Annotated in this window: 50 protein-coding genes, 1 tRNA gene and 1 pseudogene (1 of these 52 only partly in view); 26 read left to right on the top strand and 26 right to left on the bottom strand. The window is 68.2% G+C overall.

Annotated features, from left to right (window positions below):
- Positions 1-110: 110 nt before the first annotated feature.
- Positions 111-746: a uracil phosphoribosyltransferase gene (gene upp, locus ACNQPB_RS08310; RefSeq protein ID WP_498750705.1), complete on the bottom strand. Its 636-nt coding sequence runs from the start codon at positions 744-746 to the stop codon at positions 111-113.
- A gap of 24 nt (positions 747-770) precedes the next feature.
- Here upp and tadA point away from each other — a divergent pair, with 24 nt between their 5' ends.
- On the top strand, positions 771-1,280 hold the full coding sequence (tadA, locus tag ACNQPB_RS08305) for a tRNA adenosine(34) deaminase TadA (protein WP_498750703.1): 510 nt from the start codon (positions 771-773) through the stop codon (positions 1,278-1,280).
- Between the two features lie 29 nt (positions 1,281-1,309).
- Here tadA and ACNQPB_RS08300 read toward each other — a convergent pair whose 3' ends face one another.
- The 4 genes from ACNQPB_RS08300 to ACNQPB_RS08285 all read right to left on the bottom strand — a co-directional run bounded on the left by ACNQPB_RS08300 (position 1,310) and on the right by ACNQPB_RS08285 (position 7,338).
- Positions 1,310-1,933 (bottom strand): TetR/AcrR family transcriptional regulator, encoded by a 624-nt coding sequence (locus tag ACNQPB_RS08300; protein WP_498750701.1) that lies wholly within the window; start codon positions 1,931-1,933, stop codon positions 1,310-1,312.
- Positions 1,930-4,494: a PEP/pyruvate-binding domain-containing protein gene (locus tag ACNQPB_RS08295; RefSeq protein WP_498750699.1), complete on the bottom strand. Its 2,565-nt coding sequence runs from the start codon at positions 4,492-4,494 to the stop codon at positions 1,930-1,932. Before ACNQPB_RS08295 ends, ACNQPB_RS08300 begins: the two co-directional genes overlap by 4 nt.
- Complete coding sequence (locus ACNQPB_RS08290) at positions 4,487-6,025, bottom strand: MDR family MFS transporter (RefSeq protein ID WP_498750697.1); 1,539 nt, start codon at positions 6,023-6,025, stop codon at positions 4,487-4,489. The genes ACNQPB_RS08295 and ACNQPB_RS08290 overlap by 8 nt, the downstream gene beginning before the upstream one ends.
- 92 nt (positions 6,026-6,117) lie before the next feature.
- Positions 6,118-7,338, bottom strand: coding sequence for a TDT family transporter (locus ACNQPB_RS08285; protein WP_498750696.1), 1,221 nt, complete (start codon positions 7,336-7,338; stop codon positions 6,118-6,120).
- Positions 7,339-7,451: 113 nt separating this feature from the next.
- Here ACNQPB_RS08285 and ACNQPB_RS08280 point away from each other — a divergent pair, with 113 nt between their 5' ends.
- The 4 genes from ACNQPB_RS08280 (at position 7,452) to ACNQPB_RS08265 (ending at position 10,764) form a co-directional block, all read left to right on the top strand.
- Positions 7,452-8,405, top strand: coding sequence for a LysR family transcriptional regulator (locus ACNQPB_RS08280; RefSeq protein ID WP_498750694.1), 954 nt, complete (start codon positions 7,452-7,454; stop codon positions 8,403-8,405).
- Positions 8,402-9,664, top strand: coding sequence for an MFS transporter (locus ACNQPB_RS08275; protein WP_498750692.1), 1,263 nt, complete (start codon positions 8,402-8,404; stop codon positions 9,662-9,664). Before ACNQPB_RS08280 ends, ACNQPB_RS08275 begins: the two co-directional genes overlap by 4 nt.
- Before the next feature lie 435 nt (positions 9,665-10,099).
- Positions 10,100-10,486 (top strand): VOC family protein, encoded by a 387-nt coding sequence (locus tag ACNQPB_RS08270; RefSeq protein ID WP_498750691.1) that lies wholly within the window; start codon positions 10,100-10,102, stop codon positions 10,484-10,486.
- Complete coding sequence (locus ACNQPB_RS08265) at positions 10,483-10,764, top strand: acylphosphatase (RefSeq protein WP_498750690.1); 282 nt, start codon at positions 10,483-10,485, stop codon at positions 10,762-10,764. The genes ACNQPB_RS08270 and ACNQPB_RS08265 overlap by 4 nt, the downstream gene beginning before the upstream one ends.
- Positions 10,765-10,770: 6 nt before the next feature.
- On the opposite strand, the gene ACNQPB_RS08260 is transcribed toward ACNQPB_RS08265, so the two are convergent.
- The 4 genes from ACNQPB_RS08260 to ACNQPB_RS08245 all read right to left on the bottom strand — a co-directional run bounded on the left by ACNQPB_RS08260 (position 10,771) and on the right by ACNQPB_RS08245 (position 14,505).
- Positions 10,771-11,991 carry a DNA glycosylase AlkZ-like family protein gene (locus ACNQPB_RS08260; protein WP_498750688.1) on the bottom strand — a complete coding sequence of 407 codons (1,221 nt, stop codon included), beginning with the start codon at positions 11,989-11,991 and terminating at the stop codon, positions 10,771-10,773.
- Positions 11,992-12,074: 83 nt separating this feature from the next.
- A complete protein-coding gene (locus ACNQPB_RS08255) occupies positions 12,075-13,067 on the bottom strand; it encodes a glycosyltransferase family 4 protein (protein ID WP_498750686.1) in 993 nt (330 codons plus the stop codon).
- Positions 13,064-13,486: a 6-pyruvoyl trahydropterin synthase family protein gene (locus ACNQPB_RS08250; RefSeq protein WP_498750684.1), complete on the bottom strand. Its 423-nt coding sequence runs from the start codon at positions 13,484-13,486 to the stop codon at positions 13,064-13,066. Before ACNQPB_RS08250 ends, ACNQPB_RS08255 begins: the two co-directional genes overlap by 4 nt.
- A gap of 2 nt (positions 13,487-13,488) precedes the next feature.
- Positions 13,489-14,505: a zinc-dependent alcohol dehydrogenase gene (locus ACNQPB_RS08245; protein WP_498750683.1), complete on the bottom strand. Its 1,017-nt coding sequence runs from the start codon at positions 14,503-14,505 to the stop codon at positions 13,489-13,491.
- 204 nt (positions 14,506-14,709) lie between these two features.
- Here ACNQPB_RS08245 and ACNQPB_RS08240 point away from each other — a divergent pair.
- Positions 14,710-14,799, top strand: a tRNA-Ser gene (locus ACNQPB_RS08240).
- 192 nt (positions 14,800-14,991) lie between these two features.
- Here ACNQPB_RS08240 and ACNQPB_RS08235 read toward each other — a convergent pair.
- Complete coding sequence (locus ACNQPB_RS08235; protein ID WP_498750681.1) at positions 14,992-15,243, bottom strand: hypothetical protein; 252 nt, start codon at positions 15,241-15,243, stop codon at positions 14,992-14,994.
- A gap of 13 nt (positions 15,244-15,256) precedes the next feature.
- A complete protein-coding gene (locus tag ACNQPB_RS08230) occupies positions 15,257-15,733 on the bottom strand; it encodes a hypothetical protein (protein ID WP_498750679.1) in 477 nt (158 codons plus the stop codon).
- 102 nt (positions 15,734-15,835) lie between these two features.
- On the opposite strand from ACNQPB_RS08230, the gene ACNQPB_RS08225 reads away from it, so the two are divergent.
- From ACNQPB_RS08225 to ACNQPB_RS08215, 3 genes are all read left to right on the top strand, one after another.
- Positions 15,836-16,657: an SDR family NAD(P)-dependent oxidoreductase gene (locus tag ACNQPB_RS08225; protein ID WP_498750678.1), complete on the top strand. Its 822-nt coding sequence runs from the start codon at positions 15,836-15,838 to the stop codon at positions 16,655-16,657.
- 149 nt (positions 16,658-16,806) lie between these two features.
- Complete coding sequence (locus tag ACNQPB_RS08220) at positions 16,807-17,106, top strand: DUF4193 domain-containing protein (protein ID WP_498750676.1); 300 nt, start codon at positions 16,807-16,809, stop codon at positions 17,104-17,106.
- 66 nt (positions 17,107-17,172) lie between these two features.
- Positions 17,173-17,592 carry a hypothetical protein gene (locus ACNQPB_RS08215; protein WP_498750674.1) on the top strand — a complete coding sequence of 140 codons (420 nt, stop codon included), beginning with the start codon at positions 17,173-17,175 and terminating at the stop codon, positions 17,590-17,592.
- Between the two features lie 123 nt (positions 17,593-17,715).
- Here ACNQPB_RS08215 and ACNQPB_RS08210 read toward each other — a convergent pair whose 3' ends face one another.
- On the bottom strand, positions 17,716-18,765 hold the full coding sequence (locus ACNQPB_RS08210) for an esterase/lipase family protein (RefSeq protein WP_498750673.1): 1,050 nt from the start codon (positions 18,763-18,765) through the stop codon (positions 17,716-17,718).
- A 195-nt stretch (positions 18,766-18,960) separates the two neighbouring features.
- On the opposite strand from ACNQPB_RS08210, the gene ACNQPB_RS08205 reads away from it, so the two are divergent.
- Together ACNQPB_RS08205 and ACNQPB_RS08200 are read left to right on the top strand one after the other, a co-directional pair.
- A complete protein-coding gene (locus ACNQPB_RS08205; protein ID WP_498750671.1) occupies positions 18,961-19,356 on the top strand; it encodes a hypothetical protein in 396 nt (131 codons plus the stop codon).
- Positions 19,357-19,632: 276 nt separating this feature from the next.
- Positions 19,633-19,947 (top strand): hypothetical protein, encoded by a 315-nt coding sequence (locus ACNQPB_RS08200; RefSeq protein WP_498750669.1) that lies wholly within the window; start codon positions 19,633-19,635, stop codon positions 19,945-19,947.
- Positions 19,948-20,060: 113 nt separating this feature from the next.
- On the opposite strand, the gene ACNQPB_RS08195 is transcribed toward ACNQPB_RS08200, so the two are convergent.
- The 4 genes from ACNQPB_RS08195 to ACNQPB_RS08180 all read right to left on the bottom strand — a co-directional run bounded on the left by ACNQPB_RS08195 (position 20,061) and on the right by ACNQPB_RS08180 (position 24,662).
- On the bottom strand, positions 20,061-20,645 hold the full coding sequence (locus ACNQPB_RS08195; RefSeq protein ID WP_498750667.1) for a sunset domain-containing protein: 585 nt from the start codon (positions 20,643-20,645) through the stop codon (positions 20,061-20,063).
- Between the two features lie 257 nt (positions 20,646-20,902).
- Positions 20,903-22,540: an amidohydrolase gene (locus ACNQPB_RS08190; RefSeq protein WP_498750665.1), complete on the bottom strand. Its 1,638-nt coding sequence runs from the start codon at positions 22,538-22,540 to the stop codon at positions 20,903-20,905.
- Between the two features lie 45 nt (positions 22,541-22,585).
- Positions 22,586-23,965 carry an MFS transporter gene (locus ACNQPB_RS08185; RefSeq protein ID WP_498750663.1) on the bottom strand — a complete coding sequence of 460 codons (1,380 nt, stop codon included), beginning with the start codon at positions 23,963-23,965 and terminating at the stop codon, positions 22,586-22,588.
- Positions 23,966-24,053: 88 nt separating this feature from the next.
- Complete coding sequence (locus ACNQPB_RS08180) at positions 24,054-24,662, bottom strand: TetR/AcrR family transcriptional regulator C-terminal domain-containing protein (protein WP_498750661.1); 609 nt, start codon at positions 24,660-24,662, stop codon at positions 24,054-24,056.
- Positions 24,663-24,748: 86 nt separating this feature from the next.
- Here ACNQPB_RS08180 and ACNQPB_RS08175 point away from each other — a divergent pair, with 86 nt between their 5' ends.
- From ACNQPB_RS08175 to ACNQPB_RS08125, 11 genes and pseudogenes are all read left to right on the top strand, one after another.
- Positions 24,749-25,885 carry a sulfite oxidase gene (locus ACNQPB_RS08175; RefSeq protein ID WP_498750659.1) on the top strand — a complete coding sequence of 379 codons (1,137 nt, stop codon included), beginning with the start codon at positions 24,749-24,751 and terminating at the stop codon, positions 25,883-25,885.
- 4 nt (positions 25,886-25,889) lie between these two features.
- Entirely contained in the window at positions 25,890-26,471 is a 582-nt protein-coding gene (locus ACNQPB_RS08170) for an SRPBCC family protein (protein ID WP_498750657.1), read from the top strand.
- Positions 26,464-26,859, top strand: coding sequence for a hypothetical protein (locus ACNQPB_RS08165; protein WP_498750655.1), 396 nt, complete (start codon positions 26,464-26,466; stop codon positions 26,857-26,859). The genes ACNQPB_RS08170 and ACNQPB_RS08165 overlap by 8 nt, the downstream gene beginning before the upstream one ends.
- 42 nt (positions 26,860-26,901) lie before the next feature.
- A complete protein-coding gene (locus ACNQPB_RS08160; protein WP_498750653.1) occupies positions 26,902-28,050 on the top strand; it encodes a cation:proton antiporter in 1,149 nt (382 codons plus the stop codon).
- 54 nt (positions 28,051-28,104) lie between these two features.
- Complete coding sequence (locus ACNQPB_RS08155) at positions 28,105-28,752, top strand: hypothetical protein (RefSeq protein ID WP_498750651.1); 648 nt, start codon at positions 28,105-28,107, stop codon at positions 28,750-28,752.
- Positions 28,753-28,831: 79 nt separating this feature from the next.
- Positions 28,832-29,569, top strand: coding sequence for a YcnI family copper-binding membrane protein (locus ACNQPB_RS08150; protein ID WP_498750650.1), 738 nt, complete (start codon positions 28,832-28,834; stop codon positions 29,567-29,569).
- Between the two features lie 112 nt (positions 29,570-29,681).
- Entirely contained in the window at positions 29,682-30,305 is a 624-nt protein-coding gene (locus tag ACNQPB_RS08145; RefSeq protein WP_498750648.1) for a DUF4232 domain-containing protein, read from the top strand.
- A gap of 42 nt (positions 30,306-30,347) precedes the next feature.
- Positions 30,348-35,318 (top strand): ATP-dependent helicase, encoded by a 4,971-nt coding sequence (locus tag ACNQPB_RS08140; protein ID WP_498750647.1) that lies wholly within the window; start codon positions 30,348-30,350, stop codon positions 35,316-35,318.
- Positions 35,311-36,126, top strand: coding sequence for an Fpg/Nei family DNA glycosylase (locus tag ACNQPB_RS08135; protein WP_498750646.1), 816 nt, complete (start codon positions 35,311-35,313; stop codon positions 36,124-36,126). Before ACNQPB_RS08140 ends, ACNQPB_RS08135 begins: the two co-directional genes overlap by 8 nt.
- 134 nt (positions 36,127-36,260) lie before the next feature.
- Positions 36,261-36,773 carry a TM2 domain-containing protein gene (locus ACNQPB_RS08130; RefSeq protein WP_498750644.1) on the top strand — a complete coding sequence of 171 codons (513 nt, stop codon included), beginning with the start codon at positions 36,261-36,263 and terminating at the stop codon, positions 36,771-36,773.
- 33 nt (positions 36,774-36,806) lie between these two features.
- A pseudogene (locus ACNQPB_RS08125) lies at positions 36,807-36,935 on the top strand (hypothetical protein); the annotation flags it as partial.
- On the opposite strand, the gene yczE reads toward ACNQPB_RS08125, so the two are convergent.
- Positions 36,881-37,531, bottom strand: a complete 651-nt coding sequence (gene yczE, locus ACNQPB_RS08120; RefSeq protein WP_498750642.1) for a membrane protein YczE — start codon at positions 37,529-37,531, stop codon at positions 36,881-36,883. The pseudogene ACNQPB_RS08125 and the gene yczE overlap by 55 nt on opposite strands.
- 60 nt (positions 37,532-37,591) lie before the next feature.
- Here yczE and yczR point away from each other — a divergent pair, with 60 nt between their 5' ends.
- A complete protein-coding gene (gene yczR / locus ACNQPB_RS08115) occupies positions 37,592-39,052 on the top strand; it encodes a MocR-like transcription factor YczR (RefSeq protein ID WP_498750641.1) in 1,461 nt (486 codons plus the stop codon).
- Positions 39,053-39,131: 79 nt separating this feature from the next.
- Here the strand turns inward: yczR and ACNQPB_RS08110 are convergent, their stop codons facing one another.
- The 3 genes from ACNQPB_RS08110 to ACNQPB_RS08100 all read right to left on the bottom strand — a co-directional run bounded on the left by ACNQPB_RS08110 (position 39,132) and on the right by ACNQPB_RS08100 (position 41,066).
- Positions 39,132-39,824: an SRPBCC family protein gene (locus ACNQPB_RS08110; RefSeq protein WP_498750640.1), complete on the bottom strand. Its 693-nt coding sequence runs from the start codon at positions 39,822-39,824 to the stop codon at positions 39,132-39,134.
- Positions 39,825-39,828: 4 nt separating this feature from the next.
- Positions 39,829-40,449 (bottom strand): helix-turn-helix domain-containing protein, encoded by a 621-nt coding sequence (locus tag ACNQPB_RS08105; protein ID WP_498750639.1) that lies wholly within the window; start codon positions 40,447-40,449, stop codon positions 39,829-39,831.
- Positions 40,450-40,631: 182 nt separating this feature from the next.
- Entirely contained in the window at positions 40,632-41,066 is a 435-nt protein-coding gene (locus tag ACNQPB_RS08100; protein WP_498750638.1) for a VOC family protein, read from the bottom strand.
- 97 nt (positions 41,067-41,163) lie between these two features.
- On the opposite strand from ACNQPB_RS08100, the gene ACNQPB_RS08095 reads away from it, so the two are divergent.
- Both ACNQPB_RS08095 and ACNQPB_RS08090 read left to right on the top strand, forming a co-directional pair.
- Positions 41,164-42,093, top strand: a complete 930-nt coding sequence (locus ACNQPB_RS08095) for an RluA family pseudouridine synthase (protein ID WP_498750733.1) — start codon at positions 41,164-41,166, stop codon at positions 42,091-42,093.
- A 254-nt stretch (positions 42,094-42,347) separates the two neighbouring features.
- Positions 42,348-42,785 (top strand): SRPBCC family protein, encoded by a 438-nt coding sequence (locus ACNQPB_RS08090; protein WP_498750636.1) that lies wholly within the window; start codon positions 42,348-42,350, stop codon positions 42,783-42,785.
- A 34-nt stretch (positions 42,786-42,819) separates the two neighbouring features.
- Here ACNQPB_RS08090 and ACNQPB_RS08085 read toward each other — a convergent pair whose 3' ends face one another.
- The 3 genes from ACNQPB_RS08085 to ACNQPB_RS08075 form a co-directional block, all read right to left on the bottom strand.
- Positions 42,820-43,251, bottom strand: coding sequence for an ester cyclase (locus ACNQPB_RS08085; protein ID WP_498750635.1), 432 nt, complete (start codon positions 43,249-43,251; stop codon positions 42,820-42,822).
- A 104-nt stretch (positions 43,252-43,355) separates the two neighbouring features.
- Positions 43,356-43,964, bottom strand: a complete 609-nt coding sequence (locus tag ACNQPB_RS08080; RefSeq protein ID WP_498750633.1) for a class I SAM-dependent DNA methyltransferase — start codon at positions 43,962-43,964, stop codon at positions 43,356-43,358.
- A 17-nt stretch (positions 43,965-43,981) separates the two neighbouring features.
- Positions 43,982-44,506: an O-acetyl-ADP-ribose deacetylase gene (locus ACNQPB_RS08075; protein WP_498750631.1), complete on the bottom strand. Its 525-nt coding sequence runs from the start codon at positions 44,504-44,506 to the stop codon at positions 43,982-43,984.
- Positions 44,507-44,556: 50 nt separating this feature from the next.
- Between ACNQPB_RS08075 and ACNQPB_RS08070 the strand changes: the two genes are divergently transcribed.
- Positions 44,557-45,186 carry a DedA family protein gene (locus ACNQPB_RS08070; protein WP_498750629.1) on the top strand — a complete coding sequence of 210 codons (630 nt, stop codon included), beginning with the start codon at positions 44,557-44,559 and terminating at the stop codon, positions 45,184-45,186.
- Positions 45,187-45,272: 86 nt separating this feature from the next.
- Here the strand turns inward: ACNQPB_RS08070 and ACNQPB_RS08065 are convergent, their stop codons facing one another.
- The 3 genes from ACNQPB_RS08065 to ppc form a co-directional block, all read right to left on the bottom strand.
- Positions 45,273-46,388, bottom strand: a complete 1,116-nt coding sequence (locus ACNQPB_RS08065; protein ID WP_498750628.1) for an alanine racemase — start codon at positions 46,386-46,388, stop codon at positions 45,273-45,275.
- A 15-nt stretch (positions 46,389-46,403) separates the two neighbouring features.
- Positions 46,404-46,709: a hypothetical protein gene (locus tag ACNQPB_RS08060; RefSeq protein WP_498750627.1), complete on the bottom strand. Its 306-nt coding sequence runs from the start codon at positions 46,707-46,709 to the stop codon at positions 46,404-46,406.
- A gap of 231 nt (positions 46,710-46,940) precedes the next feature.
- Positions 46,941-48,865 carry the 3' portion of a phosphoenolpyruvate carboxylase gene (gene ppc, locus ACNQPB_RS08055; protein WP_498750626.1) on the bottom strand. It continues 874 nt past the right edge of the window, so the window shows 1,925 of its 2,799 coding nt (coding positions 875-2,799); its start codon lies off the right edge, out of view — the gene reads right to left on this strand; its stop codon occupies positions 46,941-46,943.

Below are 48,865 nucleotides of genomic sequence, written 5' to 3'. Positions count from 1 at the left end.
GGGGGGTCACCGGCGGGCCCCCACACCCCCGGGCGGGCCCCCGGGGCGTCCCCCCCCCCCCCGGGGGGGGCCCGCCGCCGTCATGCGTTTGTGTGGCGAGCGGGCCTGCGTCAGCCCGCCACGCCGTAGAGGCGGTCGCCGGCGTCGCCGAGGCCGGGAACGATGTAGGCCTTGTCGTTGAGCTTCTCGTCGATGGAGGCCAGCACGATCTTGACGTTGGCTTCGGAGAGTTCTTCCTCCAGCTTGGCCAGGCCCTCGGGCGCGGCAAGCAGGCAGATGCAGGTCACGTCCGAGGCGCCGCGCTTGAAGAGGAACTTGATGGCCTCGCGCAGGGTGCCGCCGGTGGCGAGCATGGGGTCGAGCACGAAGATCTGCCTGCCGGTGAGGTCCTCGGGCAGGCGCTCGGCGTAGGTGATGATGTCCAGGGTTTCCTCGTCGCGCGCCATGCCGAGGAAGCCGACCTCGGCCGTGGGGACCAGCTTGGTCATGCCCTCGAGCATGCCCAGGCCCGCGCGCAGGATCGGAACAACCAGCGGCGTCGGCTTGGTGAAGGCGGTCCCGGTGGTCTTGGTGACGGGCGTTTCGATCTCCACGGGCTGCGTGCGGACGTCGCGGGTGGCCTCGTACGCCAGGAGGGTGACGAGTTCTTCCGTCAGCTGGCGGAAGACCGGTGAAGGGGTGTTCTTGTCCCGCAGAACGGTGAGCTTGTGGGCAACGAGCGGGTGGTCCACGACGAGTGTGCGCATGCGTCCAAAACTATCATTGAAGGCATGAGCATCCCCGAGCCGTACCACGCCGAACATGCGGCATGGATGGGCCTTGCCCTGGACGAAGCCCGGCGCGCGCTGGACACCGAAGACGTGCCGATCGGTGCCGTCGTTTTGGGGCCCGACGGCGGGGTGCTGGGTGCCGGCCGGAACGAGCGTGAGGCGCACGGGGACCCCACAGCGCACGCCGAGATCGTGGCGATCCGCGAGGCCGCCGCAGCGTTGCAGCGCCACGCCTTGGAGCTGGGCGAAGGCGGGGACGGTTGGCGCCTGGAGGACTGCACCCTGGTGGTCACCCTGGAACCGTGCGCGATGTGTGCCGGGGCGATCGTGCTGGCACGGATTCCGCGGGTAGTGTTCGGGGCTTGGGACGAGAAGGCCGGGGCGGCGGGCTCAGTGTTCGACATCCTCCGCGAACGCCGGCTCAACCACTGGGTGGAGGTCTACGCGGGGGTCCGGGAAGCCGAGTGCGCGGCCCTGCTGCGGGACTTCTTCGCTGGGCACCGGCAGTAGGCACACCGGCAGTAGCTGCACATGCAGGATCATGCTTCCCGCGCGGCCTCCGGGCTGACCCCGAAAAGCGGCAGCACGACGTCGTCCACCACCTCCCGGAGGTAATCGTCCCCCACCGGCAGGCCCGAGAAAAGGACGCGCTGCCGCAGCAGTGCAGGGCCCGCCTCCAGCCGCCTTTCGGTGACAAGCGCGGCATCGCACTCGCCGCGCGCCACCGCCCTGCCGACGATCTCGCGCATGGTCCGCACCATGTTCCCCCGCCCGAATTCCCTGATCTGCGCGGCTGCTTCCGGGTTCTGCAGGGATTCACCCAGCAGTCCGAGCATGGCTTCCCCCAGCACCCCGTCCAACAACCGGACAATCTGCCGCATGAGGGCCAGGACGTCACCGCGCAGGCTCCCCGTGTCCGGCGCGGAGGTGTCATCCGGCATCAGATCGTAGGCGGCGTCCAGCACCAGGGCCGCCCGGCCGGGCCAGCGCCGGTAGAGCGAGGCCTTGCTGGCCCGCGCCCGCTCCGCAACCCGTTCCATGGTCAGCGCGGCGTAGCCCGATTCGGCGATTTCGGCGCGCACGGCCTCGAAGATGGCGCTGTTCAGGGCGGCGCCGCGGCGGCGCGGCAGCGTGCGATGGTCGCTTCCCGGCAGGGTGGTCACGGCCGTGTCCCGTCGTCCGGCGTCCTGACTTGGCCCCGGGTGCCGTCCACCAGCACCTGCTGGCCGTCGTGCAGGACCTTTGTGCCGTTACCTGTCCCCATGACGGCCGGTATGCCGTACTCGCGCGCCACGATCGCGGCGTGCGAGCCGAGCCCGCCGGCGTCGACCACCACGGCCGCGGCACGCTGGAACAGGGGCGTCCACGATGGATTGGTGTACGGGCAGACCAGGATTTCGCCGCTACGCAGGGAACCGAATTCCTCCGGCCCCCGGACCAGCCGCACGGCCCCCGAGGCCTCGCCGCGGCTGGCCCCGGTGCCGCTAAGCAGGGCTCCTTCTGCGGGCCGGACATGGGCGAACAGCACGGCCGGGTCCAGCAGCGGAATCCCTTCGAGTTCGCGCCGTTTGGCGGACCGGGCGAGCACCAGCGGACGGTACCGCTCGCGCACCCAGGCCGGCAGGGCGCCGCCGTCGGGGGTTTCCGTGATCTCTTCCAGTTCCCCGAAGCGCAGGTGGTACACGTCCTCCGGCGCATCCAGCACGCCGGCTTCCGCCAGCCGGCGGCCCAGATCCAGTTGTGCCCGGCGCAGCGGCGGCAGCACCATGGTGGCGTAAAAGTGGCTGTCCTCGCGGAAGGCCATGCCGGCTTTGGCACCCTCGACGGCGTCAAGCACCAGGCGGCGCACCGCACCGAAGCGCAGGAGGCGGTGGCGTTCGAGCTCAGCGAGCGCGGCGTCCGTCTGGTCTGCCGCGGCGCGACGCTCGCCCGTCATCGACTTGATCAGGCCGAGGACAACCTCGGGGGCGTCTGACCAGGTGGGCGCGCTGCTCAGCACAACGCTGATGGTCTCGCGATGGCCGAATTCGGCCAGGAACGCGTGGAACGCAGCCCGGAACTCTGCGAAGCCTGGCTCGTTCTCCACCCGGTCAAGGAGCGTTGCCATGCTGTTCTCCGGGGCGCCGCCGTTCCCCGAAGCGCCAGCGGCGGCGAACGCCCCGGAAAGGACGACGTCGCCCCGCACCAGGGCGGCGAGTTCCTCGAGTGCCTGGTTGGCTTTGCTGGTCCGGGTTTCGGCGCCAGCGATGAGGGCGGAACCGAGCCGGGCCTTTCCCAGCAGCAGGAGCATGAGCCGCAACTTGCCCTGCGGTACAAACGAACCCGGCAGGTAGGACACCCGCAGCTCGGTAATCCTCTCCATCGCTGCGAGGGCTTCCTGGGCCATGCGGAGCACGCCGGACCAACTGAGCCGCGCTGGATCCTGTTCCCGCAGCCGGTCCACCGCGGCAAGGAAGTCCGTGAAGCGGGGGTCGCGGGTCCAGTCCGCCGGCTTGAAGCGGTGGACCCTCCGGGCGATCGACAGCGGCGCCGCGAAGGTGCGCAGTGTGGGCTTGGGCACCGGGGGCAGCAGCTGCACCACCACGCCGTCCTCCTCCGGCAGGATTTCCCTTACTGAGGGGAAGACGACCCCCACACTGCCGGCCATCGGGCCGAGCATGGCGAAGAGGCCCCGTTCGATCCACCCCGAGACGTCCAGCGGATAGGGCCTTTGCTGGAACATCTCCACAAAGAACGGTCCAACCAAGCGCTGGAAGCGGTTGAGTACCGGAGGCTGGGGCGGCAGTGCCGTCATGGGGCGCGACTGCAGCACGTGGACGCGGCCATCGAAGACGGCCCACTCCATGTCCTGCGGGCGGCCGAAATGCTCCGCGGCCCGCCGCGCGAGCCCGGCCAGTTCTGCCAGCTCGGGCGCACTCAAGGCGGGCGCACTCAAGGCGGGCGCACTGCCTCCCCCGCCGCGGTTCACCTCCTCGGTGCCCCCTCCCGCTACGGCGCGGATCACCACCTCGTGCCCGCCAGGCGTGAAGGACAAAGTGCGTCCCTGGCTGTCCAGGACGTAATGCTCAGGGGTCACCAGCCCCGAAACCACGGCCTCGCCCAGCCCCGCGGCCGCGTCCACTACGATCTCGCCGCGCTCGCCCGTGACCGGATTGGCACTGAACATGACGCCCGCGCTGCGGGACTCCACCATTTTCTGGACCACGACGGCGATCCCCACGGTGTGCTGGTCGATGCCCTGCCGCCCGCGGTACGCCACGGCACGGTCCGTCCACAGCGAGGCCCAGCAGCGGACGACGGCGTCGAGCACCTCCGTTTCGCCGATGACGTTGAGGAAAGTGTCCTGCTGGCCCGCGAAGGCGGCGCCGGGCAGGTCCTCCGCGGTGGCACTGGAACGCACCGCCACCGGGCCTGCACCCAATGCCGTGTACGCCGCGGCGATCTCCGCCCTCAGCCCGGGCGGCACCGGGGCCGCGGCGAACAGCTCGCGGAGGGGCCCGGCGTCGGGGGTTTCGCCTTCCGCATCTGCCAGCAGCGCTTGCAGCCTCTTGTCCAGCCCGTTGTGCGCCAGGTAGGCCGCGTACGCGGCGGTGGTGACGACGAACCCGTCCGGCACGGGGAAGCCCTGCCGCACCAGTTCGCCCAGGTTTGCGCCCTTGCCGCCCGCCACGAGGAGGTCCCGCGCACCGAAGGCGGCCAGGGTCCCGGTGAATTTTTCAGTCATGGCGGGGCTCCCTGAGGGTGGTTTCCGATGGGGTGTCGGAATACGAGGTGGTGCGTAGTTCGCGCTCGGGCAGGAACAGGGTTGCCACGAACGCGGCGAGCAGCACCAGGGCGGCGTAGCCGAAGACCGGTGGCAGCGCGTGGCCGAAGGCCTCGGCGACGGCGGCGCGGTCCGCCGCGGGCAATGCTTCCAACGCCTTGGGGGTGAGCGAATTGATGCGGCTCCCGAGGGTTGCGGCCACGGCGCCGGGGACGGCATCGGCGAAGCGGGCCGCGATGAGGGAGCCGAGCACGGCAACACCGACGGAGCTGCCCACCTGTCGCATGAAGGCGACCGTGGATGTTGCGGTGCCAAGGTGGCGCCTCTCCACCGAATTCTGCACCACCAGCACCATGACCTGCATGACCAGGCCGATTCCCAGGCCCAGGAGCACCATGGACGTCATGACCAGCACCGGGCTGCTTGCGGCGTCGAGCCTGCTGAAGAGCAGTTCACCCAGCCCCGCAAGCAGGGTGCCGGCCACCGGATAGGCCTTGTAGCGGCCCGTAAGCGTGATCAGGGCACCCGATGCCGACGTCGTCGTCAGGATTCCTGCCATGAGGGCGATCAGCATGCCGCCGGAGGCCGTGGCGGACATGCCCATTCCGACCTGCAGGAAGGCGGGCAGGTAGCTGACCGAGGCGAACATGGTGAAGCCGATCATGAAACTGACGGCGGTGGGGATGGAGAAGGCGGGATCCCGGAACAGCGTCAGCGGAATGACAGGATCCTTGGCGCGGCGGGCGGTGAGCAGCCAGCCTGCGACGGCGGCGGCAGCGAGGACGGCCAGCACCGGTACCAGCCAGCCCGGTCCGCTGTGGACGCCGCCGCTGCAAAGCAGGATGACCGCGACGATGGCAAGGCTCAGCAGGGCCGAGCCGCCATAGTCCACGCGGCGGCCAGGGGGAACGGGCGGAAGGTGCAGGGTTCTGGAGACCACGGCGAGGGCCGCAAGTCCCAGCGGAACGTAACCGTAGAAGATCCAACGCCAGGACAACAGGTCCACCACGGCGCCCCCGGCCAGCGGACCCGCCACTGCTGCGACGATGAAAGCGGCCCCGATGATGCCAAGGAGCCTGCCGCGTTCGCGCGGGCTGACAAGTTCGCCGATCACCGCCTGCGCCGCGATCATCAGGCCACCGCCACCGGCCCCTTGGACGGCGCGGCAGGCGATCAGTTCGGGCACGGACTGGGCCAGGGAACACAACCCGGCGCCGGCAATGAACAGCACCAACGATCCCTGCAGGACCCGCTTGCGGCCGTAGGCATCGCCGAGTTTTCCGGTCAGGGGCATGGCGGCTGTAGCGGCCACCAGGTACCCCGTGATGATGGTGGACATCTGGTCCAGGCCGTTGAGTTCCCCTGCCACGGTGGGAAGTGCCGAGGCCATGATCGTCTGGTCCAGGGCACCAAGGAACATCACCAGGAGGAGTCCTGGCAACGCTGCGCGGATCGCGGGCGGTATTGCGGGTTTGGCGCGTTGAGTGTCCATGGCGTGGTCCTTGGCCTGGGCAGGCTTCGGTGGCGGTTGGAGTCCGTTCTTTGAATGTACGCCACGCCAATAGGAAACACAACGTTCTCTATTTAGGCGGCTTTTGCCTTGCCGATACCAATCGGAACCGCTTGCCCCGGGCCCTGGAACAGGGTCCCCTCGAGCACGCTCCCGCGGAAGGTCCGCGCTGCCACCAGCACCCAGGCGCCCAGCAGCAGCACGTACCCGACGGCGGCCATCACCTTGAACGCGCCCAGGCCGGTGTGCGCGGCGAGTCCGCTGAGGCCGGTGACGCAGGTGCCCACCGGGAAGGTGAAGGACCACCAGGCCAGGCTGAAGGGCAGCCCGCTGCGGGCGGTCCGCAGGGTGATCGCGGCGGCCAAGGACGCCCAGAGAAGCGCGAAGCCGAGCACCGGAACGCCGTACAGCACGCCGAAGGCTTCCAGCGCGTGGAGCAGTGTTCCCGATACCGCGAAGTGGACGTTGGTGCCGAGCAGGTTGGCCGCCGTGATCGACTGGCCCAGCGGGCCGAGCACGATCCAGAGGGTGGGCACCGAGGATGCCGCGAGATTCTTGTGGACCGCCAGCCGCTGCCACACCAGGGGAATGATGAGCAGCGAGGCCAGCAGGCTGAGCCCGAACATTGCGTAGCAGGCCATGAGCATCCCCGTCCGCGCCTCGCCGTCCGGGAGGTACGGCAACAGCAGGGCACCGGTGGAGGCCGAGACCATGGGCGGCACCACCGGCATCAGCCAGCCACCAAAAGCGTCGGCCGAAGAAACCTTGTGGCGGGTGAACTGCAGGTACGGAACAGCGAAGGCGCTCGCAAGGCCAAGGAGAGTTCCGAGCACCCAGAGCACGGCGTCGATTCCCAGCGCCAGGCGTTCGCCCAACACGTCCTTGCCCAGCAGGAGGGTGCCGGCGCCCACCGTCAGCAGGGCCATGGGCGGGGCGCCGTAAAAGTGGGCCATCACAGGATGGCGGTGGTGGCCGCGGGCCGTGTCCCGGTACCGGACCCAGTGGACCAGGGTGGACGCGACCAAGAGAACCAGCAGGAGCGAAGCCGCCGCCCAGAACAGCGTGGCCACGGCGTGCAATGCGGGGAACTGCAGCGGCAAGGTGGCGCCCGCGGTGGCGATGACCCCGGTCCCCATGATCGTGGCGAACCAGTTCGGGCCGAGGTTCGCGAAAAGCTCGGACGGCCGTTCGAGCTTGCGCAGGACCCGCCGGTCCCGCACCTTGTGTTGACGCGCTTCGCTGTGTTGACGCGCTTCGCTGTGTTGACGCGCTTCGCCGAGCATCAGAATTCCCATGCCTTCCATGCTTCCGTGCCCGCACGCGCCGAAGTAGGGGGCATACACTTGTCAGGGTACAAACCAGCCTTGTACCCAGCACCGCCCACCGACCTGCGAGACCAGGAGGACCCGTGCTCAGTCCCCGCATCCCCGATCTGTCCGCGCTGGAGATGCTCGCCGCCGTGCACGAACTCGGCAGCCTGTCCGCCGCCGGGAAGAAACTCGGCCTGTCCCAGCAGGCGGTGTCCTCCCGGATGCGCTCGCTGGAGTCCCGGATCGGCGCCGCCCTGCTGACCCGCACGCCGCGGGGCTCAAGCCTCACGGAATCCGGCGTACTCGTGGCCGGCTGGGCCGCCGACGTCCTCGCCGCGGCAGAACGCCTCGACGCCGGCATCGCCTCGCTGCGTTCCGACGCCGTCCGCCAGCTGCACGTCGCCGCGAGCCAGACCATCGCCGAGCACCTGCTCCCCCACTGGCTCGTGGCACTACGCCGGCAGCAGGAAGCCCTCGGCCTCACGCCCACGGTCGTGGAACTGGCCGTGTCCAACAGCGAAACGGCGGCGGCCCGCGTGCGCGCCGGCGACGCCGACATCGCCTTCATCGAAAGCCCGCAGCTGCCCGCGGGCCTGAGCACCGCCGTCGTGCAGGAAGACGAGCTGGTCCTGGTGGTCGCCCCCGGGCACCGCTGGGCCCGGCGGAAGGCACCGGTCACCGTGTCCGAGCTCGCCGGCGTCGGGCTGGTCACCCGCGAGCACGGCAGCGGCACCCGCGACGCGCTCGAACACCTGCTGGCGGCGGCCGGCATCCCGGAGCAGGCGGCACCCCTCGTGGAGCTGCCGACGACGGCGGCCGTGCGTTCCGCCGTCGCCGCCGGAACCGCTCCTGCCGTGCTCAGTGCGCTCGCCGTGCGCGACGACGTCACCCTGCAGCGGCTGGTGGCGGTGCCCGTGCGCGGGCTGGAACTGCGGCGCAGCCTCAGCGCAGTGTGGCTTTCCGGCAGCACCCCGCCCGCCGGGCCGGCGCGGGACCTCGCCGCGATCGCCGCGCGCCCGGTGCCGGGATCAACCGCAGGGCGCCTGACATGACATCGCGGCAGCTTCCGGAGGAGCCCCGCGAGACCGCGGCCAACAGCTTGGGGCCGATGCGCTTCGTGCTCGCCTTCGGGGTGGTGAGCATGCTCGCGGACGTCGTGTACGAGGGCGCCCGTTCGATCACGGGACCGTTCCTGGCCACCCTGGGCGCTACGGCTGCCATGGTCGGTTTCATTACCGGGTTCGGCGAAGCGGTGGCCCTGGTGATGCGGCTCGGGACAGGACCCTTGGCCGACAGGACCCGCAGGTACTGGCCGTTGACCATCGCCGGGTACGCACTGACGGTGGTTGCCGTTCCCCTGCTGGCGGTGGCCACTTCGCTGTGGCAGGCGTCGGCCCTGGTGGTCGTGGAGCGCTTCGGCAAGGCCGTCCGGGCGCCTGCGCGGGACACCATGCTGTCCCACGCCGGTTCGCGGCTGGGCCGGGGCAAGGCGTTCGCCATCCATGAGGCGCTGGACCAGTCCGGTGCACTTCTTGGTCCGCTGTTGGTCTCGTTGATGGTGGCCATTGCCGGCTACCAGTTGGGTTTCGGCGTCTTGGCCGTTCCCGGCGTCCTGGCGTTGCTGGCCGTGGTTCTCCTGCGGCGGGCGGTGCCGGCGCCCGAACTGTACGACCAGGCTTCCGCCTTGCCTGGGAGTGCCCGCGAACCCCGACCTGCTGTGGCCTCGGAAGCCAGTGCGCGCGGAACCACAGAACGTGCCCCGCTTCCAGCCCGCTTCTGGTGGTACAGCGCGTTCACCGCCATCTCGATGTTCGGGTTCCCGACGTTCGGCGTCGTGTCCTATCACCTCGAGATCCAGGAGGTCCTGCCGCCGGCGCTGATCCCGGTCAGCTATGCGGTGTCCATGGGCGCCGCGGCGCTCGCCGCGCTTGCGTCCGGTGCCCTGTATGACCGCACTGGGCTGCGCGGCCTGCTCCTCGCCCTCCCGCTGACCGCCGCGGTTCCCTTCCTGTCCTTCAGCTCGGTCCCCGCGCTCGTCTGGGCAGGGGCCGTGGTGTGGGGTGCCGCCCTGGGGATGCACGAATCAACGCTCCGTGCCGCCGTCGCGGACCTCGTTCCCGCGGCCCGGCGCGGCACCGGATACGGGATATTCACCGCCATTTACGGCATCTCCTGGCTCGCCGGATCCACCATCATCGGCGCGTTGTATTCTGCGTCCACCGCGGGGCTGGCGGTCTTCACCGTGGCCACGCAGCTCGCGGCCCTGCTCGCCTTCCTGCCGCTGCTCAGGTCCGGACGGACGCGCGCCTGAGCCCGTCTGGTCAGGATGGGGATGGAGGAGGAGCATGGGAGCACGACGCGGCGGGCGGTGCTGGAGGAGCGCTTCGAAGGGCGGGTGCACGGGTGAAAAGCAGTAAGACCACATGGCGGGCCTATTACTCCATGTTCGGCCCGCTCAATGTTGCCAAGGCGCTCGCGGTTCTAGCAGGAGTGGTGTTTCTTGTGTTCCGGCCTGATGCGGGGCATCCTGTCGAGGCATGGACGCCAACGACTCTCTGGTCGATAGTTGCGATGGCAGCCTTATTCCTGGCTTCACTGGCCTTCTCAGTTAGGGCATGGTTCCGGCTGCTGCGGATGCTTAAATCCGCCAGGGAGGACCGGCGACGGATCGCGGCAGGCCTTCCACTAGACCCTGAAGAACCCGAAGCCTAAGGTTCACTCGAGGGTGTCTGTTGAGGAGGACACAATGGCCATCGAGTTCAACCACACCATCGTCTACGCCCGGGACAAGCGCTTCTCGGCGGAATTCCTCGCCCGGATCCTGGGCCTGCCCGCGCCTACGCCTATGTGGTCTTTCATGACCGTTCCGCTGGAGCACGGCGTCGCGTTCGACTTCGCCACCGCCCAGGGCGACATCAAACCGCAGCACTACGCCTTCCTGGTCAGCGAGGACGAGTTCAACGGCATCCTCGCCCGGATCTCGGCCGAAGAAATCCCGTACTGGGCCGACCCCGGACGGACCCGGCCGCAGCAGATCAACCACAACGACGGCGGCCGCGGCGTCTACTTCAAGGACCCCGACGGACACCTGCTCGAGGCGATCACGCGCCCATACGGCTCGGGGCCCGCATGACGGAAGAGTTGGTCCGGCTCACGGCCACCGTGACCGGGCGGGTGCAGGGCGTGGGCTTCCGGTACCGCACCATGGCCGAAGCCCGGCGGCTGCGGCTGAGCGGGGAAGCCGTCAACCGCTGGGACGGCTCGGTGTACATCGTGGCAGAAGGCACCCCGGAAGCGGCCGAGGCGCTGCTCGCCTGGCTGCGCTCGGACAGGGCTCCGGGCCGGGTGCACCAGGTGGAGGCGTCGTTGGGCCGGGCCAGCGGGGAGTTTTCCGGCTTCGGCGTGGGATAGCGGCGGCTAACCGTTCGCGGCGTCGAGGGCGTCAATGCGTTCCTGACGCGACGCCGGCGAGTCCAGGCTGAAGGAACGGAAGTCCCTCAGGTCCGCACGGATCCACGCCTCCACCTCGCCGATCCGTTGTTCCACCGCGGCCGTGGGCGGCGCGAACGTCCAGGCCGCGATCCGTTCCTTGCCGGGATCGTATTGCCACAGTCCGATGATCCGCCCGCGGTCCAGGATGGGATGGTCCGGCAGGTCCGCCTGCAGGGCCAGAGTGGCGTTGAGGACCTTCTTGCCCTTGTCCTCCTCGGCGAACAGTTCCGCCGAATTCCGGCGCAACAGCACCAGCGAGTCGGTCCCGGCCAAGAGCTGAATTTGTTCCTCGCGGGGTGCTTCGAACGCAGCGAGCCGCCCGACGTCGTCGGGCAGCATCCACAGCACCTCACCGTCCGCGGTGGTGACCTCGACGGCCCCGACGGCGGCGGATGCCGCCTTGCTCTGCGCGACGGTGAAACCGGTGAACCACTGGCTCTGCTTGAGTGTGGCGCCGCCGGTCCAGCGGAGGTGGCATTCGAACAGGCGGGCGCGGGCCGCGTCGTCGTCGAGGGTGCTCGCCGGCAGGCCCCACACCGTGTATGCGTAACGCTGCTGGTCGAGGCGGCCGTTGACCGGGACGCGGCGGATCCGCCCGTCGGCCTGCAGGAGACCCAGGGCGGTGGGCAGGGTGGTGGAGGCGCCCTTCTTCTTTCCTTCCTCGCCCAGGCTGCGCACCGATTCGCCGAGCTCGTCGCGCAGCTGCTTGGGGTCCAGGGGGTCGGCGGCCTCGGCAAGCGCGTGCAGCACCTGCTCCTCGAGGAGGGTGATTTCCCCGCGCTCCACGCCGAGCCTGGCCAGGACCTTGAAGGGTTCGCCGGCGGCGTCCCGGCCCACTTGGAGGCCCCAGGCGAAATCGTCCTGGCCCAGGACATAGGTGCAGCCCCGCGCGGTGGGGAGTTCGTGGATCTTCAGGGCGGCCACGTCCCGGTCCACCTGCTCACGGCCGGTTCCCGCGCGGGCGAACAGGGTCAGGTAGGGGTTGGCGCCGCCTACCGAGCGGGCCCATCCCGCACGGTCGAGGACCTCCTCGCACCCTGCGCCGGCCAGGGAACCGTCAAGCCCCTGCCGGTGCCAGGCCCAGGCGCGGAGCAGTTCCGGGGTGAGCGTTGGGGCGGCGGGCACTGCGGGCGCGGTGGAGGTCATGGGCCCATTCTGCCCCTTGCCCGGACAGCCTGGCAGGCAAGTCGGCGGGACATGTTGGGAGCGGGCTCAGGGTCGGATCGCACTCAGGGCCGGATCGCCGCCAGGACGCTCTCGGCGGTGGCCTTCCAGGCGGGCAGGGTTTCCCGCCGTGCCAGTGCGGCGGCGCGCCATCGGGCGGCCAGCTCCGGATCCTCCAACCAGCGGGTGAGGATGTCGGCCAAAGCTGCCGGGCCGCCGTCGAGGTCCACCGCGGCGCCTGCACCGAACGGGCCGAGCGCCTCCTCGGCCCCGGTCCCCCGCCGGACGACCGCGGGAACTCCGTGGGCCAGGGACTCGGACACGGCCATGCCGAAAGCCTCGCGGGCGGAAACCAGCACGCTGAGGTCCGCGGCGTGCCATTGCGCTTCAAGTTCCTGCCCGTGGAGTTCTCCCGTGAGCTGGATCCGGTCCGCGAGTCCATGCTTCCCGACGGCGGCCCGCACCTCTGCGGCGTAGCCCGGGTCCGCGTCCGGCGAACCGATCAGGGCCGCCGTCCACGGCAGTCCGCTGAGCCGGGCCAGGGCCTCAATCAGGAGCAGTTGGCTCTTGTTCGGCAGCAGCGCGGCCACGCAAACAATGTGGGGCGGCCGCGAACCGCCGGCCACTGTGGCGGGCAGGGTTCCGGGCAGGGCCACGTGGACGCGTTCCAGGCCGTACAGAGCCACAAGGTTCGCCGCAGCGAAGGAACTGGGGCAGATCACCCCGCTCGCGGCGGCCAAGGCCTGCCTTTCCAGCTCCGCGTGGGCAGTGAAAGACATGAGCGAAAGGATCCAGACGCGGGTCCCGGCCTGCACCGCGGCGGCGATCTCCCCCGGCGCACCGGCCGCGATCAGCCCGTCGACGATCGCCAGTTGCGCGTCCCGCAGCGCCCAGGCGAGCGCTTCCCGGTCTTCGGGCCGCCCGGGCGGCCACGCGCCGTCGATCATCACCACCTTAGTTCTGGTGCCCAGCGCTTCCAGCTGTTCCACCAGCCGGGCGTTGTAGAGGTTCCCGCCGGAACGGTGCTGCACGTTGCCGGGCACGATGAAGCGGATCATTGTTGCCGTGGGAGGTCCGGCTGGTTCAGGTTCAGCTGCCCTAGGTTCAGCGAGTAGCCGGCCCACGCGTCGGGGTTTTCGCGGAGGAGGACGTCGATCCCCGCCATTGCGGCGCCGTCGGGCAGCTTTTCAGCGAGCCTTTCCGCGATATACCTGGCAAGGACCTCGGTGGTGGTCAGCTGGCCGGCGAACTCCGGGAGCTCGTCCAGGTTCCTGTAGTTCAGCCGATCCAGGATTCCCTGGAGCATCTCACCCGCGGCGCCGATGTCGATGACGATCGCGTCCGGGGTCAGCTCCGCGCGGCGGAAACTGACCTCCGCCACGAAGGTGGCCCCGTGGAGGCCCTGGGCCGGGCCGAAGGACTCGCGCGGGAGGCTGTGCGCAACCATGAAATGGCGGCGGACGGTGAGGCTGAACATGGTCACCTTTCCTGGTAACTGACGACGTGGCAGCAGCTTCCTCCGCTCTCCGCCGACAGCCGCTCCATGGTGCGGGGCAACTCGGTGAAGGGGGAATCGCCGCTGAGGAAGAGATCGAAGGCCGGGTCCTGAAGTTGGTTCACTGCGAGCTCCAGCCGTTCCTTGGTGCTGCGCCGGTGCCGCCGCGCCCGCGAGACCACTCCTACCTGGCTGGCCTGGATGGAGAGCCGGCGCGCGTGGAAGTCCTCACCCAGCGGGATTGCGACCGGGGCATCGCCGAACCAGGAAAGTTCGATGACCCGGGCTTCGTCGCCGGCCAGTTGCAGGCTGCGACCCAGGCCCGCGCTTGTTGCGGAGCAGTGGAAGACGATGTCGCAGTCGCCTTGGGCGTCCTCCGGGGAGGCGAAGCCTATGTTGAGCCTCTTGGCGGTTTGTTCCTTGGCGGGGTCCACGTCCACCAGTTCCAGCCGCTGCAGCGGGAAGTTCCGGAGCAAAGCCGCCAAGGTGCCGCCCAGCAGACCGGCCCCGACGACGGCGATCCGGTCTCCCAGCCGCGGCCCGGCTTCCCAGAGCGCGTTGACCGCCGTTTCCACCATGCCGGTGAGGACCGCGCGGCGGGGCGGGACGCCGTCGGGAATCCTTGTCAGGTCGCGGAGGGGGACGACGTAGCGGTCCTGGTGCGGGTGGAGGCAGAACACTTTTTGGTTGAGCCAGTCCGTTGGGCCTTGTTCCACGACACCGACGGATAGGTAGCCGTATTTCACCGGGGAGGGGAAGTCGCCTTCCTGGTGCGGGGCGCGCATGGCCCCGGCCACATTTTCCGGGACGTGGCCCCCGTAGACCAGGAGTTCGGTGCCGTGGCTGATGCCCGAGTACAGGGTTCTGATGAGTGCTTCGTTGGTTTTGGGCTCGGGCAATTCTTCCGCGCGGAGTTCACCCTTGCCCCGGCCCACTGTCCAGTAGGCGGTGGCCTTGCTGCTCGTCGTCGGCGCTTCGTCGCGCGGCTCTGAATCGGTCATCCTGCTGACGAATCTAGCCGGGGGCACCGAGGTTTGGAAGGCTGGCGCGTTCCGGGTGCGGAGCCGGGGTCCCGGGCCGCAGGCGCCGAGCGCGGGCCCGCATGGTCCGGCGACTGAGCCGCAGGGTTCGGCGACGGGGCCGCAGGGTTCGGCGACGGAGCCGTTTTGGGGAACCGCCGCCACCTCCGGTAACCTATTCCAGTTGGTGACGTGTCCGAGCGGCCGAAGGTGCAACACTCGAAATGTTGTTTGGTGTAAAAGCCAACGTGGGTTCAAATCCCACCGTCACCGCCAAATGAAAAGGCCCTGGTTCCCTTTGTTTACAAGGGAACCAGGGCCTTTTGCTTTGCTACACACGCCAGCGAGAAACCTGATCAGGGCGTTGGTGCCATGGCCGAACAATCCGCGCACACGTCCAGGGTCATTGAGGGTGGAACTGCCACGCAGAATCTCCGGCGCAACTTCGACGCCATTCGGAGCGACTGTCTACTCGCCGGGATGGACCATCCGCTGCGCCGGCAACACAGCCGAGAGACGGATCCGCAACACCGAAACAAGAAGCCACGCCCGGAACTTACCCTGACCGCCCACCAGGGTGAGCCCTGTGGAAGACGTAAGGAGCAAGTCCACGCCAGCGTCGAACGGGTCCGTGTCCAGCACTACGAAGTCCGCCAGCATGCCCCGAATCAGGCCGCCGAGCTCTCCTCGCGGCAGCCGGAGAGCGGCTCTGATCTCCATACGAAGACGCAAGTTACGGCAAATGATCGTCGGACTTACGGTCCTTTCGTCGGGGAACGGGATCCGGATAGTTGACGCCGAACGACCGTCCCTTCGCGAAGTGGGTGTTGGTGAATTCGCTGAGCTCCCGGCTGTTCATTTCGGGGTGGGCAAGCCGGATCCACTCGTAATCCCACTCCTGCATCGCCCGGACGCGGTCAACCCTCTTGGTGGCGCGGATGTGCTCCGCAAGGTCGTCACCGACAAGGGGTTTGGGTTTGGGCGCCCGGGCCGGTTTGGGTGGCCGCGGTGTGACGGGAGGAGCCGGCGTTCTTGCGGAGCGGATCACGGCAACGGTCAGCGCGATCACAACGACGGCGATCACGAGAACCCACCAGTATTGGACGAGAAACCAGATCACGGCAAAGGTGAGGAAGAGGCCGAAGGGACTACACCCGGCGGCCGCTGCGCCCTTTGCGGCACCGCCGGATCGACGACGTTTGCTAGCCATACTGCAGGATCCCACCAGGCACCGACAGTTTGTAGGGGCAGAGAGACCAGCAGGCAATTCCTGTCGACACTGCCACCCGCACACAGGGGCTAGGCTTCTGCAATGAACGATGTCGCAATCATCACTGGTACCTCCTCCGGCATGGGCCTTTTCTCCGCTATCGAGCTGGCCAAACGCGGCCTGCAGGTAGTCGCCACCATGCGGGACACCACCCGGGCAGGGCGACTGCGCGACGCCGCAAGCGAGGCCGGAGTGGAACTCGACATCCAGGCTCTCGACGTCGTCGACCATGAGTCAGCGGCCAGGCTCGTCGCCGGCGTCACCGCCGAGTACGGACGGGTTGACGTCTTGGTCAACAACGCCGGGCAAGGCAGCGTGGCGACCGCTGAGCAGCTCACCATGGACCAGATCCAGGCGCAGCTGGACGTGAACTACCTCGCCCCGGTCAACCTGGCCAAGCTCGTCCTGCCTGGCATGCGCGAACGGGGCCGCGGGCGGATCCTCACCGTGACCAGCGTCGGCGGCGTCGTGGGACAGCCGTTCGCTGACGCCTACTGCGGAGCGAAATTCGCCGTCGAAGGCTTCATGCAGTCCCTGGCCGTGGTCGCCGAGCGATTTGGCGTCCAGGTCGGTGTCATCGAACCCGCGGCCGTGGCCAGCGACTTCGTTGCCAACGTCGAACGCCCGACAGACATTGGCGCCTACGGCCCCCTGCTCGACGCATACATCGCACGAACCTCCGGAGCGTTCGCGAATGCCCAGACAGCACAGAGCGCCGGCACGGCAATCGCCGACGCCGTCACGGCGTCGGACTTCACATTCCGCCGCCAGACCTCCGACACCGCATCAGCATTCGTGGGCGTGTCTCTGGCAGACCTGGACGGAGAACGCGTCCGCTCCTTCACCAGCCCATGGATCAGCTAGCTGCTTGACCCGCCGGCCTTCTGCTTCAGACATCATGACCGGGCCGATCCGGAAAGAGGGCTACAACCAGTCACCGGCTTTGGGAATTCCAACTGCACCCTGTACGTTGTTCCTTCGCGGATCACCCCTGAGAAAAGAGGCATTGAAAAGTGGCAGCTGATTACGACGAACTTCGCTCGGACGTAAAGGAGTCGCAGGAGCAGTCCCTGCAGGCGCTGCAGTCAGCCGGTGCACCGACGGCAAAGAGCGTGGTGCTGGAGCTGGATGAAACTGACGGGCTCGACGCCGGTGGACCGGGCGGTGAAATCGTTGCGGAAGAACTCGTAGTCCAGGTCATTCCGCAGGGCGAGGACGAATTCGTGTGCAGTTCCTGCTTCCTGGTGCGTCATCGTTCCCAGATCGCCAGGGAAAAAGGCGGACTCCGCTACTGCGTGGAGTGCGAAGGCTAAGGGCCAAATATCGCGGGCTCGAAATAGGACCCGACTCGGCAGCCTCTCGATCAAAGGAGAAGCACAATGCTCAATGTCCTCACCGCACAAGTCCGCGCCGCCCATCTGCTGGTTCGCCCGGAAGAAGAATGGGATGCGCTCACCGATGACCTGTGGCGGGCCTACGACAGCAAGGACAGCGACCTCGTGGAGCAGCTTTGCGAACCGTATCTTGCCTCGTGGCGGGTAGTCACGCGCAACCTGCTCGCCGAACCGCTGGCAGCCGCCGGGATCACCGTCGCTCGCCCAGCCCACCCATGGGCAATCGCAACATTGGAGCGCGATGGCATCGTCCAGGAACCGTTGCTGTGTTCCCTGGACCATGAACTGCCCGACTCTTGGGAAGCCGCCGCCGTCTACGGAGGCCTGCAACTGCAGCGTTTCAACGACATCATGGCCGGCTACGAGAGCTGCCTGAAGGAACTCCTCAGCACACAATCGGCATAGAGGCACGCAACGCAAGACTGACGGGTGGACCCCAGGATCGATGGCGGAGCCTGAGGACCGAGCCAGCGGACTGATGGCCCCGCACGCCGAATGGCGTGCGGGGCCATCCATATCCTGTCCGTTTCAGGGTTGGGCGAAGACGTAAGGTTTGGGGTCCGGTTCGGACCCGACGTGCGGGTAGGCGGCGAGCTGGGCGAGGACTGTGTTCCAGAGGTCAACGTACTTGCCCGGGAAGGTCAGAGGGTTCACTCCGGGCATGAGCAATTTCGTGCAGGTCGAGGCGGGCACCCTGGCTGGATCTGCCGGGCCGTCGTGGGTGACCGCATCGACGGCGAGGGCGTAGGCGACCGGGTCATACGTGCCGGTGGCCAGGTGGTCGGCGACGTTGAGCGGGCAGACATCCTGGAGGGCGACGTTGGCGATGCTCCCCCCGGCACCATGCAGGGATGTGGTCCCGGAGTCGTTCAGGTTGGGGGTAACGAACTGGTCGGTATGGGAGTAGATGTCCGAGTAGGAAATACCGGTAAAGGTTTCCTGGTAGGAGTTGGTCGCCTGCGTGAAGGCTGAGTTGAGCCGCTGTTGCTGCAGTGCCGGCGCACACCCGGCAGCGCACATGCCGTCCACGGTCAGGCTGCCGTGGTTGGTGGCTCCGAGCGCCACATAGTCATCGACCATTCCCCGGATATCGGGCCAGAACCGCAGTGCGAACCGGGGAGCGAGACCTCCTTGGCTGAACCCGAGCAGGTCCACGTTGCGGCCACTCGTGGTGCGGATCTGCCGGATCGCGTTGACGATGTACTCAGCTGAGACCTGGATGTCGTTCATCGCGTTCTCCGGCAGGGTCACAGAGCAGTACGGCCAGTTCAACTTGTCCAGGGCCGGGAACCAGTTCCCGTCGAAATTCGTGTCCGGAGTCAGGGTGGTGCCGGGAATCAGCAGCACCACGTCGCGGCTGGCGCCGCTGACATTCGCGGTGCACTTGAGGCTGTCTTCCAGGAGATTCAGGGCTACGGAAAGCGCGGGTCCGGGCTGGTCGACAGGAGCGTACTCCGGTTCGCCCGGGTCGGCGAACGCGGCCGAAACCGGCGCAAAGGCCAAAGCTACGGCTGTGACGGCCGCGACCACCATGCCGCGGTTTAATTTTCGGATGGCTATTGAAGGTGGTTCTTTCATGGGTAGTCCGTTCCTGATGTCACCCGAAAGGGCGAGGATGTACTGAGCAGACGGATCATGGCAGATCCACGAGTTCACCGCTTGTCATGCGCGATTCGTTAATGATCACGACAAACAGGCCCCCACCGAGGGCACGCATTCATTCGTATTGTCATTTGACAATACGAATTCTGCAGACGCTGTTAGAGTCCGCGCATGACACTTCAACCGATGAATTTCTCTTCTGGTCCGGGGCAACCTTTGGTAAGCATCGGGAACGTTCACTTCACCGAACAGCACGTCATCACGCCCGCAGGAACGTGGCCGCTGGCTCAGACCAACGTGACAACGACGGACCAAACCACTACCACCACGCACACCCCGGCATGGGCCATCGTGATGGTCATCCTCTTCATCTGGTTCTTCCTGCTTAGCCTGCTGTTCCTGCTCGCCCGCCAGACGCGCGTGAGCGGCTACGTGGCGGTGCACATTCAATCCGGCGGATATTCCTACACCGAGCAAGTGCCTGTGTTTTCAGCAGCCCAGAAGGCCGACGTCTTCAATCGGGTCCTCTTCGCGCAGGGCTTGATAGGCCGTGCACGTAATGCTTAAAGCAACTCCGACGCCGCGCAGCTACGCCTGGGCCACGCTGCTTGCAAGCATTCCCGTAGTCGTCGTAGGCGTGACATTCATTGCTAATGCAGCAGGTTGGTGGTCTTACACGACCGGCACGATCACATTGGCAGGCGCAGCGCTGCTGATTCAATTCGGGGTAGCGGGTCTTTCGCGCCGGGCCAAATAATGGCTATGACTGGAATTTGAGAAAAGAGCAGAATAATGGAATTACGCCAGAAGCAAGATCTCGTGCTTGCCCTTAGGAAAAAGGGCGTGGCTGAAGCCGATCTCCCTCGGCTCCTTGGCAGGGCTGAAGAACAGAGCCAACAGCCTGGGACCACGTTCAGCATCGGCGACTTCCTAGGCGGTGTTCCAGCCGGGACCACGTCGTCAAGCGGTACGAAGCTCGGCCGACTTGCCGCGGGACTACTGGTCCTTTGCATCGCCGTGCAGCTGCTGCTCAGCACTGTGCTCAACGTGCATCTCGGGTTTCCCGGCATCCTTGTGTATTACGGAACCGCGGCGCTCGGCCTGATTATCCTCGTCTTCGCGGCCTACTACGTCGACCGGAGAGTTCCCGCCGAGTAACAGACCCGCCGACTGGCGAGGTCCGGATTCCCTTTGTTTGAAGGGAACCCGGACCTTGTCATTTGTCTTGGAGCAGATTCACCGGCGACCGCCGCGGATTTGGTAAATCCGCCCTAAACCTTCGACTTCCGGTACCCCGCCTGCTGGGCCGCGCGCTCAGTCGCGAAGCAGATTTCCGGCGTGGTGGCGTTGTAGTACCGCTGGCCGCGCAGGTGGTAGATCCTGCTCGGCGCATTGCCCTTGATCGGCGCCCAGGACGGGCAGGTCCACTTGCTCGCGGGCCTGGCCGACGTCGGGGCAGGAGCCACCACGCGGACAGTCACCTGGCTGGTCGCACTGCCCTTGAGTGCGCCGGCTGACGGCATCCGCACCGACCATTTACCAGTTACCGAAGCCGGGAAGGTGGTCCGGAAGTAGCCGGTCGTATTGGTCTTCAGTGTGCGGACGGCGGCGTTGGGCTTGGCACCGTCCGGATCGAAGTAGACCACCGCGGTGACCGTTCCGGTCTTGGCCCAGGTACGGCCGTTGTAGCCCTGCGCCTGACCCTGGACCATGATGGTGTTTCCGCGCACCACGGTCGCCGGGCCGGCTGAAAACGAAGCGATCCGGGTTGTGACAGTCGGTGCCGCCTGTGCCGGTGCTGCGAGGACGACGGTGGGCGCCACGAATGCGGAAATTGCCAGCAATGTGCCAAGCATTTTCCGACTCAGCATTTCCCGACGCAGAGCTTTCCGGCGCAAAGAAGTAGTGAACAAGAGAATTCCCCCATGGAATTGCTGCCCATCGACGGGCAGATCTGAACGTATGAGATGAATCCTAACGGGGCCTGCGACGTTCCTTCCCAGTTGCTTTTGCCGCCACACCCAAAAACGCGTCGACACGCCGATGCAGGCGCGGAAATCCGGGGTCAGGCGGAATGCAAGCGGGAAGGAACGTCGCAAGAGCGCAAGAATAGCTACGCCCGGAACCTCACCTGCCCGCCCACCACGGTGAGCACCACCGAAGAAGCCAGCAAGGAATCCACCCCGGCCAAGAACGGGTCCGTGTCCAGCACCACGAAGTCCGCGAGCATCCCCTGAGCCAGACGGCCGAGCTCATCCTCGCGGCGGCACGAGAACGCGGCGTCGCGGGTCGCGTGCGAGAGCGCGGAGGCCAGTTCCAGCGCGTACTTGGGCAGGTTCGCGGGCAGCGACTGGTCCAACGCGGACTTCCGGGTAGTGGCGATGTACATATTCGGCAGCGGCGGATGCGGCGCGGTGGGCGCGTCCGAACCAAGGGCCAGCACCGCCCCGGCATCGGTGAACTCGGTCCAGGGGTAGGCCCGCTCGATGCGGTCATCGCCCAGCATGGCCCGCCAGTTTTCCTGCACGGCCGGATCGGCGTGGACCGGCTGCATGGACGCGACAATCCCCAGCCGCGCCAGCCGCGCAATGCTCTCCGGGGTGACGGTCTCCATGTGCTCGATCCGGTGCCGGCGGCCGCGCGGACCGTTCACCGCGTTGGCATGCTCGAACGCATCGAGCGCCACCTCCGAGGCGAGGTCACCGATCGCATGGATGGCAACCTGCAATCCCTCGGCGTCGGCGGCTGCCACCACCGGGTTCAGGTACTCGGGGGCCCAGATGAGGTCCGCGTTGCTGCCGTCCGAATACGGTTCCTTCATGGCGGCCGTGCAGCCGTCGATCACGCCGTCGGCAATGATCTTGATGCCCACCACGCGCAGCCAGGGAGTGTTGACCTCACGGCTGAGTTCGGCGGCACGCGCCACCTGCGCCAGGTTTTCTTCGTGGTTTTCCGACGGCGCTACCAGCCAGTGGGCGTTGATGCGCAGCGGGAGGGTCCCGCCGCCTGCCTCCAGCGCCCGGCGCATTGCGGCCAGCTCGGCTTCACCCAGGGCCATGTCGATTCCGCTCGTGACGCCGGTGGAAAGGTAGTGCTCCATGGCCGTGGCCAGCTGGGCGTCGCGCTCGTGGTCCGAGGTCAGCGAAGCGAGGGTAGGCCAGGCGTACAGTTGCACGGCGGTTTCGTGCAGCAGGCCGGTAGCTTCGCCGGTTTCCGGGTCGCGTTCGATGATGCCGCCCAGTGGGTCGGGGGTGTCCTTGTCGATGCCCATTTCGGCGAGCGCGGCCTTGTTGACCCAGACGGAGTGGAGGTCGTTCGCGTCGAGGTACACCGGGCGGTCGGGTACGACGGCGTCAATCATGTCCGTGGTCGGCGTGCCGCCGGGGACGGCCGAGAACAGCCAGCCGCTGCCGAGGACGCGCGGCGCGTCCGGCGCGGACGCCACGGCGTTCTTGAGCCGGAGCTGGATCTCCGCCAGGTTTCCGGCGTCGCGCAGGGCCACTTTCTGCATGGTTTCGCCCATCATCACCAGGTGGGTGTGTGCGTCCACGAACCCGGGCATCACGAAGGCGCCGCCAAGGTCCACCTCCGCAACGGAAGCCTCGGAAAATGCGCCGGCCAGCACCTCGCGCGCGGCCGCCTCGCTGCCCACATGGGCCAGCCGGTCGCCGTCGACGATCAATGCTTCGGCAAGCGCGGGACCATCGGCGGTGAAGATCCGGGCGTTGCGGTAAAGGGTACGGGTGGTCACAACTGTTCCTTTGTTCTTTAGTGGACTGTTCTTTGTGGACTTGGGCTAGACGATTGCTGCCTGGTTGAACTGCTCAGCGACGGGAACCGCGGGGGCGGAAGCCTCGGCCGCGCTCTTCTCGACGCCCGCCGCCACCCGGGAGATCACCAGGAACGGCACCAGCAGGAGGAAGCTGAACGCGGAGAGAATCGCCGTCAGCGGCATGTAGCCGAAGTTCTCGGCGATGAAGGTGCCGAACAGCGGCGAGAAGGCGGAGCCGATGAGGTAGGTGCCGCTCAGTGCCGCCGACCAGAACCCGCGCACATCCAAGGCCACGGCAACGGACACCACGTACATGAACGCCAGTGCGTAGACCGTGTTCCAGGCGATGATCACCAGCATGTACGTGCCGGGATCGTGGACCAGGCCTGCGGCGAGCTTCAGTCCGCCGCCCAGCAGCAAGAGGACCAGCAACGGGACGGTGCGGCCCAGACGGTCGCCCAGGTAGCTGGCGATGGCGCCGAAGACCAGCCCACCGGCGGTGGACGCGCTGAGCATGAGCCCCATGTCGGCATCGCCGATTCCGGCGTTTTCGGCCCCCATGGAACCGGCCACCGCCCAGAGCGAATCCTCGCCCAGCGCCCACAGGCCGAAGCAGGCCAGCAGGCTGAAGCCGGCAATGGTCACCAGCAGCGGCGCTTTTCCGGGAGCGGCAGGTGACCGCCCGACGTCGGCCGCTGCGGTACCGGATGCTGCGGTACCGGATGCTGCGGTTCCGGACGGCTCTGCCGCGGCGGCCGGCATCCAGCCCGAGGTCAGGGCGAAGGCCAGCGCCAGGAGCGCGAGCAGCCCGAAGGCGCTCAGCATCCCGGTGCCGAACATGGGAATCAGAGCGAGGACTACCGTGACGATCGCACGGTTAGCCAGGCCGCTGATGCCGGACATGCGGTTCGGGTTGCGCAAGGCTGCGAGCGCGGCGCCGCTGGAGGAGATGGCACCGCCGCCGCCAAGGCCGCCGAGGATGATGCCGGCGATGGCCACGGGAGCCAGCGGGACCACGGCGGCCGCGCCGAAGCCGGCAGCGGCCAGGAAGAGGCCGCCGCGGGCCACCACGTAGCGGCCGGAGCGGGCCGACCAGCGCGACGTCAGGAGGCAGCCCAAAGCGGTGCTCAGCAGGCAGGCGGTCATCACGGTTCCGGCCGCGGTGGGCGTAAGGCCGTGGCCGTCCACGAGGGCGATGATCATGAAAGGCACCAGGTTGGCGGCCATGAAGCCGATGACGCCGATGCCGAAGGTCGAGATGCCGCGGCGCCAGGTGAGGGGGACGCGGCCGCTGGCATCCGGTGTGGGGGAAAGGCTCAAGGTATTCTCCGGGTCGTGGGGGCCGCGTCCTTGCGGCCGGCGGGCGGGATCGGCGGCCAGGATCCTGGCTGAGAGCCGGATCACTAAACGAAAGGCTTTCGTTTAGTATGCGGGCTGAGGCCCCGGTCACACAAGCCGGCTCAGGAAATCCGGCCGGAACGGCCTCAGGAAATCAAAGCCCGGCAGCCCGCCGTCGGAGCCCCTCGATGAGGATTTCAAGGCCGAATTCAAAGGCCGTCCCCGCCCGGTCGGCCAGCCCGGAGGCGTTCTCCACGGCACGCCCCAGGGCGGTCCCTCCGCCCGGCGCCACGTCCCACACGTTGCCGGGAGCGGCGAGGTCCAGGGCGGCACCGATGGCGAAACTGTCGATCAGGGCCAGGGCCGAGGCCACGTCCGCGCCGCGGAAGCCCGCCTCTTCCAGTGCGGCGGACAGTCGCTCGTAGAAGGCGATGACCTTGGCGTTCCGGACGGTCTGCATCACCAGCAGCGGCGCAGTGCGCGGGTGCCGGGCAAAACTCTCGCGGTAGGCCCGGATTTCCATGCGCAGCACCTCATCCCACGGCAGCTCAGCGGCGGGAACAGGGCCGTCCTCCGTGATCCGGCCGCGGATGAGCTCCAGGATCTCCTCGCGCCCGGACACGTGGTTGTAGATGGAGGACTGGCTGACCCCGATCTTCCGCGCCACCTTGGGCAGGCTGAAGTCGCCGCCCTCGTCGATCAGTTCGAGGGCGGCCGTAACCACGGCATCAACGGAGATCAGCGGTTGGGACGGGCGCGCCATGAAAGGACTCCTGGGGTTCGGCTGGTCCCCAAGGTATCAGCGGCGGGCTCTTGGAAGGCCATGCACCGGCGCCCATACTTAGGTGCATGAGCGTCGAGTCCCGGCCCCAGTCGGCGGACACCGCCGAAACACCTGCCCGGCCAGCAGCTGCCCCTCCCGCACCGGGTGCGCCCACGGACGGTCCCCTCACCCGCGAAGAGCTCCACCTCGCTTCGCGCAACCATGCCCAGCCCCTGGAAATGCTCCAGTGGCCCATCACCCCCGTCGGCATCCACTACCTGCTGACCCATTTCGACATACCCCGGATCGACCCCACGGACTGGCGCCTGCGCATCGGCGGACTGGTGGAGCACGCGCGCGAGTACACGCTCACCGAGCTCAAGCACCGTGAGCGGCGCACCGTTCCGGTCACCATGGAATGCGCCGGCAACGGCCGCTCCCTGATGGAGCCGCGGCCGGTCAGCCAGCCCTGGGACCGCGGCGGCTTCGGCACGGCGGAATGGACCGGGACGCCGCTCGCCCCGTTGCTGCACGACGCCGGGATCCCGGCTGACGCCGTCGAACTCGTCTTTACGGGAGCGGACCGCGGGATCCAAGGTGGAACCGAGCACCAGTATGCGCGCAGCCTCAGCGTCTCCGACGCGATGTCCGGGGACGTGCTGCTCGCCTACGAAGTCAACGGCCAGCCCCTGCCGCCACAGCACGGCTACCCGCTCCGGCTCCTGGTACCGGGCTGGTATGGCATGGCCAGCGTCAAATGGCTGAGCTCGATCGAGGCGATCGACCACACCTTCGAGGGCTATCAGCAGGCCGTTGCCTACCGCTTCACGCAGTCCGCGGAGGAACAGGGTGCGCCCGTCCAGCGGATCCGGCCCCGCGCGCTCATGGTGCCGCCGGGCATTCCCGATTTCTTCACGCGGGAACGGTTCGTGCAGGCCGGGCCCCTGCATCTCAGCGGGAGGGCGTGGTCCGGGCACGGAAGCGTGGACCGGGTGGAAGTGTGCGTGGACGGCGTGTGGGCCGAGGCAGAACTGGAACCGGCCATCGGACCACATGCATGGCGCGGCTGGAGCTTCACCTGGATCGCGTCCCCCGGCACTCATGAGCTGGCCTGCCGCGCCGGCGACAGCTCCGGCCTGACCCAGCCCGAACAGCCCGACTGGAACTACCAGGGCATGGCCAACAACGCGGCCCAGCGCCTTACTGTCACGGTGCGCGGATAGTTCCATGAAAGCGGTCCTGGGAGGTTCCAAAAGCAGCAGCGACTACGAATTCCTCACCGTCTGGCGCGTCGCCGGGACACCCCGGGAGGTGACCGAGATCCTCGGCGACGCCGGAACCCTGGCCCGCTGGTGGCCCGCGGTGTACCTGCGGGTGACGCCGCTGGACCCCGGAATGCCGGACGGCACGGGCAAGAGCTTCATGCTGCACACCAAGGGCTGGCTGCCTTACACCCTGCGCTGGAAGCTCACCGTCACCGAACCCATCACCGAGCAGGGCTTCGCTATCTCCGCCGCGGGCGACCTGAACGGCACGGGCCGCTGGAGGTTCGAGCAGGACGGGCCGGAGACCGTCATCAGCTACGACTGGCGGGTGACCGCGGAGAAACCCCTGATCCGGCGCCTCGGATTCCTGTTCAAGCCGCTGTTCGCGGCGAACCATCGCTGGGCGATGGCCCGCGGGCAGGAAAGCCTGGCCCTGGAACTGAGGCGGCGGCGTCCCGGTAAGAACCAGGCCAGGGTTCCGCGGCCGCCGCAGCCTACCTTCGCCGGGCGGTACCGCTGGCCGAGGAGCAGCACGCATGCCTGACGACAGGAAGCATGAAGTCCATTGGCTGCCCCAGCCCGAGGAACAGGACTACCCCGCCGCCGGCGACTACCTGTCGCTGCTGGAATCCGACGCCGTGGTTGCCTCCGTGGTGGCGGCGCTCGTGTCCGCGCCCATCAAGCACCGCAAGGCAAAGGACATCCTCCGGGCCGCACGCCTGGCGCTGCTGCCTGAGGACAATCCGCACGTCGCCTCGGACCTGCGGAAGATCCGTGAAGGCAGGAAGCTCTCGCCCATCCTGATGGTCCGGGGCGACCTCGCCAGGGGCATCCCCGCCCAGATCGCCGACGGCTACCACCGCGTGTGCGCCAGCTACTACTCGGACGAAAACACGGACATCCCCCTCAAGCTGGCCGACGCTCCCCGGTAGACTGCCGCTGGGCTCAGCCGCGCCGCCGGAAGGAGGGAAGGCGTGTCGTTCTTCCAGCTTTCGCTGATCGCCGCCGTCGCCCTCCTGGGGCCGCTGCTGGCGCTGCCCCGCAAATGGCACCTCCCGGTGGTCCTGGGGCAACTGCTGGCGGGCATCGCCATCGGCCGGACCGGGCTGGCGCTGGTGGACTCCTCGGATCCCACCTTCACCTTCGTGGCCGACGTCGGCTTCGCCCTCATCATGTTCGTTGCCGGAACGCACGTGCCGGTCCGGGATACGGCCATCCGGCCCGCCCTGGGTGCCGGAGCGCTGCGGGCCCTCGTCGCGGCCGGGCTCGCGGCCGCCGTCGGGACCGGCATTGCCTTCGCCTTCGGCACCGGCCACGCGCCGCTTTACATCGTCCTGCTGGCGTCCTCCTCCGCGGCTTTGGTGCTGCCGATCATCGATTCGCTGCGGCTCACGGGGCCCAAGGTCCTGACGACGACGGCGCAGGTGGCAATCGCGGACATCGCCTGCATCGTCGCGCTCCCCCTCGCCGTCGACCCGCCGAACGCCGGACGCGCCGCCGCCGGGGCCGCCGTCGTCGGCGCCTGCTCCGTAGTGCTTTTCTTCGTGCTGCGCTGGCTGGAACGCAGCGGCACCCGGGGACGGCTTCACGATGTGTCGGAGGACCGGAAATTCGCCCTGGAGCTGCGGATCCAGCTGGCGTTGTTGTTCGCACTGTCCGGGCTCGCGGTGGCCGGACGCGTCTCCATCATGCTGGCCGGGTTCTCCTTCGGCCTGGTGGTGGCCGCGGTGGGCGAACCGCGGCGCCTGGCGCACCAGTTGTTCGCGGTCAGCGACGGCTTCCTGGGCCCGGTGTTCTTCGTTTGGCTCGGCGCCTCACTGGACCTGCACACCCTCGCGGGCAGCCCGCGGATGATCCTGCTCGGGCTCTGCCTGGGCTTCGGGACGCTGCTGGTGCACGGCAGCCTGCGCGTGCTCGGCCAGCCCCTGCCGCTCGCGGTGCTGGCGGCCTCGCAACTCGGTGTGCCCGTTGCCGCCGCCACCATCGGCACCCAGCTGCACCTGCTGGAGCCCGGGGAAGCCGCGGCCTTGATCCTCGGCGCCCTCATCAGCATCTTTGCGAGCGCACTGGCGGGAGCGCGGGCGGCGCGCACGTTCGCCCGGCCGGTAGAATTGCGGGGTTGACCGCTCCCGGAAACGGGCGGACTGCAACCCAAACGGACACTCAGGGAGGACCACGTGCGCGCTGCTGTGTCCTCCCGTTCCCGCACGGGGGCGCCGTTCCACGCGCTCCGCTCGGGCGCCCTGGCGCTGGCCGTGCTGTCCCTCGCCGCCGGCGCCCACGTGATCGCGGGCGGCACCCTGCCGGCCCTGCCGATCCTGCTGGCGCTCCTGGCCCTGACCGGGCTCGCCACCACCCTGGCCACACGTTTCAAGCTCGGCTTCGCGGCCGTGGCGCCCGTGCTCGGCGGCGGCCAGCTGGTGCTGCACGAGGCTTTCACGGCGCTCGGCCCGGTAGCCATGGGCCCCGCTGTCGAGGCACCGCATGTGCACCACGCCGCGCAGCTTCCGGCGATCGGCAATGCCGTGGCGGACGGGCTGCAGCACCTGCACACCGCGGACAGTCCCTTTGGCTGGTTCATGCTGGCCGGCCACGTCCTCGCCTCGGCGGCCTCGGCGCTGCTGTTTGCCAAGGGCGAGCAGGCCCTGTGGCAACTGGCAGCCTGGCTCCGCCCGCTCTGGCGCATCCTTGCGCTGCTCTTCACTCCCGACGCCGGCACCCGCCCGGCGCCGGCCGGCCCGGCTTCGGCGTTCATCCCCCGTCCCTGGCGGAACCTCAGGCAGGACAGCAGGCGCGGCCCGCCCGTCGTCGCCGTCCTCTCCTGACTCCGCCCGGCACCCCCTTCCACGGTGATGGGCACTCCCCCGTACTTCGGCGCATCCGCGCACCCTGAAAGGCACCACCATGACCACTTCCGTACTCCGCCGCACCCTCACCACCGCCGCAGCCGCCGGCGGCACCGCCGTCCTGATGCTCGCCGGCATGCAGGCCGCTTCGGCCCACGTCTCGGTGACCCCGGACAAGACCGCCGCGAACTCCTACGCGCTGCTGACCTTCGGCATCCCGCACGGCTGCGACAACACCGGCACCACCAAGATGACCATCACGCTGCCTCAGGAACTGAACGACGCCCAGCCCACGGTGAACCCCAACTGGACGGTCGAAAAGGTCACCGAAACCCTTCCGGCACCCAGGAAGCAGGCCGATGGGACCTCCATCACCAAGCGGACCAGCCAGATCGTGTACACGGCCAAGGCCCCGTTGGATCCGCACCTGCGCGACGCCCTGGTCCTTTCCGTGAAACTGCCCGACGCCGCCGGCAAGACCCTCTACTTCCCCACCCTGCAGAACTGCGTCAAGGGCCAGACCGACTGGAAGGAACTCCCCAAGGAAGGCCAGGACCCGCATGACCTGGAGGCTCCGGCGCCGTCGGTCACCATCACGGCAGCGGTGGCGGGCCACGATGGCCACGGCGCGGCTTTGGCGTCGGGCACGGACAAGGACGGCGACAAGACCGAGCAGTCCGCGGCCGTATCTCCCGACGGCGGCGCAGACGCCCGCAGCTGGGCCGGGCTTGTTGCCGGGCTGGCTGGCCTTGGCCTGGGCGGCGCCGCGTTCTTCCGTAAGAAGAAGTCGGTCTGACTGAAATCCCGTTGAAAGGATGGCGCCCGGAACATCACGATCCGGGCGCCATTTCCATGTCCGCCGCCGTGGCGCGGTTGACTCAGGCAATCGCCACCGCAAGGCTGGGCGCATGACTACTGCGCGCGCCAAAAAGGCCTCCTTCTTCGCGACGGCGGCGGCCTCGCTCCTGCTGCTGGCCGGCTGCGGGCAGGGCCAAAGCGGATCACCGGCCAGCCCGTCGTCGGAAACTCCCAGCGCCTCGCAGAGCCCGTCGGACAGCGGCAGCCCTTCAGGGCCGGCCAGCGCCACGGACTCGGGAACCGCGTCCATGGCGCCCGGGCTGTGCAAGTCCGCTTCCCTCACGGCCAGCCTTGACGCCACGGGCGGCGGCGCCGCGGGCAGCGTCTACCAGAAGCTCATCCTCACCAACTCCGGAACCGAGCCCTGCATCCTCAAGGGCTACCCGGGCGTCTCGCTGGTAACCGGGCCCACCGCCGGTCCGATCGGGGCGCCCGCGGACCGCGACACCTCCAAGGCCCCGGTCGAGCTCGTCCTCAAGCCGGGCGATAAGGGCGTCGCCGTGCTGCGCTACACCCAGGCCGGCCTCTACCCCGGCTGTAAGCACGCCCCGGCAGCGGGTTTCCGGATCTACCCTCCGGAGGACACGGCTTCGGTGTTCGCTGCGCAGCAGCGTGATGCCTGCAGCAACGCCGACGTCAAGCTGCTGACCATCGGCGCATTCCAGGCAAGCTGACTTTCTCCTTTTCTTGTCAGTGCCTTGGGGCATGATGGAGGAATGCAGGAAGAGGAGCCGCGCAACGGGGTAATGGAGGCGTTCAGCCGCGCCACCCGCGAGTGGTTCCTGGGCGCGTTTGCCGCACCGACTCCTGCGCAGGACGGCGCCTGGCGGGCCATTTCCTCCGGCGCCCATGCCCTGGTGGTCGCACCTACCGGTTCGGGCAAGACGCTCGCCGCGTTCCTGTGGGCCCTGGACAAGCTGTTGGCACCGACCAAGCTGCTGGCACCGGGTGTCCCCCATCCGCCGGAGACCAAGGCGGCCAAACGCAAGACCCGCGTCCTCTACATTTCCCCGCTCAAAGCCCTGGGCGTGGACGTCGAACGCAACCTCCGCTCACCCCTCATCGGCATCACGCAGACCGCAAAGCGCCTGGGCCTGCCGGCACCGATCGTGAGCGTCGGCGTCCGTTCCGGGGATACGACGACGGCGGAGCGCCGCGCGCTGCTCAGCCACCCACCGGACATCCTCATCACCACGCCCGAATCCCTGTTCCTGATGCTCACGTCCCGTGCGCGGGAAACGCTCTCGGATGTGGACACCGTGATCGTGGACGAGGTCCACGCCGTGGCCGGGACCAAACGCGGGGCGCACCTTGCGGTGTCCCTGGAACGGCTCGATGCGCTTCTTTCCAAGCCCGCCCAGCGGATCGGGCTGTCCGCCACCGTGGAGCCGCGGGAACTCGTGGCCCAGTTCCTGTCGTCCTCCGCGCCGGTGGAAATCGTGGCCCCGGCGTTCACCAAGAACTGGAAGCTCGCCGTCAGTGTCCCTGTGGAGGACATGTCGGACCTCGCAGGCGCGGCCGGGGCCTTCGACTCGGGGCCGGCGTCGGGCCTGCAGCCGCAGGCGTCCATCTGGCCGCATGTGGAGGAAAAGATCGTTGACCTGGTCCTGTCCAGACAATCCACCATCGTCTTCGCCAACTCGCGGCGGCTGGCCGAACGCCTCACGGCCCGGTTGAACGAAATCCACGCCGAACGCCAGCTCATGCCGGCGGACGTGTTCTCCGAAGGCTTTCCCGATGCCGCCGGTTTCGTCCCGGATTTCGGGGAGCCTGCCTTGGCCGGAGGTGCCGGGACCTCGGGGGCCGCGGCCGGGACGTCCACCGCCACGCCTGCCCACATGATGGCGCAGGCGGGCAGCACCAGGGGCGCCGATCCGGTGCTGGCCCGGGCGCACCACGGCTCCGTGTCCAAGGACCAGCGGGCCATGATCGAGGACGACCTCAAGTCCGGGCGGCTGCGCTGCGTCGTGGCCACCTCGTCCCTGGAGCTTGGCATCGACATGGGGGCCGTGGATCTCGTGATCCAGGTGGAATCGCCGCCGTCGGTGGCCAGCGGGTTGCAGCGGGTGGGCCGTGCGGGGCACCAGGTGGGCGAAATCTCGGAGGGTGTGCTCTTCCCGAAGCACCGTGCGGACCTCGTCCACACCGCGGTCACGGTGGAACGCATGCTCAGCGGGAAAATCGAACGCCTGCACATCCCGGCGAACCCCCTGGACATCCTCGCCCAGCAGACGGTCGCTGCCGCTGCGCTGGGGAGCATCGACGTCGAAGACTGGTTTGCCACGGTGCGGCGTTCGGCACCCTTCGCCACGCTTCCCCGTTCTGCCTTCGAAGCCACGCTGGACTTGCTCTCCGGCCGGTATCCGTCCGATGAATTCGCCGAGCTACGCCCGCGCATTATCTGGGACCGCAATGCCGGCACCATCGAAGGCCGGCCCGGCGCCCAGCGCCTCGCCGTGACCTCGGGCGGCACCATCCCGGACCGCGGGCTCTTCGGCGTCTACATCATCGGCACGGAAAACGAAGGCACCGCCGGTTCCGTAGCCTCCGGTTCCGAGGCCGGGCAGGAGGCGGGAACGGCGTCGAGGGCGCCCAAGGGCGGGCGCCGCGTGGGTGAGCTTGACGAGGAAATGGTCTACGAATCCCGGGTGGGAGACATCTTCGCCCTCGGCGCCACGAGCTGGAAAATCGAGGACATCACCCACGACCGCGTCCTGGTCTCGCCCGCCTTCGGCCAGCCCGGGAAGCTACCGTTCTGGAAGGGCGATTCCCTGGGCCGGCCCGTGGACCTCGGCAGGGCACTCGGCGCCTTCGTCCGCGAACTTTCCGCGTCTGATCCCGCACCTGCGCTGGAGCGCGTCAAGGCCAGCGGCCTGGACGACTTCGCCGCCAGCAACCTGCTCCAGTACCTCCGTGAGCAGCAGCAGGCAACCGAGGTGGTCCCGAGCGACCGCACGCTCGTCGTCGAACGGTTCCACGACGAACTGGGCGACTGGCGGGTGGTGCTGCACAGCCCCTTCGGCATGCCGGTGCACGCTCCCTGGGCACTCGCCGTCGGGCAGCGCCTGCAGCAGCGGTACGGGCTGGACGGTTCAGCGATGGCCGCCGACGACGGCATCGTGCTGCGGGTGCCCATGATGGAGGATGAGCCGCCGGGCGCGGAGTTGTTCCTCTTCGAGCCGGAGGAACTTGAGCAGATCGTGACGGCGGAGGTGGGTGGCAGTGCCCTGTTCGCTTCCCGTTTCCGCGAGTGCGCCGCCCGCGCCTTGCTGCTCCCGCGCCAGAACCCGGCCAAGCGGCAGCCGCTGTGGCAGCAGCGCCAGCGTTCGGCCCAGCTGCTGGATGTGGCGAAGAAATACCCGCAGTTCCCCGTGGTGCTCGAAACGGTGCGGGAGTGCCTGCAGGACGTCTACGACCTCCCGGCACTGAAGGACATTGCGGGCGCGATCGAACGCCGGGAGCTACGCCTGGTACAAACCACCACCCAGCAGCCCTCTCCCTTCGCGAAGTCGCTGCTCTTCGGCTACGTAGCCCAGTACCTCTACGAGGGCGATTCCCCCCTGGCCGAACGGCGGGCCGCCGCCCTTGCACTCGACTCCACCCTGCTGAACGAGCTGCTGGGCCGGGTGGAGCTGCGCGAACTGCTCGACGCCAAGGTCATCGAAAGCACCGAACTGGAGCTGCAGCGCCTTGTTCCGGACCGCCGTGTCCGCGGCATCGAAGGGGTCGCGGACCTGCTGCGCCTGCTCGGACCCCTCGACGCGGAGGAAGTGGCCGCCCGCCTCGAGGACGGCAGCATCACAGAGGCGGCCGGACACCTCGCCGCCCTCCGCAGGGCCAACCGTGCGCTCACCGTGACCCTGGGCGGGGTGGAACGCCATGCGGCCATCGAGGACGCGGCCAGGCTGCGCGACGCCGTCGGGGTCCCGCTGCCCATGGGCGTCCCGCTGGCCTTCATCGAGCCGGTGGCTGATCCCCTCGGCGATCTCGTGTCGCGCTACGCAAGGACCCACGGTCCGTTCACCGCGGAAGAGGCCGCCGCCCGGCTGGGGCTCGGGGCCGCCGTCGTGCGTACCGCGCTGAAGCGGCTCGCTGCCGACGGCCGCGTGGTGGAAGGCGAGTTCCGGCCGCACCCGGTGGCCGAGGCACCTGCAACCAGCAGCGAAGGGGCACCGGAAGCGCCGGAAACCCTGCGGGAGACCCTGCTCCCGCCTCCTGCCAGCGAATGGTGCGATGCGGACGTGCTGCGCAAGCTCCGGCGTCGTTCACTGGCTGCCCTGCGGGCCGAGGTCGAGCCGGTGGAGGCCGCCGCGTACGGGCGGTTCCTGCCCGATTGGCAGAACGTCCGCCAGCCCGGAAGGTCCCCCGCGGGCTCGGCATTGCGCGGACTGGACGGCATCATGACGGCGGTGGACCAGCTCTCCGGGGTGCCGGTTCCGGCGTCGGCGTGGGAGCCGTTGGTGCTGGCAAGCCGCGTGGCCGACTACCAGCCGGCCATGCTGGACGAGCTCATGGCGGCCGGCGAACTGCTTTGGGCCGGCGCCGGTTCGCTGCCGGGCAACGACGGCTGGATCAGCCTGCACGTTGCCGACTCCGCCGAGCTGACGCTGAATCCGGCCCCGGAGTTCGAGCCGGCGGATGCGCAGCTTCGGCTTCTCGGGCACCTGCGCGACGGCGGCGGGGCCTACTTCTTCCGCCAGCTCACCGACGTCGCGGGCGGCATGGATGCCGTGCTCAGCGACGACGCCGTGGTGGCCGCGTTGTGGGACCTCGTGTGGGCTGGCCGGGTCACCGGCGACACCTTCGCACCCGTGCGGGCGCTGATTGCCGGCGGCAGGACCGCCCACAAGCAAGTGGCCCGTCCGCCGCGCGCACGTTCGCTCAGGCTGGGACGGATCGGCCGTGCGCACGGAATCGGCGAGGACACCGGCTTCGGCTCGTCCGGCTTGAGCGGGCGGCGTTACGGCTCGCTTTCCGGCGGTGCCTTTCCCGGCGGCGCGGCGACGCCGCCCCTGGCGGTGGGCCGCTGGTCCGCCCTCCCCGAGCCGGAGCTCGACCCCACCCTGCACGCCCGGGGCACCGCCGAACTCATGCTGGACCGCTACGGCGTGGTCACCCGCGGCTCGGTGATGGCCGAGAACATCCTGGGCGGCTTCGGGCTGATGTACAAGGTGCTGGCCCGGCTGGAGGAAGCCGGGCGCTGCCGCCGCGGGTATTTCATCGAACACCTCGGGGCCGCGCAGTTCGCCGTACCCGCCACCGTGGACCGGCTGCGTTCCTTCGCCGAGGACGCCCGTTCGGAGAAGCAGGAGCCAAGCGCTCTGGCCCTGGCCGCCACCGATCCCGCCAACCCCTACGGCGCGGCACTGCCCTGGCCCGCCCTGCCCGCCGACTCCGCCTCCGGGCACCGCCCCGGCAGGAAGGCGGGGGCGCTGGTAGTGATGGTCGACGGCGCCCTGGCCCTCTACGTGGAACGCGGCGGCAAGACGCTGCTCACCTTCAGCCAGGACGGCGCCGTGCTGGCGGCCGCCGCCGCGGCGCTGGTGGATGTGGTGCGCCGCGGGGCCGTGGACAAACTCATCATGGAAAAGGCCAACGGCCAGGACCTGCTGGGCACGCCCATCGCCGAGGCACTTGCCGCGGCCGGCGCCTACTCCACCCCGAAAGGCCTGAGGATCCGTGCCTGAGGGCGATTCCGTCTGGCGCGCCGCCAAGGAACTGCACCAGGCGTTGGCCGGGAAGGTGCTGCTGTCCTCGGACTTCAGGGTGCCCCGCTTTGCCACCCTGGACCTGTCGGGCTGGACCGTGGAGGAGGTGCTGCCGCGGGGCAAGCACCTGCTGATGCGGGTTCGCGAATCCGGTACCAACGACTGGCGCCGCGCTCTGACCATCCATTCGCACCTGAAGATGGAGGGCAGCTGGCAGGTCTATGCCCCGGGAGGCAAGTGGCGGAAACCCGGCCACACGGCCCGGTGCGTGCTGCGCACGGCCTCGGCCGACGTCGTCGGATTCTCCCTGGGCATCCTGGAAGTCATCAGGACCGAAGAAGAAGACCGGGTCCTGGGGCACCTCGGCCCGGACCTCCTGGGCCCGGACTGGGATGCCGCTGAGGCACTGCGGCGGCTGGAAGCGTCGCCGGAAACACCTATCGGGCTGGCGCTCCTGGACCAAGGGAACGTGGCCGGGATCGGGAACATCTACCGCTGCGAGTCGTGCTTCCTGTCCAGGGTCCATCCGGCTGTTCCGGTGGCTTCAGTGCCTGACCCCGCCGCGATCCTGGCCGATGCCAAGCAACTGCTCGAGGCCAACCTAGGGGCCGGGCCGCGCTCCACGCTGGGTCCGCGGGCGCTGCGTCCTGGCTACTGGGTGTACGGGCGCGAACACCAGCCGTGCCTGCGCTGCCGCACACCGATCCGGCGCGGAACGCTCGGGAAATCCCCCGGTCTGGAGGAACGGACCATCTATTTCTGCCCGAGCTGCCAGCCTGCGCCGTGAGGACATTCCGTGCCCAATAGCGGAAATCCGTCGGCGTCCGTCAAGATGGTGATGGCACATGGATTCTGGGGATGTCTTCGATGGCTGCCGCCCGGTCGCCGTGGCTGCATGATCGTCTCCCGAAAGGCATCACCATGACAACGCCCAATCCCGAGCAGGCCCCGGCACCGGACACGAACCCACAAGAAGGCTACGGGCAGACCGCGGCTTCCCACGCCTCCGGCCAGAATCCCCCGCAGTTTCCGGTCCAGCCGCAGCCACCCTACGGCCAGCCGACGCAGTACCCGACCCAACCGCAGCCTTACGCGCAGCAGCCCCAGTACCCTGGCCAGCCCGGCATGCCCCAGCAGCCTCCATACCAAGCGCAGCGGCCCCAGTACTATGCGCAGCCGGCGATGCCGAACCCGGCCTACGGCTACCCGCAGCCTAAGTCGAAGATTGCTGCTGGCTTGCTTGGGATCTTCCTGGGTGGGCTCGGTATCCACCGCTTCTATTTGGGTTACACCACAATCGGTGTCATTCAGCTGGTCCTGTTCTTCGTTACTGGCGGAATTGCCAGCCTCTGGGGCTTCGTCGAAGGCATCATGATCCTCGCCGGTGCCACTTACTTCCAAAGGGACGCCCAGGGCATCCCGCTCCGCGACTGACGGCGCGATCTTCCCTGCGACAGGCTTCCTTCCGTGCGACGCGGGAATTCCAGGTGCGCCTGGAATTTCCCGCGTCGCAAGGAGGAAATTGCGGCGAAAGACCAGCTTCAGGCACTGACCTCCTCCGGCACGTCCTTCACGGGCACAGTCTTCTCCGGCACAGTCTTCGCAGGCGCAACCTTTTCAGGCACCACGAACAGCGGCAGCAGCAACTGCACCAAAGGCCCGATCGCCAAGGCGTAGACCACGGTGCCCACTCCCACTGAGCCGCCCAGCAGCCAGCCGGAGCCCAGCACCACCACTTCGATCAGCGTGCGGGACAGGCGCACGGACCAGCCGGTGCGCCGGGCAAGGCCGGTCATGAGGCCGTCGCGGGCGCCGGGGCCGAGCCGTGCCCCGATGTAGCAGGCGGAAGCGATGGCGTTGAGCAGCACCGCCCCGGCCAGCATGGCGATTTGGCCGCCAAGATGTGAGAAGGCCGGGATCAGGGCCAGGCCCAGGTCGGCGAAGAGGCCCACCAGCACGGCGTTGGCGAGGGTGCCGAAGCCGGGCATCTGCCGCAGCGGGATCCACAGCAGCAGCACCAGGAAGCTGACGACAACCACCACCGTGCCGATGCTCCAGCCAAGCTTCCCGGCGAGCCCCTGATGGAACACGTCCCAGGGATCCAGGCCGAGGCTTGCCCTGATGAACATGGCCAGGGAGATTCCGTACATCGCAAGGCCGATCAGGAGCTGGGTGATTCTGCGGGTCATCATGGCTCCATCTTTCAGGAGAACTGGCATTGCTTTCCATAGCCAGTTTGAAATACTGGTCTTGTGACCCCCCTATCGAACCCCTCGGGCTCCTTGAGCTCCGCAGCCTTGGCCCGCCTCCTCGGCGCCTGGAACACCGGCGCGTCGGCAGCGTACCGCGAGCTTGCCGACGTCGTGCGCCTGCTGGTGCTGGACGGGCGCATCGCGCTGGACGTCGCCCTGCCCAGTGAACGCGCCCTGGCGCAGACACTCGGGGTCAGCCGCACCACGGTCACCGCCGCGTACACCGGCCTCCGCGAGCAGGGCTTCCTGAGCAGCGGCCAGGGAACCCGGGCCCGCACGCAGCTTCCGCACCGCGTGGCCCCGGCCCAGGCCCCGGGAATCGTGGCCCCGGACGGGGTGCTGGACCTCGCCTACGCTTCACTGCCGGCCACAGGCGAAGTGGTGCACCGGGCCTTCGCGGATGCCCTCACCGAGCTGCCGGCGCTGTTGCCGGGCTTTGGCTACGACCCCATCGGTGTCCCGGTGCTGCGCGAAGCGATCGCCGCGCATTACACGGAAGCGGGCGTTCCGACGTCGGCGTCCCAGATCCTGGTGACCTCCGGCGCGCAGCACGCACTGAACATCATCCTGCGCACGCTCGCCGGCCGGCAGCAGAAGGTGCTCGTGGATCATCCGAGCTACCCGAACGCCCTGGACGCCATCCGGGCCTCGGGATCACGGACAGTTCCGGTGCCGCTGCCCGCCAAAGACGGCTGGGACATCGACGCCATGGTTTCCGCGATGCGGCAGCAGCGCCCGGCCATGGCGTACCTGCTCCCGGACTTCCACAACCCCACCGGGCGCGTGATGTCGGACTTGCAGCGCCGCCGCCTGGTCCGGGAGGCGGCCGGCACCGGGACAGTCCTCGTGGTGGACGAGACCCTGCGTGCGCTGAATCTCGACGGGGTGAGCACCAAACCGCTCGCGGCTTTCAGTCCCGCGGTGGTGTCCATCGGCTCGCTCAGCAAGTCCCATTGGGCAGGCCTGCGGACAGGCTGGATCCGGGCGGAGGAAGGGCTTCTGGCCCGCTTCGTGGCGACCCGGACCACCATGGACCTCGGCGGACCCGTCGTCGAGCAGCTCGCCGCTGCCCGGCTGGTGCGCGACTTCGCCGAACCGCTCGGCGCCCGGCTCGAGGCCCTGCGGGGCAACCGCGAAACCCTGCTTCGATTGCTGGCCGAGCATCTTCCCGATTGGAGCTTCGAACGCCCCCGCGGCGGCCTGACCGTCTGGTGCAGGCTGCCCGCGGCGTCGAGCACGGCCCTGTCGGTCCTGGCGCCCGAGTTCGGGCTGCGGCTGGCCGCGGGACCGCGTTTCGGCGTCGGCGGTTCCTTCGAGCATTTCCTGCGGGTGCCGTTCACCCTCCCGCCGGAGCAGCTCACGACGGCGGTCCTCGCCCTGCGTGCCGCGCAGGATCGCTTGGACGCCGCGCCGCAGCTTCGCCGGACATTGAGGGAACCGGAGGCCGCGGCGATCGCCTAGGCTCCCCGGCGTTACGAGGCCCGCTCTACGTCCTTTCCATGGGCCAAAGAACGTAGAGCGGGCCTCGCATTCTTGATTTCTAGGCGTACACCTTCTCCAGGAACGTGCCCCAGGCCTCGGCGGTGGCTTCGGAGTCGCCGCTGCCGCTGAAATCGTGCACGGTCATGCCCACCGTGGCGCCGAAGGAGTTGCGGCCGAAGAAGCGGTACAAGGTGTCACCGGTGCGCAGGCCAAGGAAGTGCTCGTTGGAGAAATCGAGCTCGCCGCTCAGGTCCCCGACGCCGTCGACGTCCACCTCAACCAGGGAACCCTGCGCCACGCCGTCGACGCCGAGGGCCTTCTTGAGCCGGACGAAACCGTCGGGAGTCTGCGACGCCGCCGGGGCCTGGATGTCGGTGAAGACCACGGGCTTGCCGTCGAAATGCTGCAGGTACTGGCCCAATGTGTGCAGGTAGAAGGCGGTGTGCTTGCTGGCGCCGTCGTACTGTTCGTCCCAGTTGTCCTCGAAGATGCCGCTGTGCACGTAGTGGAGCCTGGCCCCGCCGCCGTCCAGCGGTTCCAGCACGTGCTCCAGCTGGTTGAACCAGCCGTCCGGGCCGTCCATGCGGCTCACCAGGTGGTTCGGGTACTCCTCCACAGTCCTGACCGCGGGCCACTGGTCCGTGGGGAACATCCAGGCGGAGGTGCCGTTGGTGACGGCTTCCCAGACCCGTTCGGGGGTGGCCGGGATTTCGCCGTCGAAGACGATTTCAAAATCGCGCTTTCCAGTCATTGCCTTAGTCCTTTTCCTTGAGTTCCTGGGGAGTCTTGAGTGCGGGGTGAAGGACGACGACGAGCCGGTGCTTGCGTCCGCCGGCCGCGGTTCCGCCGGCCGCGCCGCCGTCGTGGTATTTGTCCACGAGCCGGGTCACCGCGACACCGAGCTCCTCGGCGAAGGCGGCCCGGTCAGCGGCCGTGCGGAAGGTGATTTCGCCGTCGATCGCAAAGCTCGCCAGCTTCTTCTTCGCCGCCGCGGCGCCCGCAATGAGCTTGCCCATCTCCTGCACTGTCCTGCCGGCGAGTGCCAGCAACCAGAACGCGGAGAAACGGTCCGCGAAGCGCCGCGGGTCAGGCGCCACCGAGGCCAGGGCGACCGGCGAGATCAGGTAGGAAGCCGCCGTCGCCCGCAGGATGCGCTCGGTGACGTTGCCCTTCTTCCTCTCCTCCACAAGTTCCACCAGCCCGTGGCCTTCGAGGGCCTTGAGGTGGTAGTTCACCTTCTGCCGTGGCAGGCCCACCTTGGCTGCCAGCTGCGTGGCCGAGGCGGGCTCGACGAGCTCCTGGAGGATGCGGGTGCGGATCGGATCCAGCGACGCTTCCGCGGCGGCGGGGTCCTCGATCACTTCGATGTCCAACATGCGTCCATCATGCCTACCGACAACTTTTTTTGTCAAGAACTTTTTTTCCGTCGGATTCCGACGCCCGTTTAGACGGTTCCCTTCGCACACGACGGCGGCCACCGTCTTGTGGTGCGGGAACCGTCTAAATGGCGGACACCATGCGGGCCCACACAGCCTGGCGGCTCACGCAGCCTGGGGGCTTACAGCGCCTGCGCCACTTCCACGATCAGGCCCTCCGGCCCGCGGATGTATGCCAGCAGGAACACGTCCTCATAGTGCACGAGTTCCCGGATCAGTCCGTAGCCGGCGTCGCGCGCCCGGGCGATGACGGCGTCCACATCCTCCACTTGGTAGCAGACGTGGGTGAAGCCGAAGGAGTTCACCGGCCGGTCCGTCTCCCCCACGGGATCCGGGGAGATGAACCGGGTGAGCTCCAGCTTTGGGCCACCTTCGCCCGGCGGACTCACCATCGCCATGTCCACACGGGTCCCGTCCAGGCCGTTGACCCGGTCAGCCCAGGGCCCGCCGACCTCAGAACGTCCGTCCACCCCGAAGCCCAGGGCTTCGAAGAAAGCAATGGCCTGGTCGAGATTCTGCACGGTGATGCCTACGTGGTCCATTCGGAAAGCAGTCATGCGGCCAGCCTACGCGCGGGCAGGCGGAGCGGGCAGGCTACAGGGCGGCGCGGAACCGGCGAGCGGACCCGGGCCGCCCGCGTAGAATTGTCCGGTGATGCAATCCCCCCTTCCCGTGCGCGACGGCGTGAACGCCACCCGCCTGCGCCTTCCGGACGAAGGGCCGTGGGACACCGCAATGGACTACATGATGCACCGCTGGGGCCATATCGATCCCCGCGGCATCGAGGACCGATTCGACGCCGGCGAGATCGTGGGCGAGGGCGGCGTACCCTTGGACCGGCACACGAGGCTCGATGACCACACTTTCATCTGGTACTACCGCACGCTCCCGCAGGAGACGCCGTTGCCGGTGGAGATCAACATCCTGCACCAGGACGAGCACCTGCTGGTGGTGGACAAGCCGCACTTCCTGCCGACCACTCCGGGCGGCACCTACATCCAGGAAACCGCGCTGGTGCGGCTGCGGAACCAACTGGACCTGCCGGACCTCATCCCGATGCACCGCCTCGACCGGATGACCGCCGGCGTGCTGCTGCTTTCCACCAATCCGGAAACCCGCGGCCGGTATCAGGTGCTGTTCGAAAAACGCCAGGTGCAGAAAGAGTACGAGTGCGTCTCCGCCGCCGAACCCGCGCCGGGACATCCCGCCGTCGGCTTCCCCGCGCTGGTGCGCAACCGGATGGTCAAGTCGCGCGATTACCTGCTTGCCGAGGTGGTTGAGGGCGAGCCGAACACCGAGACGCGCATCGAGCAGATAAGAACGTTCGACGGCGGAGCGGCCGGCCGCCGCGCCCTGTACCGGCTGGAGCCGCACACCGGAAAGACCCACCAGCTGCGCGTGCACATGGCGTCGCTGGGGCTGGGGATCGTGAACGACGCCTTCTACCCGGAACTGCTGGACAAGGCGCCTGACAATTACGACAAGCCGCTGCAGCTTCTGGCCCGCGGCATCCGTTTCGTGGACCCGATCAGCAAGCAGCCGGTGGAGTACCGCAGCCGGCTGGAACTGAGCGAAGCGCTGTAGCCAGGGAAGTCCCTCCGCAAGAGTATTGAATGAAAAGTCAGGGTCCAGCCACGCGCATGCGACGACGACGACGGCGGGAAGCGCCGCACCGCAGGCAGGCTGAGGCAGCCCCGCAGGCAGGCCGCCGCCGCGCCGTGGAAAGCTGACGCGCCGCGCTCGGCCCAGCTGAAACGGCACCTCGCGCAGGCCGCCGTATAGACTCTGTCTCGCCGGCCCGCGGTTGCGGCCGGCAGTCCGTTTGGCAAAGGAATCCAATGGCCCACGCAGAAAACGAAGTCACGATCAACCGCACCGCAGATGATGTCTACGCTTTCCTGGCGGATGGCTTGAACAACAAACTTTGGCGTCCGGCAGTCCGGGAAGTTGCCCTCGCCGGCGGGCAAGCGGGCACCCAGGGCGCCGTGTACTCCCAGACCTTGACGGGTCCCGGAGGCCGCCCGATCGCCGGCGACTATGAGATCACCGCGGCCCAGCCCGGCAAACGCCTCGAATTCCGGGTGACTGCCGGTCCGGCCCGCCCGAGCGGATCCTTCACCCTGGAAGAGAAGGAGGGCCGGACCACGGTGCGCTTCGCGCTGGATCTTCAGCCGAAGGGACTCATGAAGCTGATGGGATCGATGATCACCAAGACCATGGAGTCGGAGGTCGGGCAACTCGACACCCTGAAATCCGTACTTGAGGCGCGCGCCTGAAACGCGCGCCTGAAACACGGGCCGGGCCCGACCGCTACATGCCCGGCATCATCCCCAGCTGGGCCATCATCGCAGCCACGTCAGGATGGGCACTGAACGACGTGATCTTTCCATCCCGTACTGACACAAAATAGGTGCCGCTGCCCTTGACGGTCTTTCCCGTGGCAGGCATTTCCATGCCGCCAAACGCGAGGGGCCCCGTGTTCGTGCCGGTGAATTCGATCTCTGCAGCCACGGCATCCTCGGTCACCACGCGATTGATGCTGCGGACATGCATGTCAGGAAACGCGGTGAACCACGATTCCATGTAGTGCCGCACTTGGTCCGTCGAATGAAGGGCCTCGGGCAGTGTCACGTCCGATAGCGTGAAATCGTCGGCGAACATGCCGGCGAAGTCATCGGCGTTGTGCTGGTCCCAGGCTGCCAGGCCCTGGTCGTCCAGCTTCCGGACGTCTTCGATCAACATCACGTACCTCCCTAAACTCGGCCCCGACAGGGAGAGCCGGGACCCTGTTTTTTGATCTTAAGACGGCGGCGTGACGGCCACAACGAACTACGGAAACTCCGGAATTACCGCCCCGTTCCGGGCAGCCGGTTGACCCGCCGCGCAACGATCGCGCCGTGCGGCCGGTGCCCGGGATCGGTCCTCGAATAGCTCTCGACAACGGTAAATCCGGCGGCCTCAAGAAGGGCGGCAATCCGCTCCTTTGGCCACGAGTATGCGTCCGTCACCGCGTGCGGAAACCGCCGCAGCTCCGCCGATTCGAAGAAGCCAAGGAGCAGCCCGCCGTCGGGAGCGATGGCACGGGCGAACTCCCGCAGCACCGGTGCCAGGTCTTCGGGAGCGAGGTGGATCAGCGAATACCAGGAGAGGATTCCCGCCAGGCGGCCGTCCGGAACGCCGAGGTTCAGCAAGGAGCCAACGCGGAACGGCACGGCGGGAAACCGCGTCCGGGCGTGCGAGATGAACCGGGGCACCAGGTCGATGCCCTCAACCTCGGCCCCATGACCCGCCATGAAGTCCGACCACTGGCCCGGGCCGCACCCCGCATCCAGCACCGGCCCCTTCAGCCCCCTCACCCATTCGCCGACGAGGCGCCGGTCTTCAGGATGCGCTGCATCGATCGAGCCGAAGAGCCCGGCGTACTCGTCAGCGCGTGCCGTGTAGGCGTTACGCACCCGGGAATCCGCGCCCCTCAACCCTCCCGCACTTCCCGAAAGGCCTGCAGCATTGCGCCGCTGAACAGCACAAACTCCACCAGTTCCACCCCGCTGTCCCGGCGCGAGGCGGCAAAGGAGCTGACGGCGTCGAACGCTGTTTCGGCGACCTCGCGCGCATCCCAGCCGTACACGCCGGCGCTGACGGCGGGGAACGCCACGGAAGCAGCGCCGAGCGTCTCGGCAACGGCCAGGCTCTCCCGGAAGCAGGACGCGAGCAGCGCGGGGTCCGTCTGCCCGGCGTGCCGGTTCGGGCCCACGGTGTGGATGACCCAGCGGGCGGGGAGCCGGAATCCGGGGGTCGCGACGGCGGCACCCACCGCCAGCCCGTCCTGCAGTTCCGTGCGCCGAAGTTCCCTGCACGCCGCCAGGAGCTCCGGCCCGGCGGCCCGGTGGATGGCCCCATCCACTCCCCCGCCGCCGAGAAGGGAGGAGTTGGCGGCGTTGACGATCGCGTCCACCGCGCGCGTGGTGATGTCCCCTTGAACCAGTTCAATCCGCATGTCCCCAGTCTTCCACCGCGGGCACCCTTGGAGTGCGGTAATTTGTGCGCATGGACTTGAGCACGGCGGAAGGCTGGGGAGGGGCGATCTACCTGTGGATCATCCCCCTCGTCCTTGGCGACGCCGTGTTCCCGCCTATCCCCTCGGAAATGGCCGTGATCACCGGAGGGGCGCTGGCCGCCGAAGGCACTGTAAACCCGTGGCTGATCGGCCTGCTGGCGGCGGCCGCGTCCTGGTTGGGCGACATCCTGGTGTTCCAGCTCTTCAAGCGCCGCCTCAGCCATGTGCTGGACCGCTGGAAATGGGGCCGCCGGGTACACCGGGGAATCCACGAAGCCATCGCCCGGGCCGGCCGTTCCTCCACCTACGGCGCGATCATCGGCGCCCGTTTCATCCCGGGCGGACGGCTCGCGACGTCGGCCGCCTCCGGGATCGCCGACGTCTCCGCCCGCGGGTTCAGCCTCTGCGCCGCGCTCGGCGGAGTGCTGTGGGCATTCTGGCAGACCGGCCTCGGCTACTTCGCCGGTTCCACCACCAAGCTGCCGTTCTGGGCCAGCTCCCTGATCGGGGTCGGCGTGGGCCTGGTGATCGGCATCGTGGTGGGCGTGGTCGTCACCCGCAAGCGCGGCAACCGCTCCCCCGTGGACGAGCCGCCGGCCCCTCCGGAAACCACGGCCTAGCGAAAACACCCCTGGAAACGCAGAAAACCGGCTCAAACTTCGTCGTGTAACCCACGTTTGGGCGGGTTCTTTCAGCGCCGCAGCTCCTAGAAGGCCGGTTTCCAGACTTCAACGCCGTCCGCCGCCACTGCGACGACCTTGCGCCAGCGGTCGAACACCGAGCACGGGTGCGAAATGCCCAGGTCCACGGTGTCCCCGACCTCGTAGCCGTGGGCGTCATCGACGATCGCGTGGTGGTCGAACAGCTTGGTGAGAGTGGCCGCCGAAACCGCCCCGCCGGAAAGCAGCTCCCCGCCCCGGTGGTGCGCGACGATCACCGGCAGCCCGGCGTCGTACGCCAGCTCGCGCTTGCCGGCATTCAGGATCACGCGGCCCGGCTCCGGGGCGGACACCACCAGCGCGCGGACCACCGCGGCCGCCTGCAGGCCGGGAACCGGAGACACGCCGGCGTACGTGCCGTGGTCGTGCACCACGTAGCAGCCCGAGCGCAGCACGTTCACGGCGCCGTCCGGCAGGAACATCGCGGCGCGGTCCTGGAACGCCGACCCGCCCACCGTGAAGACGGGTTGTTCAACCTGGTAGGAGAGGCTTTCGAAGATGTCGCGCGCCATGCGGCAGTGGGAGTCGACGGCGGCCAGGTTCTCCTCCGTGCGCACGTTCGGCGCGACGCCCTCGTAGGCGCTGACGCCGGCTAGGAGCAGCCCGTCGGCCTCGGAAACCAGCGCCACCAGGGGCCCGGCTTCCTCCGACGTGCGGATGCCGGTGCGGCCGCCGGAAATCCCGACGTCGACCAGCACCCTGAGCGGCCGCCCGGCCCCGCGGAAGACATCCGCCGCCGCGGCCACGCCCGCCGCCGAGTCCACCAGCGCGTAGATTTCCAGCTCCCGGGTCGCGACAAGCATGGAGCGCAGCTGTTCGAGGTGGCCGCGGAACAGCACCTCGTTGGCGATCAGGATCCGGGACGCACCCCACTCAACGGCCTTCGCGGCCTGGGCGGTGGTAGCCACGGTGACGCCCCAACACCCGGGCAGCTGCCGCCGCACGATCTCCGCGGTCATGGTGGTCTTGATGTGCGGAGCCAGCACCATGCCGTGGTCCCGGGTCCAGGCTTCCTTGATGGCGATGTTGCGCTCAATTGCGCCCACATCGAGGAGCATCTGCGGCAGGGTGTCCAGTTTCAGGGCAGGGTCAAGGGCAGTCATGGCGTTCGCTCTTTCTCACACGGGCATCCACTTGCCGCGGCTGCGGCGCAGCACGGACAGGGAACCGGTCAGCGCAACGCGTTCGACGGCGTCGCGCATCATCTCGGCCGAGAGGCGGGCTTCGCTGTTCTCGCCCTGGTAGTCGCGCGCCTCGACGAGGAAGCGCACGACGATCTGCGGAACTCCGCCCACGATGCCCAGCTGATCCGATTCCACATGGTGCCGCGTCTCCAAAGCCTCGATGGCCGAAGCCATGACGGACTCAGGCTCATTGCCCGGCCGGAGCCCGGTGATCTTCAACTTGGCTTGGAAAGACGGCACCCATCAACCCTACAGAAAGGCGAGCAACGCACGAGACGGGCCGCGGACCTCCGGAAAGGAGCGCCTCGCGGTCGATCGCGACGCAAAGGTCGCTCAGCGACCGGCGCGGCGCATATCGGCCGTGTCGAAGCGACGCCGGAGGGCCGTTGCCCGGCGGACGGGACCACGGCGGACGGGACCACGGCGGACGGGACCACGGCGAACCCGGCGCACCGCGTCCGGCCCCGGAAACTACCCCGTGTTCCGCAGGCCCGCGGCCACGCCGTTGACCGTGATGAGCATGGCACGCTGCAGGCGTTCGTCGATTTCAGCCCCGGAGATGGAGGCCTCACGGACGCGGCGCAGCAGCTCCACCTGCAGGTAGCTGATGGGATCGAGGTACTGGTCGCGGATCTCCAGGGACCGCTTCAGGGTGGGCTGGGCTTCGAGGAGCTCGGACTCGCCGGTGAGCCGCTCCACCTCGGCCACGGTGAGCTCGTACTCCGCCCGGATCGCCTTGAACAGGTGGTGCAACTCAGCCGGGACCAGGGAGGAGACGTAGTGGCCGGCGATGTCCATGTCCGTCTTGGCCAGCGTCATCTCCACGTTCGAGATCACGGAGCGGAAGAAGTGCCAGCGGTCCATCATCTCGGACAGTTCGGCGCTGCGGCCGGCGTCGCGGGCAGCCTTCAGGCCGGAGCCCACGCCGAACCAGCCCGGCACGATCTGGCGGGACTGGGTCCAGCCGAACACCCACGGGATGGCGCGCAGGCCGCCCAGCCCGGCGCCGGAATCGGGGCGCTTGGACGGGCGCGAGCCGATGTTCAGCGAACCGAGCTGCTCCACCGGCGTCGAGGCCAGGAAGTAGGCGGGCAGCTCGGGGTCGTCGATCAGGGAGCGGTAGCGGTCGAAGGCGGCGTCGGAGATGGTCTCCATGACTTCGCCGTAGCGTTCACGCTGGTCTTCGGAGGTGCGCGGGGTGCGGTGCAGCGCTGAGCCCTGCATGACGGCGGCCAGCGACAGTTCCAGGTTTTCCCGGGCCAGCTCCGGCAGGGAGTACTTGTCCGAAATGACCTCGCCTTGTTCGGTGAACTTGATGGCGCCTTCGAGGACGCCGTTGGGCTGGGCCATGATGGCGTCGTAGGTGGGTCCGCCGCCGCGGCCAACGGAGCCGCCGCGGCCGTGGAACAGGCGCACGCTCACGCCGTGTTTGGCGGCGACGTCGCGCAGCTTCCGCTGGGTCTTGTGGATCTCCCACTGGCTGGTGATCACGCCGGATTCCTTGTTGGAGTCCGAATAGCCCAGCATGATTTCCTGCACGTCCCCGCGCAGGCGCACCAGTTCCCGGTAGGAGGGGTCGGAGAGGAGCTGGTCCACGATTTCGGCCGAGGCCCGCAGTTCCTCCACGGTTTCCAGCAGCGGCGCGAAGCCGATCTTCGCGTGCGGGGCAGCGCCGAAGAGGTCCACAAGGCCGGCTTCGCGGGCCAGCACCGCGGCAGCAAGCACGTCGTCGGCGCCGCGGGTCATGGAGATGATGTAGGTCTCGACGACGTCCGGCCCGTAGGTCTGCAAGGCGTGGCGGATGCTGCGGAAGACGTCGTACGTGCCGTCAGCGCCGCCGTCGAGCTTGATCGGGTGGCCCGAGAGCGGGCGGCGGGACGCCAGTTCGACGCTCAGGCGCTTGAAGCGCTCTTCCCGGCTGAGCTCCGCGTAGGGACCCTCGGTGCCGAGCCGGTCGATGAGCTGCCCGACGGCGTCGTGATGGTGGTCGGCATGCTCGCGGATGTCGAGGGTGGCCAGGTGCAGGCCGAAGGAGGCGAGGGTGCGGCGGGCGCGGGCCAGGGCACCGTCCGCCACGAGCGACGCGGAGTGCTTCCGGAGGGAGGTTTCCAGCAGTTCGAGTTCGCTGAGCATCTCCGCGGTGGTGGCGTAGTCGCGGCCGGGCTCGTGGTAGCTGCCGGCGGCCACGCGGCGGCCGGTGTTGATCAGCTTGGCTTTGATGCAGGTCAGCTTGAGCCGGTACGGCTCCTGGGCGTTGAGTTCCAGGATCCGCTTGTCCAGGCCGGGAAGGTTCTTGAGGTCGACGGCGATCGAGTCCAGCAGTTCCTGCTCGGCACCCGCCAACGCGGTGGAGTTGGACAGGACGGAGATGAGCTCGTCCACCAGGGAAATGCTGA

Origin of the sequence: Curtobacterium sp. LFS079 (genome assembly GCF_047977865.1) — a bacterium.
In the GTDB taxonomy this organism is placed as follows: Bacteria; Actinomycetota; Actinomycetes; order Actinomycetales; family Micrococcaceae; genus Arthrobacter.
This window is presented reverse-complemented; position numbering and strand designations above follow the sequence as displayed.

Bases quoted from the DNA above. Each gene is read 5' to 3' on its own strand.
- upp (WP_498750705.1), bottom strand. From the start codon at position 746: ATGCGCACACTCGTCGTGGACCACCCGCTCGTTGCCCACAAGCTCACC.
- tadA (WP_498750703.1), top strand. From the start codon at position 771: ATGAGCATCCCCGAGCCGTACCACGCCGAACATGCGGCATGGATGGGC.
- ACNQPB_RS08295 (WP_498750699.1), bottom strand. From the start codon at position 4,494: ATGACTGAAAAATTCACCGGGACCCTGGCCGCCTTCGGTGCGCGGGAC.
- ACNQPB_RS08290 (WP_498750697.1), bottom strand. From the start codon at position 6,025: ATGGACACTCAACGCGCCAAACCCGCAATACCGCCCGCGATCCGCGCA.
- ACNQPB_RS08285 (WP_498750696.1), bottom strand. From the start codon at position 7,338: ATGGGAATTCTGATGCTCGGCGAAGCGCGTCAACACAGCGAAGCGCGT.
- ACNQPB_RS08275 (WP_498750692.1), top strand. From the start codon at position 8,402: ATGACATCGCGGCAGCTTCCGGAGGAGCCCCGCGAGACCGCGGCCAAC.
- ACNQPB_RS08270 (WP_498750691.1), top strand. From the start codon at position 10,100: ATGGCCATCGAGTTCAACCACACCATCGTCTACGCCCGGGACAAGCGC.
- ACNQPB_RS08265 (WP_498750690.1), top strand. From the start codon at position 10,483: ATGACGGAAGAGTTGGTCCGGCTCACGGCCACCGTGACCGGGCGGGTG.
- ACNQPB_RS08260 (WP_498750688.1), bottom strand. From the start codon at position 11,991: ATGACCTCCACCGCGCCCGCAGTGCCCGCCGCCCCAACGCTCACCCCG.
- ACNQPB_RS08255 (WP_498750686.1), bottom strand. From the start codon at position 13,067: ATGATCCGCTTCATCGTGCCCGGCAACGTGCAGCACCGTTCCGGCGGG.
- ACNQPB_RS08250 (WP_498750684.1), bottom strand. From the start codon at position 13,486: ATGTTCAGCCTCACCGTCCGCCGCCATTTCATGGTTGCGCACAGCCTC.
- ACNQPB_RS08245 (WP_498750683.1), bottom strand. From the start codon at position 14,505: ATGACCGATTCAGAGCCGCGCGACGAAGCGCCGACGACGAGCAGCAAG.
- ACNQPB_RS08235 (WP_498750681.1), bottom strand. From the start codon at position 15,243: ATGGAGATCAGAGCCGCTCTCCGGCTGCCGCGAGGAGAGCTCGGCGGC.
- ACNQPB_RS08230 (WP_498750679.1), bottom strand. From the start codon at position 15,733: ATGGCTAGCAAACGTCGTCGATCCGGCGGTGCCGCAAAGGGCGCAGCG.
- ACNQPB_RS08225 (WP_498750678.1), top strand. From the start codon at position 15,836: ATGAACGATGTCGCAATCATCACTGGTACCTCCTCCGGCATGGGCCTT.
- ACNQPB_RS08215 (WP_498750674.1), top strand. From the start codon at position 17,173: ATGCTCAATGTCCTCACCGCACAAGTCCGCGCCGCCCATCTGCTGGTT.
- ACNQPB_RS08210 (WP_498750673.1), bottom strand. From the start codon at position 18,765: ATGAAAGAACCACCTTCAATAGCCATCCGAAAATTAAACCGCGGCATG.
- ACNQPB_RS08205 (WP_498750671.1), top strand. From the start codon at position 18,961: ATGACACTTCAACCGATGAATTTCTCTTCTGGTCCGGGGCAACCTTTG.
- ACNQPB_RS08195 (WP_498750667.1), bottom strand. From the start codon at position 20,645: ATGCTTGGCACATTGCTGGCAATTTCCGCATTCGTGGCGCCCACCGTC.
- ACNQPB_RS08180 (WP_498750661.1), bottom strand. From the start codon at position 24,662: ATGGCGCGCCCGTCCCAACCGCTGATCTCCGTTGATGCCGTGGTTACG.
- ACNQPB_RS08175 (WP_498750659.1), top strand. From the start codon at position 24,749: ATGAGCGTCGAGTCCCGGCCCCAGTCGGCGGACACCGCCGAAACACCT.
- ACNQPB_RS08170 (WP_498750657.1), top strand. From the start codon at position 25,890: ATGAAAGCGGTCCTGGGAGGTTCCAAAAGCAGCAGCGACTACGAATTC.
- ACNQPB_RS08165 (WP_498750655.1), top strand. From the start codon at position 26,464: ATGCCTGACGACAGGAAGCATGAAGTCCATTGGCTGCCCCAGCCCGAG.
- ACNQPB_RS08150 (WP_498750650.1), top strand. From the start codon at position 28,832: ATGACCACTTCCGTACTCCGCCGCACCCTCACCACCGCCGCAGCCGCC.
- ACNQPB_RS08145 (WP_498750648.1), top strand. From the start codon at position 29,682: ATGACTACTGCGCGCGCCAAAAAGGCCTCCTTCTTCGCGACGGCGGCG.
- ACNQPB_RS08140 (WP_498750647.1), top strand. From the start codon at position 30,348: ATGCAGGAAGAGGAGCCGCGCAACGGGGTAATGGAGGCGTTCAGCCGC.
- ACNQPB_RS08130 (WP_498750644.1), top strand. From the start codon at position 36,261: ATGACAACGCCCAATCCCGAGCAGGCCCCGGCACCGGACACGAACCCA.
- yczE (WP_498750642.1), bottom strand. From the start codon at position 37,531: ATGATGACCCGCAGAATCACCCAGCTCCTGATCGGCCTTGCGATGTAC.
- ACNQPB_RS08110 (WP_498750640.1), bottom strand. From the start codon at position 39,824: ATGACTGGAAAGCGCGATTTTGAAATCGTCTTCGACGGCGAAATCCCG.
- ACNQPB_RS08105 (WP_498750639.1), bottom strand. From the start codon at position 40,449: ATGTTGGACATCGAAGTGATCGAGGACCCCGCCGCCGCGGAAGCGTCG.
- ACNQPB_RS08100 (WP_498750638.1), bottom strand. From the start codon at position 41,066: ATGACTGCTTTCCGAATGGACCACGTAGGCATCACCGTGCAGAATCTC.
- ACNQPB_RS08095 (WP_498750733.1), top strand. From the start codon at position 41,164: ATGCAATCCCCCCTTCCCGTGCGCGACGGCGTGAACGCCACCCGCCTG.
- ACNQPB_RS08090 (WP_498750636.1), top strand. From the start codon at position 42,348: ATGGCCCACGCAGAAAACGAAGTCACGATCAACCGCACCGCAGATGAT.
- ACNQPB_RS08085 (WP_498750635.1), bottom strand. From the start codon at position 43,251: ATGTTGATCGAAGACGTCCGGAAGCTGGACGACCAGGGCCTGGCAGCC.
- ACNQPB_RS08075 (WP_498750631.1), bottom strand. From the start codon at position 44,506: ATGCGGATTGAACTGGTTCAAGGGGACATCACCACGCGCGCGGTGGAC.
- ACNQPB_RS08070 (WP_498750629.1), top strand. From the start codon at position 44,557: ATGGACTTGAGCACGGCGGAAGGCTGGGGAGGGGCGATCTACCTGTGG.
- ACNQPB_RS08065 (WP_498750628.1), bottom strand. From the start codon at position 46,388: ATGACTGCCCTTGACCCTGCCCTGAAACTGGACACCCTGCCGCAGATG.